This window comes from Phytobacter sp. (assembly GCF_059074235.1).
Map to the genome: position 1 here is coordinate 461,373 of NZ_JCACPZ010000006.1, position 57,671 is coordinate 519,043.

General features: G+C 52.1%; 48 protein-coding genes and 2 pseudogenes (1 of these 50 only partly in view). 33 read left to right on the top strand and 17 right to left on the bottom strand.

Features of this window, described 5'->3' with window-relative positions:
* Positions 1-31: 31 nt before the first annotated feature.
* Entirely contained in the window at positions 32-580 is a 549-nt protein-coding gene (locus AC5JPW_RS16930) for a flavodoxin family protein (RefSeq protein ID WP_494242172.1), read from the bottom strand.
* Between the two features lie 25 nt (positions 581-605).
* Positions 606-1,034 (bottom strand): DoxX family protein, encoded by a 429-nt coding sequence (locus AC5JPW_RS16935; protein WP_494242174.1) that lies wholly within the window; start codon positions 1,032-1,034, stop codon positions 606-608.
* Between the two features lie 214 nt (positions 1,035-1,248).
* On the opposite strand from AC5JPW_RS16935, the gene AC5JPW_RS16940 reads away from it, so the two are divergent.
* Entirely contained in the window at positions 1,249-1,629 is a 381-nt protein-coding gene (locus tag AC5JPW_RS16940) for a winged helix-turn-helix transcriptional regulator (RefSeq protein ID WP_494242175.1), read from the top strand.
* A gap of 5 nt (positions 1,630-1,634) precedes the next feature.
* Here AC5JPW_RS16940 and dhaM read toward each other — a convergent pair whose 3' ends face one another.
* From dhaM to dhaK, 3 genes are read right to left on the bottom strand one after another with little or no spacing between them, the layout of a single operon-like run.
* Positions 1,635-3,023, bottom strand: coding sequence for a dihydroxyacetone kinase phosphoryl donor subunit DhaM (gene dhaM / locus AC5JPW_RS16945; RefSeq protein ID WP_494242177.1), 1,389 nt, complete (start codon positions 3,021-3,023; stop codon positions 1,635-1,637).
* Between the two features lie 12 nt (positions 3,024-3,035).
* Positions 3,036-3,668 carry a dihydroxyacetone kinase subunit DhaL gene (gene dhaL, locus AC5JPW_RS16950; RefSeq protein WP_494242179.1) on the bottom strand — a complete coding sequence of 211 codons (633 nt, stop codon included), beginning with the start codon at positions 3,666-3,668 and terminating at the stop codon, positions 3,036-3,038.
* Between the two features lie 10 nt (positions 3,669-3,678).
* Positions 3,679-4,749 carry a dihydroxyacetone kinase subunit DhaK gene (gene dhaK, locus AC5JPW_RS16955; protein WP_494242181.1) on the bottom strand — a complete coding sequence of 357 codons (1,071 nt, stop codon included), beginning with the start codon at positions 4,747-4,749 and terminating at the stop codon, positions 3,679-3,681.
* 331 nt (positions 4,750-5,080) lie between these two features.
* On the opposite strand from dhaK, the gene dhaR reads away from it, so the two are divergent.
* The 7 genes from dhaR to AC5JPW_RS16990 all read left to right on the top strand — a co-directional run bounded on the left by dhaR (position 5,081) and on the right by AC5JPW_RS16990 (position 15,390).
* Positions 5,081-6,994, top strand: coding sequence for a dihydroxyacetone kinase operon transcriptional regulator DhaR (gene dhaR / locus AC5JPW_RS16960; protein WP_494242183.1), 1,914 nt, complete (start codon positions 5,081-5,083; stop codon positions 6,992-6,994).
* A 179-nt stretch (positions 6,995-7,173) separates the two neighbouring features.
* Positions 7,174-9,684 (top strand): phosphoenolpyruvate--protein phosphotransferase, encoded by a 2,511-nt coding sequence (gene ptsP, locus AC5JPW_RS16965; RefSeq protein ID WP_494242184.1) that lies wholly within the window; start codon positions 7,174-7,176, stop codon positions 9,682-9,684.
* Between the two features lie 24 nt (positions 9,685-9,708).
* Positions 9,709-10,761 (top strand): PTS fructose transporter subunit IIC, encoded by a 1,053-nt coding sequence (locus AC5JPW_RS16970; RefSeq protein ID WP_494242186.1) that lies wholly within the window; start codon positions 9,709-9,711, stop codon positions 10,759-10,761.
* 25 nt (positions 10,762-10,786) lie between these two features.
* Complete coding sequence (locus tag AC5JPW_RS16975) at positions 10,787-11,638, top strand: AraC family transcriptional regulator (protein ID WP_494242188.1); 852 nt, start codon at positions 10,787-10,789, stop codon at positions 11,636-11,638.
* Complete coding sequence (locus AC5JPW_RS16980; protein ID WP_494242190.1) at positions 11,635-12,021, top strand: PTS fructose transporter subunit IIB; 387 nt, start codon at positions 11,635-11,637, stop codon at positions 12,019-12,021. The genes AC5JPW_RS16975 and AC5JPW_RS16980 overlap by 4 nt, the downstream gene beginning before the upstream one ends.
* Positions 12,022-12,323: 302 nt before the next feature.
* Positions 12,324-13,382 (top strand): 7-bladed beta-propeller protein YncE, encoded by a 1,059-nt coding sequence (gene yncE, locus AC5JPW_RS16985; protein ID WP_494242191.1) that lies wholly within the window; start codon positions 12,324-12,326, stop codon positions 13,380-13,382.
* Positions 13,383-13,392: 10 nt separating this feature from the next.
* A complete protein-coding gene (locus AC5JPW_RS16990) occupies positions 13,393-15,390 on the top strand; it encodes a TonB-dependent receptor domain-containing protein (RefSeq protein WP_494242192.1) in 1,998 nt (665 codons plus the stop codon).
* A gap of 53 nt (positions 15,391-15,443) precedes the next feature.
* On the opposite strand, the pseudogene AC5JPW_RS16995 reads toward AC5JPW_RS16990, so the two are convergent.
* The 3 genes and pseudogenes from AC5JPW_RS16995 to AC5JPW_RS17005 form a co-directional block, all read right to left on the bottom strand.
* Positions 15,444-16,185 (bottom strand): annotated as a pseudogene (locus AC5JPW_RS16995) (phosphatase).
* A gap of 49 nt (positions 16,186-16,234) precedes the next feature.
* Positions 16,235-18,249: pseudogene (gene tkt / locus AC5JPW_RS17000) on the bottom strand (transketolase).
* A 10-nt stretch (positions 18,250-18,259) separates the two neighbouring features.
* Complete coding sequence (locus AC5JPW_RS17005; protein ID WP_494242194.1) at positions 18,260-18,913, bottom strand: HAD-IA family hydrolase; 654 nt, start codon at positions 18,911-18,913, stop codon at positions 18,260-18,262.
* 287 nt (positions 18,914-19,200) lie between these two features.
* Between AC5JPW_RS17005 and ptsP (AC5JPW_RS17010) the strand changes: the two genes are divergently transcribed.
* The 5 genes from ptsP (AC5JPW_RS17010) (at position 19,201) to tal (ending at position 25,678) form a co-directional block, all read left to right on the top strand.
* Positions 19,201-21,711: a phosphoenolpyruvate--protein phosphotransferase gene (ptsP, locus tag AC5JPW_RS17010; protein WP_494242196.1), complete on the top strand. Its 2,511-nt coding sequence runs from the start codon at positions 19,201-19,203 to the stop codon at positions 21,709-21,711.
* 97 nt (positions 21,712-21,808) lie between these two features.
* Complete coding sequence (locus AC5JPW_RS17015) at positions 21,809-22,129, top strand: PTS fructose transporter subunit IIB (protein WP_494242198.1); 321 nt, start codon at positions 21,809-21,811, stop codon at positions 22,127-22,129.
* Between the two features lie 155 nt (positions 22,130-22,284).
* The gene (locus AC5JPW_RS17020; RefSeq protein WP_494242200.1) at positions 22,285-23,388 is read left to right on the top strand and encodes a PTS fructose transporter subunit IIC; all 1,104 of its coding nucleotides are present in this window, start codon (positions 22,285-22,287) and stop codon (positions 23,386-23,388) included.
* 9 nt (positions 23,389-23,397) lie between these two features.
* Complete coding sequence (locus AC5JPW_RS17025; protein ID WP_494242202.1) at positions 23,398-24,651, top strand: class II D-tagatose-bisphosphate aldolase non-catalytic subunit; 1,254 nt, start codon at positions 23,398-23,400, stop codon at positions 24,649-24,651.
* A gap of 76 nt (positions 24,652-24,727) precedes the next feature.
* On the top strand, positions 24,728-25,678 hold the full coding sequence (gene tal / locus AC5JPW_RS17030) for a transaldolase (protein ID WP_494242204.1): 951 nt from the start codon (positions 24,728-24,730) through the stop codon (positions 25,676-25,678).
* A 38-nt stretch (positions 25,679-25,716) separates the two neighbouring features.
* On the opposite strand, the gene AC5JPW_RS17035 is transcribed toward tal, so the two are convergent.
* Positions 25,717-26,343, bottom strand: coding sequence for a GntR family transcriptional regulator (locus tag AC5JPW_RS17035; protein ID WP_494242388.1), 627 nt, complete (start codon positions 26,341-26,343; stop codon positions 25,717-25,719).
* A 286-nt stretch (positions 26,344-26,629) separates the two neighbouring features.
* On the opposite strand from AC5JPW_RS17035, the gene AC5JPW_RS17040 reads away from it, so the two are divergent.
* The 7 genes from AC5JPW_RS17040 (at position 26,630) to AC5JPW_RS17070 (ending at position 34,388) form a co-directional block, all read left to right on the top strand.
* Positions 26,630-27,994, top strand: a complete 1,365-nt coding sequence (locus AC5JPW_RS17040; RefSeq protein ID WP_494242205.1) for an MmgE/PrpD family protein — start codon at positions 26,630-26,632, stop codon at positions 27,992-27,994.
* Positions 27,995-28,018: 24 nt separating this feature from the next.
* A complete protein-coding gene (locus AC5JPW_RS17045; protein WP_494242207.1) occupies positions 28,019-29,341 on the top strand; it encodes an MmgE/PrpD family protein in 1,323 nt (440 codons plus the stop codon).
* 11 nt (positions 29,342-29,352) lie between these two features.
* Complete coding sequence (locus tag AC5JPW_RS17050) at positions 29,353-30,114, top strand: sulfite exporter TauE/SafE family protein (protein WP_494242209.1); 762 nt, start codon at positions 29,353-29,355, stop codon at positions 30,112-30,114.
* 128 nt (positions 30,115-30,242) lie between these two features.
* The gene (locus tag AC5JPW_RS17055) at positions 30,243-31,292 is read left to right on the top strand and encodes an amino acid ABC transporter substrate-binding protein (RefSeq protein WP_494242211.1); all 1,050 of its coding nucleotides are present in this window, start codon (positions 30,243-30,245) and stop codon (positions 31,290-31,292) included.
* A 36-nt stretch (positions 31,293-31,328) separates the two neighbouring features.
* Positions 31,329-32,570 (top strand): amino acid ABC transporter permease, encoded by a 1,242-nt coding sequence (locus AC5JPW_RS17060; RefSeq protein ID WP_494242213.1) that lies wholly within the window; start codon positions 31,329-31,331, stop codon positions 32,568-32,570.
* 10 nt (positions 32,571-32,580) lie between these two features.
* A complete protein-coding gene (locus AC5JPW_RS17065) occupies positions 32,581-33,645 on the top strand; it encodes an amino acid ABC transporter permease (RefSeq protein WP_494242215.1) in 1,065 nt (354 codons plus the stop codon).
* A complete protein-coding gene (locus tag AC5JPW_RS17070) occupies positions 33,645-34,388 on the top strand; it encodes an amino acid ABC transporter ATP-binding protein (RefSeq protein ID WP_494242217.1) in 744 nt (247 codons plus the stop codon). The genes AC5JPW_RS17065 and AC5JPW_RS17070 overlap by 1 nt, the downstream gene beginning before the upstream one ends.
* Positions 34,389-35,128: 740 nt before the next feature.
* Here AC5JPW_RS17070 and AC5JPW_RS17075 read toward each other — a convergent pair.
* Complete coding sequence (locus tag AC5JPW_RS17075) at positions 35,129-36,028, bottom strand: alpha/beta fold hydrolase (RefSeq protein WP_494242218.1); 900 nt, start codon at positions 36,026-36,028, stop codon at positions 35,129-35,131.
* Between the two features lie 102 nt (positions 36,029-36,130).
* Entirely contained in the window at positions 36,131-36,970 is an 840-nt protein-coding gene (locus AC5JPW_RS17080) for a class I SAM-dependent methyltransferase (protein WP_494242220.1), read from the bottom strand.
* A gap of 531 nt (positions 36,971-37,501) precedes the next feature.
* Between AC5JPW_RS17080 and AC5JPW_RS17085 the strand changes: the two genes are divergently transcribed.
* Positions 37,502-38,176, top strand: coding sequence for a hypothetical protein (locus tag AC5JPW_RS17085; protein ID WP_494242221.1), 675 nt, complete (start codon positions 37,502-37,504; stop codon positions 38,174-38,176).
* Between the two features lie 17 nt (positions 38,177-38,193).
* Here AC5JPW_RS17085 and AC5JPW_RS17090 read toward each other — a convergent pair whose 3' ends face one another.
* Positions 38,194-39,141 (bottom strand): phosphoethanolamine transferase domain-containing protein, encoded by a 948-nt coding sequence (locus AC5JPW_RS17090; RefSeq protein WP_494242223.1) that lies wholly within the window; start codon positions 39,139-39,141, stop codon positions 38,194-38,196.
* Between the two features lie 99 nt (positions 39,142-39,240).
* On the opposite strand from AC5JPW_RS17090, the gene AC5JPW_RS17095 reads away from it, so the two are divergent.
* Together AC5JPW_RS17095 and AC5JPW_RS17100 are read left to right on the top strand one after the other, a co-directional pair.
* On the top strand, positions 39,241-39,939 hold the full coding sequence (locus tag AC5JPW_RS17095) for a response regulator transcription factor (RefSeq protein WP_494242225.1): 699 nt from the start codon (positions 39,241-39,243) through the stop codon (positions 39,937-39,939).
* Positions 39,932-41,206 (top strand): sensor histidine kinase, encoded by a 1,275-nt coding sequence (locus AC5JPW_RS17100; protein WP_494242226.1) that lies wholly within the window; start codon positions 39,932-39,934, stop codon positions 41,204-41,206. Before AC5JPW_RS17095 ends, AC5JPW_RS17100 begins: the two co-directional genes overlap by 8 nt.
* A 186-nt stretch (positions 41,207-41,392) precedes the next feature.
* Here AC5JPW_RS17100 and AC5JPW_RS17105 read toward each other — a convergent pair whose 3' ends face one another.
* Complete coding sequence (locus AC5JPW_RS17105) at positions 41,393-42,913, bottom strand: sensor domain-containing diguanylate cyclase (protein ID WP_494242228.1); 1,521 nt, start codon at positions 42,911-42,913, stop codon at positions 41,393-41,395.
* Between the two features lie 704 nt (positions 42,914-43,617).
* Here AC5JPW_RS17105 and AC5JPW_RS17110 point away from each other — a divergent pair.
* The 4 genes from AC5JPW_RS17110 (at position 43,618) to AC5JPW_RS17125 (ending at position 45,998) form a co-directional block, all read left to right on the top strand.
* The gene (locus AC5JPW_RS17110) at positions 43,618-44,259 is read left to right on the top strand and encodes a Qnr family pentapeptide repeat protein (protein ID WP_494242230.1); all 642 of its coding nucleotides are present in this window, start codon (positions 43,618-43,620) and stop codon (positions 44,257-44,259) included.
* Positions 44,260-44,382: 123 nt separating this feature from the next.
* Positions 44,383-44,652 (top strand): hypothetical protein, encoded by a 270-nt coding sequence (locus tag AC5JPW_RS17115; protein ID WP_494242232.1) that lies wholly within the window; start codon positions 44,383-44,385, stop codon positions 44,650-44,652.
* 54 nt (positions 44,653-44,706) lie between these two features.
* Positions 44,707-45,291 carry a hypothetical protein gene (locus tag AC5JPW_RS17120; RefSeq protein WP_494242234.1) on the top strand — a complete coding sequence of 195 codons (585 nt, stop codon included), beginning with the start codon at positions 44,707-44,709 and terminating at the stop codon, positions 45,289-45,291.
* A 167-nt stretch (positions 45,292-45,458) separates the two neighbouring features.
* Complete coding sequence (locus AC5JPW_RS17125; protein ID WP_494242236.1) at positions 45,459-45,998, top strand: DUF2058 domain-containing protein; 540 nt, start codon at positions 45,459-45,461, stop codon at positions 45,996-45,998.
* Between the two features lie 48 nt (positions 45,999-46,046).
* Here the strand turns inward: AC5JPW_RS17125 and AC5JPW_RS17130 are convergent, their stop codons facing one another.
* Positions 46,047-46,745 (bottom strand): RluA family pseudouridine synthase, encoded by a 699-nt coding sequence (locus AC5JPW_RS17130; RefSeq protein ID WP_494242238.1) that lies wholly within the window; start codon positions 46,743-46,745, stop codon positions 46,047-46,049.
* 213 nt (positions 46,746-46,958) lie between these two features.
* Between AC5JPW_RS17130 and AC5JPW_RS17135 the strand changes: the two genes are divergently transcribed.
* Positions 46,959-47,393: a DoxX family protein gene (locus AC5JPW_RS17135; protein WP_494242240.1), complete on the top strand. Its 435-nt coding sequence runs from the start codon at positions 46,959-46,961 to the stop codon at positions 47,391-47,393.
* A gap of 241 nt (positions 47,394-47,634) precedes the next feature.
* A complete protein-coding gene (locus AC5JPW_RS17140; protein ID WP_494242242.1) occupies positions 47,635-49,728 on the top strand; it encodes a TonB-dependent receptor in 2,094 nt (697 codons plus the stop codon).
* A gap of 76 nt (positions 49,729-49,804) precedes the next feature.
* On the opposite strand, the gene AC5JPW_RS17145 is transcribed toward AC5JPW_RS17140, so the two are convergent.
* Positions 49,805-50,218: a hypothetical protein gene (locus tag AC5JPW_RS17145; protein ID WP_494242244.1), complete on the bottom strand. Its 414-nt coding sequence runs from the start codon at positions 50,216-50,218 to the stop codon at positions 49,805-49,807.
* A gap of 579 nt (positions 50,219-50,797) precedes the next feature.
* Between AC5JPW_RS17145 and fdnG the strand changes: the two genes are divergently transcribed.
* The 3 genes from fdnG to fdnI are packed head-to-tail and all read left to right on the top strand — an operon-like array spanning position 50,798 to position 55,386.
* Complete coding sequence (fdnG, locus tag AC5JPW_RS17150; RefSeq protein WP_494242246.1) at positions 50,798-53,848, top strand: formate dehydrogenase-N subunit alpha; 3,051 nt, start codon at positions 50,798-50,800, stop codon at positions 53,846-53,848.
* 16 nt (positions 53,849-53,864) lie between these two features.
* Complete coding sequence (gene fdxH, locus AC5JPW_RS17155; RefSeq protein WP_494242248.1) at positions 53,865-54,752, top strand: formate dehydrogenase subunit beta; 888 nt, start codon at positions 53,865-53,867, stop codon at positions 54,750-54,752.
* Entirely contained in the window at positions 54,745-55,386 is a 642-nt protein-coding gene (fdnI, locus tag AC5JPW_RS17160; RefSeq protein WP_494242250.1) for a formate dehydrogenase-N subunit gamma, read from the top strand. Before fdxH ends, fdnI begins: the two co-directional genes overlap by 8 nt.
* A 46-nt stretch (positions 55,387-55,432) precedes the next feature.
* Here the strand turns inward: fdnI and AC5JPW_RS17165 are convergent, their stop codons facing one another.
* Positions 55,433-56,305, bottom strand: a complete 873-nt coding sequence (locus AC5JPW_RS17165; RefSeq protein WP_494242251.1) for a helix-turn-helix transcriptional regulator — start codon at positions 56,303-56,305, stop codon at positions 55,433-55,435.
* 13 nt (positions 56,306-56,318) lie between these two features.
* Complete coding sequence (locus AC5JPW_RS17170) at positions 56,319-56,951, bottom strand: YbhB/YbcL family Raf kinase inhibitor-like protein (RefSeq protein WP_494242390.1); 633 nt, start codon at positions 56,949-56,951, stop codon at positions 56,319-56,321.
* A 515-nt stretch (positions 56,952-57,466) separates the two neighbouring features.
* Between AC5JPW_RS17170 and pagP the strand changes: the two genes are divergently transcribed.
* Positions 57,467-57,671 carry the start of a lipid IV(A) palmitoyltransferase PagP gene (gene pagP, locus AC5JPW_RS17175; RefSeq protein ID WP_494242392.1) on the top strand. It continues 329 nt past the right edge of the window, so 205 of the gene's 534 nt are visible here — the first part of the coding sequence; its start codon is at positions 57,467-57,469; the stop codon falls past the right edge of the window.

Genomic DNA, 57,671 nt, shown 5'->3' on the forward strand with positions numbered 1-57,671 from the left:
ATACAGAAAGGTTCCCTTTTGAACAACTAAATCAGTTAAAACGTGCTGCAATTGCCGCGACACGCTCACCGAATTTGGTTGCCGTCGCCAAATCACCCGCCGGGATCTTATCCGCACCGGCATCAGACGGAGACTGCACCAGCAGACCAACCGAACCGCCGAGATTGTTCAAATCTTCACGGGAGGACGCCAGTGTATTCGCGGGAGCCAGGCCCAGACTCACCCACAGACCACCGTGCTGAGAGGCCAGAGTTTGCAGATACTGCAAGGTCACCTGTTTGTCTCCATTCAGGCTGGCACTGTTGCTGAAACCGGCGAAAATTTTGTCCTGCCAGCTACGGGTAAACCAGGCTTTCGAGGTGGCATCGGCGAATTTTTTAAACTGCCAGGGTGCACCGCCCATGTAGGTAGGCGCGCCAAAGATGATCGCTTTGGCGTCATTCAGCGTCTGCCAGTCCTGTTCAGTAATCTCACCGTTTTCATTAATCGCAATCAGTTGCGCTTTTGCCCCTGCGGCGACGTTTTCTGCTACCAGAGAGGTGTGGCCGTAGCCGGAAAAATAAACGACAGCAATAGTCATGTGTAATCCCTCAAAAATGAATGGTTTAGTGTTTATTGCCTGACAAACTGTATTTACCTGCGCCCAGGAACATGATGCACAGGCCGCCCAGGAAATAGAGCGCTTCGCTTTCCAGTCCCCACGCGCCTACTTTGGTCAGCGTGAAGAACTTATCGGTACCGACCAGCAGCGTTGCGACCACAATGTTGAACGCGTAAATAAACGCCGCCGGGCGGGTCAACCAGCCAATGATGATAAGAATCGGTGTGACGATTTCCCCGATATACACACCCTGCGCGATGAAACCGGGCAGTCCTTTGGCTTCGAGCATCGCTGAAATCCAGTCCACACCGTGGCTGACTTTTGCCACACCGTGAAACAGCATCAAAATGCCGAAGGTCAAACGCAGCAGCAACCGGCCAAAGTCTGGGTGGTTGGTGTAACGAGTAAAAGTCTCATCAAATTTATTCAACACGGTGCGATCTCTTTTTATATCTCGCGGTGAACGCGATAGCGTGACCGAAAGAAAACAGGTGTTATGGGTATGAGCAAACGCTTTGCCATTCAGCGCGCCTTAGTATCAAATAGATACCTGATGCGAGTTATACACGCTATCTTACGGGCACGAAAGAAGGCACTCGATCGCCACTAAGTTCCCTCGAGGAAACCTATAAAGAGTCACTATCGTTATGAATAATCTGCAAATACCCTATGACATCTATGACGATCGCTGCCCAACACGCGACGTGCTGTCGCGTCTGGCGGACAAATGGGCGCTGTTGGTGCTGGGATGTCTGGAGCGGGGGCCGCATCGATTTAATAACTTAAGACGCAGCATTCGCGGGATTACCCAGAAAATGTTGACGCAAACGCTGCGTAAACTGGAGCGTGACGGACTGATATCCAGGGAGATATTCCCGACGGTGCCGGTCACGGTGGAATACCGTTTATCGCCCCTGGGACAGACGCTGACCCAGACCGTGTCTCTGCTCACGCTCTGGGTGGAAGACAATATGGATGCCATGTCCGCCGCGCAGTCGGCCTATGACAGGGCCAATGCGGCGGGGTAGTGTCGCTAATTCCCCACCGACAACAACTCTCCGCCTCTGACCGCATCAAGTGCGTGACCCTGCTGGCTACGCCAGACAATCCCCGCTTCACGGGCGATGATGGCACTGTGGGAGTGGGGGCTGCCGTGTTTCAGGCAAACGGCGGCAACCTTGGCTTTATCCAGTTGCAGCATCACGGACGGGAAAATATCGTCGGCAATAATCACCGTCGGGTGCAGCAGGGCGGGTAAGCTCTCCACATTGTTTGCCAGATGCATCAGCGTGCGGTGGCGCAAGTCGTCAATGTCGATATAACGCGCCTGCAAGTACGGGGAGTCGAGTTGTTGATACTGGCGGCTTAAATCGGTCAGCGTCTGGTGCCATGCCCATTCGGCGGTGCATTTCCCTTGCTGCACAATCTGGCTGGCACTGGCGAGCAGTTCCGGATCGTCCAGCAGGGTATGATGACCGGAAAAAATGGCCGCAATCTCCGCGGAATATTTTGCCTCCGCCAACCGGGTTAATTCAGTAAGGTCGCCAAGCGTCTGAGCAATGGCTTGTTCCAGTCGGGCGATTTCTTCTTCCACTGAGCGCACCGTGGCCTGAGCCAGCGGGATAACCGCAGGTGCATAGCGCAGTGCCAGACCCGACGCGCTGACTGGGGTTTCAGCAGGCTTTGTTGCTGCGTTAATCTCTTCACCGAAATGCGCTTCTGACAAACGCTTAAAGGCGCTCAGTGCCTGTTCGGCCTCTGGTCCAGACGCCAACAATCTTAGGTTGTCATTGCAGCGTACCTGGAGCAGGGCAATCTGGTTGATGCTGTCGGGTTTGATGCGTTTGCCTGCTTTTTCAAGCATCAGCGTCGCCTTAAAACCCGCCAGGGCAGCAACCAGACGGGACGCCGGGCGCACATGCAGGCCATTAGGGTTTTTTATCACCACACTGATGGATGAGGCATCGTCCGGCATGCCGGGCTCTGTGACCGGTGTGTTTTCCGAAGGCGCAAGCCCAAGCTGTACACGCTTAGCCTCCAGCGCATGCTCTGCATCGGCCATCACTTTTTCAATACCGGAGCCGGTGGCGGCGCTGACCGTGGCGGCAAGCGAACCTTCAACCAGCGGAGCGGCACATAAGCGCACTTTAGCGGCAATGTCCGGATCCAGCAGTTCGAGTGCGGTTTCCGCACTTAATAACGCGCTGCCAATGTCCATCATCACCAGAATGTGGTCGGCATCAGCAACAGATTCAATGGCTTCCATCACTTTGATGGGATCTGTCCCGATGGGGTTATCGGGATCGTCAATTCCAGCGGCGATGGCTAACTTACAGCCTTCTCCCATCAGCATCTGCCGCGCCAGTTGCCCGACGCCCTGGCCCAGTAGAGCACTATGAGAAACGATTACTAAATTAACCATCGCCATTTCCTTTTACTGACGGGCTGCTGCAGCCAACATCTGAACCATAAACATCACCGAGGTCGCACCTGGATCCTGGTGTCCAATGCTGCGCTCACCCAGATAGCTGGCGCGACCTTTACGCGCCTGCATGGTGATGGTTGCCTGTACGGCCTGCTCCGCGACCTGACTGGCCGCGTCGAGCGCTGCCGGAATCGTCAACCCGTGGGTGCTGGCACTTTCCAGCGCGTCCGCGACCGGTAGCCAGACGTCGCACATGGTTTTATCGCCAGGCTCTGCTTTGCCGCGCCCGACAACGCCTTCAGCCCCTTCACGGATCATCTGCTGCACTTCCGGCAGCGTCAGGCTCTGGTGTGCCTGAGTGGCCTGTGCCGCGCGCAGGAAGAAGGTGCCAAACAGCGGACCGCTGGCGCCGCCAACGTTAGAGAGCAGGACCATCCCGGTGTTTTTCAGAATGAAGCCAATGTCCTTGTCGGCAATCGCAGGCAGTTTCTCCACCACTTTGCTGAAACCCCGGTGCATATTGAGTCCGTGGTCTGCATCGCCAATTTCCCGGTCCAGGCCGGTGAGAAAATCGGCTTCTTTGGTAAAGACGTCGCCGCAGCGATAAAGCCAGTCAACAATCTGATCTCTGGTCAGTGACATAACGTATTCCTTAATTTCCCCAGTTGAGAGCGGGGGTGTGAACCGGGGCATCCCACAGGGCGAGGGTTTCATCGTCCACTTTCAGCAGGGTGATGGAGAAACCGCCCATGTCCAGCGAGGTGCAAAGGCTGCCCACCAGTTTGCGCTCAATAACGATACCGGCTTCCTGGCAGCGGGTGTCCAGTCGGTTATAAACGCCATACAGTTCAGAAAGTGGGGTTGTGCCGAGGTTGTTGACCATCGCAATCACCCGGTCGCCGCGTTGCAGCGCCTGTTTGCTCTGTTTCACTTCCTGCCAGCTACCGGCATGACTGTCCCATTCGCGTAGCGTCCGGCTGTAGTTACCGTTTTCCAGCAGCACGGCAAACATCTCATCAACAGTAGTATCGAGCGAGCTGAATGCGCGGCGATCGATACCGGGCTCGCCATGAATGCCCACGCCAAACTCCATCTCGTTATCTGCCAGCACAAAGGATGGCTGACCGGCAGCAGGCACGGTACAGGCGCTCAGCGCAATGCCGATGGAGTGCCCCTGGTTGTTAAGTTTGCGCCCAAGTTCCGCGCACGCTTTCAGCGAATCGCCACGTTCAGCGGCAGCACCGACCAGTTTTTCAATCAATACGGTGTTCGCCACGCCACGACGCCCGGCGGTGTAAAGACTGTCTTTCACTGCAACGTCGTCATCGACCACGACGGTGGTGACTTTCACGCCGCTTTCATGCAGCAGTTCGGTGGCGGTTTCGAAGTTAAGAATATCCCCGGTGTAGTTTTTGATGATCAACAGCACGCCTTCGCCACCGTCGATGGCCATGGCGCACTCAAACATTTTATCGGGCGTCGGCGAAGTGAAGATCTCACCCGGACACGCGCCGGAGAGCATCCCCTGCCCAATGTAGCCGCAGTGCATCGGTTCATGACCGCTGCCACCACCCGACAACAGCGCCACTTTCCCGGCTACGGGCGCATCAGCGCGGGTGACAAATACGGGGTCCTGATTGAGCTTCAGCTCGGGATGGGCTTTAACGAGGCCAAGCAGTTGTTCACTTAATACATCTTCCACACGGTTAATCAGTTTTTTCATTATTCAGCGTCCGTAGAAGGTTACGAGGGTAGCCAGTCGATAAGGGCCAACTGCAAGACATGTCCATGGCCGATGAAAGGATTCTCGCCTGGTGGAGAGAAAAGAAAATCACCCGCTAAATCTGTTCCAGAGTGAAACGTCAGCGCAGAAAAATGTTCCAGAATGGAACATAAAACAACGGGTTTTACGCGAAATGAGAGGCCAGACAATCTTTTCAGCGCGGGGATTCTTTACCTTCCTGCAAGGCAAGCACGCACTCGATCCCGTTCCCTCGGCCCTTTGGGGAGAGGGCCGGGGTGAGGAGCAAACATCTCGCAAACAGGAAACCGGTATGACTCTACCGATAATGAAAACAGAGCAGGAAGCTTCAACATTTATCGCCCAGTCGTGGCAGCGCTGCGAAAAAATCATGCAGCGCGAAAACTGGGGCCTCCCGCACCGGGCGCAGGGGCTGACTTTCGCCTCGATTACCCGGCGTAAAACTGGTTTGCTGACAGTGGGCCAGGCTGCGCTGGAGGATGCGTGGGAGTACATGGACGGGCGGCCCTGTGCACTGTTTATCATGGATGAGTCCGCCTGTATTTTGAGCCGCTGCGGACACCCGTCGACCCTTGCCGCACTGGGTTCGCTGGGTTTTCAGGACGGCAGTTATTGTGCGGAAAGTATCATTGGCAGTTGCGCATTGTCACTGGCGGCCATGCTGGGTCAGCCTGTCAGGACACTGGGGACACAACATTTTAAAGAGGCACTTTTTCCGTGGGCGTTCTGCTCGACACCGGTTTTTGATAACCACGGTCGCCTGTTCGGCTCTATTGCGCTGTGTTGTACCGTTGAACAGGCATCCCCGGCCGATCTTTCTCTGACGCTTGCCACTGCCCGCGAGATAGGTAATTCGCTGCTTACCGACAGTCTGCTTGCGGAATCGAACCGCCATTTGAATCAGATGTATGGCCTGCTGGAGAGCATGGACGACGGGGTCATGGCCTGGAATGAACAGGGAGTATTGCAGTTCCTCAACGTTCAGGCTGCGCGGATGCTACAACTGGATGTGCAGGCGTGCCAGGGGAAGAATATCAATGACCTGCTGACGCTACCTGCGTTGTTGCGACGTGCCACCCGACAGGCTCGTTCTGTCAGCCATGCGGAAGTGACCTTCGAGATCCGCCACCAGTTTGTGGATGCTGTTGTGACCCTCAAACCCATTGTTGAATCTCAGGGCAACAGCTTTATTCTGTTATTGCACCCGGTCGAACAGATGCGTCAACTGATGACCAGCCAGTTGGGCAAAGTCAGCCAGACGTTTGAACAACTCCCCGCTGACGATCCGCAAACCCGGCGTATGATCCAGTTTGGTCGCCAGGCGGCGCGCGGCAGCTTCCCCGTTTTGCTCTATGGTGAAGAAGGGGTAGGAAAGGAGCGCCTGGCGCAATCCATCCATAATGAGAGTGAGCGTGCGGATGGCCCATACATAGCCGTGAACTGTCAGCTTTATGCCGATGGTGCGCAGGGGCAGGACTTTATGGGCAGTGCGCCGACCGAAAACGAAAAAGGGCGGTTGAGTCGCCTGGAACTGGCCCACGGTGGCACCCTGTTTCTGGAAAAAATTGAATACCTCGCACCGGAACTGCAATCGGCCCTGTTACAGGTCGTGAAGCAGGGCGTGCTCACCCGCCTTGACGCCCGACGCATGATCCCGGTAGACATCAAAGTGATCGCCACCACCACGGTTGACCTGGCAACGCTGGTGGAGCAAAACCGCTTTAGCCGCCAGCTTTACTATGCGCTGCATGCCTTTGAAATCGCCATTCCTCCGCTACGTGAACGGCGAGAGAGCATCCCGGCGCTGGTACAACACCGTCTGCGTAGCGTTGAGCGTCGATTTTCATCGCCCCTGAGAGTGGATGATGATGCACTGGCACAGCTGGTCGCCTACTCCTGGCCCGGTAATGATTTCGAGCTAATAAACGTGATTGAAAATATCGCCATTGGCAGCGAGCAGGGGCATATCCGCCTCAGTAGTCTGCCGGACTGGTTGTTCAACGAACGCGTCAGCGAACAGAGTCATGCCACTATTCAGCCACCCAGCCTGGCATTTTCGGCCATCGAAAAAGAGGCCATTATTCATGCCGCACGGGTGACGCGTGGGCGAGTGCAGGAGATGTCAGTATTACTCAATATCGGGCGCACCACCCTCTGGCGGAAGATGAAACAGTTCGGTATCGATGCCGGGCAGTTTAAAGGTTAAAAAACACCCGTCAGTCGATATGACAAAAGTCACAAAACTGTAAACAGGTCACTATTTTTAAGTAAAGGTGACATTTTTACTATGTTAACTCCCGAGAGAACAGTGAAGGATAGTAGGCCGATCGTCCGGGCATCATCCGGTTTAGCAACGTCAATCTGAGGCTGTCGGGAGTCGTCGTTATGTCAGTGGCATTCACCTGGAAATGCGTGTTGAAAGAAGGCGTTCACGCCCGGCCAGCAGGGTACATTGAGCGTTTGTGCAATCTGTTTTCCGCCGATGTGCAGTGGCGAAACACCCGCACGCATCTCACCGCCAACGCCAAAAGCGCGCTGGCGATCATTGCCACCGATACGCTGCTGGGAGATATCTGTGAAATCGTCCTGCAAGGGGACGACGAGCACACGGCATCGGTGCAACTCACGGATCTGCTGAACCAGCTTGATGCCTGGAAAGAGGGGCAGGAAGAGTGCTCTGCGCTGGCGGAGGGGTATCTCCCCCGTTCACTGCTGGAAACCCAGGCTGAGTTTATTGCCGGAACCCGTGTCAGCGGCGGCGTGGCGATTGCCCGACCGGTTATCTTCCACAACCTGACGCTGGTGGAACTCCTCGCGCGCAATCCCGGCGGTGCTTTTAGCGTCGAAGGTGAAAAAGCGCGCATCAGCAAAGCATTGCTAAGACTCCGTCGCGAAAAAGAAACTCTGCTCAACACCACCCGCAGCCTTGAACATGACATTCTTCAGGCTCACATTTCGCTGATTGCCGATCCGCAGTTTCTTGCCACGCTGAATGGCTATATCAGTGACCATCAGAACGCCTGGTCTGCGGTCGTGCAGGCATCAATGGCGAGTTGCGAAACGTTAAGCGGCTCGGCAAGCCGCTATATCAATGAACGCACGCTGGATGTGTTTGATATCGCCCTGCAGTTGTTAACCCAACTGTACGGTGCCGATGCGGTGTCGCAGCGCCCGTTAATCCTCAACCGCCCGTCGGTGGTATTTGCCAACAGCCTGACCCCCAGCCAGTTTCTGGCGCTGAATAAAAACTGGCTGGCGGGCATTGTGCTCTCCCGCGCGGGTAAAACGTCCCACACGGCTATTCTTGCGCGCGCTCTTGGCATTCCTACGCTGGTCGATATTGATTTTTCTGGGCTGTCGCTGCGCCCGGAGCAGGAGATCGTGGTCGATGGTGATCTGGGGGGAATGATTGCCGCACCAAATGAAAAGGTACTGCACTATTACCGCAATGAAAGAGAGGTGCGCCACGACATGCAGCAGCGCCTGCTGGCGAGCGTACAGGCGCCGGCCATGACCGCAGAAGGGCATCGGGTGGAGATTGCCGCCAACATTGCCAGCCTTGAAGAGGCGACGGCGGCCTTTGAAAATGGCGCGGAAAGTATTGGTCTGTTTCGTACCGAAATGTCGTTTATGGAAAGGCCTGAGCCGCCTGATTATCACGAACTGGTGACGCTTTATTCCCGGGTAATGGCGGCGGCTGACGGTAAGACTGTTATCTTTCGTACCTTTGATATCGGCGGCGACAAGCCCGTTGACTACCTGCAACAGAAAAAAGAGGAAAACCCGTTTCTGGGGTTCAGGGCGGTGCGAACCTATCCACAGTTGCATGCACTCTTTATGCAGCAACTGAAAGCGATTCTGGCGGCATCGGTACTCGGTGATGCGAAAGTGATGATCCCAATGGTGGCGCATGTCGAAGAGATCATCTGGTGTCGTGAGCAGCTTGCACAGGCAAAAGCGGAACTGCGCGAACAGGGTGTGGCGTTTAACGATGACATTGCGCTCGGTGTAATGCTGGAAGTCCCATCGGTGCTGTTTTCGGTACCGGAAATGGCCGAGTTTGCCGATTTCTTCAGCGTAGGCAGCAACGACCTGACGCAATACCTGTTTGCTGCTGATCGGGGAAACACGCAGACCCGCGATATTTACGACAATCATGCCCCGGCCTTTTTACGTGCTCTGCAGTTCGCCGTCGACGAGGTGCACCGGGCGGGAAAATGGATCGGACTTTGCGGTGAAATTGCCGCCAGCAGTGCGTTTTTACCGGTGCTGACCGGGATGGGTTTTGATGAGCTGAGTATGAACAGCCCGTCAATTCCCGCCATCAAACAGGCGCTACGCGAGCTTAGCCTGCCGAAATGTCAGGCGTTAGTGCACGAGGTCTTGCAGGCAAAACGTTCGGAATCGGTGAAGCAGATGTTGCTCTCACCGGATGTGACTGCGCTGGACAAAAAGCCGTTACTTGCCCCCGAACTGATGCTGTGGACGCTGGAGGCGATGGATAAAAACGACGTACTCAAAAAGATGGTGGATAACCTCTGGTTACACCGTCGTACCGATAACCGCCACAAATTATGCGATGACGTCTGGCGTCGCGAAGAACCCTTTCCCACCGTTGCCGGCAATGGCTTTGCCATTCCGCATGCGAGATCGGGCCATGCCAGCGACTCCTCCATCAGCGTGGCAAAGCTCACGAAACCGGTTTTCTGGGGAGGGCAGGAGGTCGATACCATTTTCCTGCTCACCATCAGTGAAACGGCATCTGATACTGAACACATGAAGTACTTTTCGACCCTCGCACGGATGCTCATGAATGATGAATTTATAACAAAGACAAAAAATTCAACCGATTCGCAGGCGCTGTACCGCCTGTTGAACAGAACCCTGGCGTTCTGAGTACCCTACAAAGATGAGGCGGACATGCTGAAGCTGTTAAAAAATACTAAAAGGCACTTTATGACCGGCGTGTCATACATGATCCCCTTTGTGGTGGCCGGCGGCGTTCTGCTTGCCCTTGCCGTGATGTTCAACGGTAAAGCAGCGATGCCTGAAAGCGGCTTTCTTAAAGCGATGGCCGAAGTGGGTATGGCCGGGCTGACCCTGTTTATTCCCATTCTGGCCGGGTTTATCGCCTACTCGATGGTCGATAAGCCGGGCATCGGGCCTGGCGCGATTGGTGGGCTGATGGCAAGCCAGATGGGGGCCGGTTTTTTAGGCGGCATGCTGGCAGGGATTATTGCCGGGCTGGTGGTCTATGTGCTGTTAAGCATCATTGAGCGCCTGAAAATCCCCCATTTTTTGCGCATGATCCTGCCCATTTTTATCATCCCGTTGCTCGGGACCTTTATTACTGGCATGACGGTGTATTACGTCATCGGCGATCCGATTGCCTGGCTGATGAAAGCGCTCAGCCATTGGCTGTCGGACATGCAAAGCGCCTCGTCGCTGATCATCGGCTGTGTGCTCGGCGGCATGATTGCCGTCGATATGGGCGGCCCGATGAACAAAACCGCCTTTTTCTTTGCCGTCGCGCTGATCTCCACCAATCCCCAGTTGATGGCTGCTGTGGCAGCGGCCGTGTGCACGCCGCCGCTTGGGCTGGCGCTGGCGACCTTTGTGTTCAAAGGCATTTTTAACGATGTGGAGCGAGAGGCGGGGAAGCCTGCGGTGATAATGGGACTGATGGGGATTACCGAAGGGGCGATTCCGTTTGCGGCGACCGACCCGGTGCGGGTTATCCCGGCGATTGTGACTGGCAGCGCCGTGGCCTCCGTGCTTTCACTCTGGCTGGGCGCGACCGGTGCGGCCCCCTGGGGCGGGCTTATCGTGCTGCCGATTATCGGTAACCCGGTGGGATACGTTTTTGCCATTGTTTGCGGCACGGTGACGACGGCGGTGGCGGTTAAAGTGCTGAAATCGACCCTAAGCCCGCGGCAAAACGCGAAGAAAGGCAGTCTGAATGCGGCTAACTGAGTGTATGAAAGGAGAGGGATAATCAGTGTTTATACAATCGATCCTCAGTGAATTTAGCAGCCTGTGTGCCGGGGGAGAATCCATTCTGGTGGCAAACGGGAACGCACAACCGCCTGCGATGGCGTATCACCTGCATGTCCCACGCATTGAGCTGGCGGTGAAAGGGGTGATGAGCATGCTTATCCCCAAAGGCACCGATCGGGTGGTGAAGTATGAACGCCCGGTGGGCTCCATTACTTATATACCCGCTAATGGCTGGAACTCTCCCCAGTGGGACAGCCCGGTCATCTGCATGTCGATCGTTTTCTGGAAACAGGACGTGGGTTTTAGCATCAGTAACTGGGATGGGCAGCAGTTTAAAGAGGTGGAGAAGTTTAACCTGCAAAACTCCAGCAGCACGGTGCGCGATCGTCTGCTGGAACTGGCCGAATCGCTGGCCTGGAGCCAGAACGCGACCGGCGAAACCTTTGCCCATATTGTCTATGCCCTGTTGAACGACATTCTCTACCAGGTAACCGAAGGGCTGGATAACTACCGAGGTCCGGTGTCGCTGATTGATGAGATTAAAAAGCATATCGACACCCACTATCATGCCGATATCAGCCGTGAGAGTGTGGCTGATGCATTTAATATTTCGCCGGGATACCTGTCGCGGCTGTTCTCCAGAGAGGCCGATGCCCGGTTTAACGAATACCTCAAGCAGGTACGCATTTCCCGTTCGAAAACGCTACTGACCAATACAAATCTAAAAATAAATGAAGTCGCAGATAAATGCGGATTTACCGATGCAAACTATTTCTGCAAGGTTTTTAGAGACATCAATGACTGTACCCCGCTTGAGTACCGGCGTAAAAACAAGGGAGCGAGTATGTTATGACCCGTCCAGATAAAGATGATGCGTTGCTTACCGGGAGCGACCATAAACTCAATATCGTTGCGGTGACCGCCTGTGCGACCGGCGTGGCGCACACCTACATGGCAGCAGAACAACTGGAGAAGCTGGCGAAAGAGCACCGGTTTGCCATCAAAATAGAGACCCAGGGGGTATTCGGTATTAAAAATCATATTACCGAAAAGGACATTATTGCTTCAGATCTGGTGGTCATTGCTTCCGATATTAAAATTGATAACCAGGAACGCTTCGAGGGTAGCCGTATTCTGAACGTGAGGATTAATGCGTTGCTGCTCAGCCCGGATGAAGTTATTACCTCCATCCGCAAAATTCTTCATTTTCCACGCGGGAAGGTGATTGATTTATAAGAAGTCAGTGTTAATAGCCGGTCTGATTTTCTCCCTCTCCCAGTGGGAGAGGGATCCCCCCAAAAAAATGCGAGCACAAACGGTTCCCTCTCCTATTTGGGGGGAGGCTACATGGGCGCACTGCACGTAAGGTGAACGGAACAATTCCCCCGGCGTTACATATTCTCTTCAGAACAACGCCTTATCCGACCCATTCTATGAATGCTCTGCAACCCACCCACGCAAATATTACAACCTAATTGCAAATGATATTAATATTGATTACCATTTGCGACACGTAAACAACTGTAAAGAAAAATGACATGTCTTCACAAAAGATTAAAAAAGCAGCGCTCCATGCCCTCGCCATCTCATTTGCACTTCACTCTTGCTCACTGTTCGCGAAGGAGTTCACGGATAAAGATTTTCCACTACAGCCCTTAGGCCATGGGGTGTACGAACTGGCTTATGACAACGGCCAAAAGTCGCTGTATGCCGCGTCATCGCCATCCTTTGAGGGCGATAAGACTGATGGCCTGGTGTTCCGCCTGGCGGCAGATAGCCTGCAGATTAATGACAAAATAAAGACCGAACGCCGTACATTTGCAGTTGCTCTTGATGAAGAAAATCACATTCTCTGGCTGGGTAACGCTATGGAAGGGTCGGTGACGCTGCTGGATACCCGCACTAACAAGGTCATTAAGACGCTGCAATTAAGCAACGATATTGACCCGAAGAAAAAGGTCCACGTGCGCGAAGTTGTACTGGATAAAAAGCATCAGCGCCTCTACGTGTCCGGCATGGCGGGCAAGGGCAAAGGCCTGCTGTGGGTGATCGATACGCAGAAACAAGAACTGGCACACACTCTTGAGAAGCTTGAACCCGTCGGCTTTGCTGTGGATACCGAGGGGGACAAAGTTTATGCCGTCAGTGGCCTGGGTGAACTGATCACTCTTGATGGCAAAACATCGCAACTGCTCACCCGTGTGAAGGTGGATCCGAAAGAACCTAACCACTATTTCCTGAATATTGCTCTGAATACCGAAGCCGGACTGGGGTATATCGCAGATACCAACACCCGTGACGTGCTGGTGGTGAAACTGGATTCCGGCAAACTCATTCACCGCATCCCGACGCCGAACTCCATTGCCGTGGTCTACAACGCTAAGCGCAATGAAATCTATGTGACCCACCGCAACGATAGGCAGATCAGCGTGATTGATGCCACGAGCTATGCGGTTAAGCACACCATTAAAACCAGCGCAATGCCCAACAGCCTGGTGCTCTCACCGGATGCCACCACGCTTTATGCCAGCGTGAAGCAGGATGAGAAAACCAACCAGGATGACTACGTTCTCAAAATTGATTTAACCCAACTCTAAGGACGCTTTTGTGATTACCCAAACACGCATGGCCGTGGCGATTGCGCTCGCCCTCAGTAACCTTCCGGCCGCTGTTTTTGCCGCTGATGACGATACAAAAAAAGAAGATGAGATGGTGGTAACCGCCACCGGTTTTAGCCAGGAACGACGCGAAGCGCCGGCAACCATTTCGGTGGTCGACGAGAAGGGACTAAACACCCGTTCTAACCAGAACGTGACTGAGGCGCTGCATGAAATGCCGGGAGTATTGACGGGGAGTGGTAACGGCAGTCTGGCATCCGGTGACGTGCAGATGCGTGGTATGGGAACAAGTTATACCGCCTATATGGTGAACGGTATCAAGCAGGGCACACGCGAATCCCGCCCTTACGGACACCACATCGGTGCAGAAGCGAACTTTATGCCGCCAATTGCGGCCATTGAGCGCATTGAGGTGATTCGTGGCCCGATGTCCTCACTGTACGGTTCTGACTCTATTGGCGGTGTGGTCAACGTCATCACCAAAAAAGCTTTTAATCTCGATAAATGGACCGGCGTGCTGGAAGACAATTACTTCCTCCAGGAGAAAAGCGAGTACGGAAACACCAACCAGACTAATGCGTTTATTATGGGACCGATCATCCCCGGTAAACTCGGCGTCAGCGTCGGGGCGGATTACCTTGACCGCCGCGACGACGACAGTGTAAATGATGAGCGTTTTGTTAAGCATCAGGCCGGGAACTTCGACGCTACCGTGTCGATGTCGCCCATTGATACGCAGCTCTGGGAGCTGAATGCTTCACGCGGGCATCAGGAGAAAAGCCACAACGATAAGCAATGGTACTGGGGCTTTGATCGCGACGCGGCTTCGCTTTCCCAGCACGCCTGGTATGGCGATGATCTGGTGGAGGTGAAGAACTTCGTCAGCTATGAAAAAGCGCGTACCGAGTATCGTGTACCGGGCATGTCGTCGCAGTTTATTGAACAGCGTAACTTCGAAGCCAACAGTGCTAACACCTTTACGTTGGGCGATCACAAGTTGACGCTGGGGGCAAACTTTACCCGCAATGAGCTGAACGACACCTTCGGCATTGCCGATAAAGTCGCACCGGGCGTGACACCGGTCAGTAAAATCGACCGCGACGGCTGGGCGCTGTTTGCTGAAGATGCCTGGATGATCGTGCCGGACTTTACGCTCACCACCTCGGCGCGCCTGGATCACGACAGTTACTTTGGTTACCACGTCACCCCGAAACTCTACGGTAACTGGACGATTGACGAGAACTGGGCGCTGAAAGGCGGTGTCTCTGCGGGTTATAAAAAACCGGATCTGCGTGAGAATAACTCCGGCTTCACCAGCGTGTACGGGGCCTATCCTTATTCTGAGATTGGTATTGGTAACGATGACCTGAAACCGGAGGAGAGCGTCAACACCGAAGTCGGCGTTTACTGGCAGCAGGATGCGCTGGCCGTGGATGCGACTATCTTCTACACCAAGTTCAAAAACAAAATCAGCGATTACACCATTTGTACTACCACGGACACGCATCAGTGCCAGTACAACGGTTATCTCGCTGATAGCGTTTCACAGTATTTCAACGTCAGCGATGCCGAAATTTACGGCCTGGAACTGAACAGTGACTGGCAGGTGACCGATGCGCTGAAAGCCAATGCGAACTACACCTACACCCACAGCGAACAGAAAAGCGGAACTTATAAAGGCTATGCGCTTAACGAGTATCCAACCAGCATGGCGAACGTCTCGCTGACCTGGAATGCCGCAAGCGATCTGGAGTTGTGGACCAAAGCCAGCTGGCGCAGCAACACGCCGGATCTGGGCAAATCCACTTCCACCGAAGCTTATGCCCTGGTTGACTTAGGTGCGCGTTACCATCTGAACAAAAACATCACCCTGATGGGCGGCGTTTATAACCTGTTCGATGCCAACCCTCGTCACGTGACGTCCTATAACCAGGCCGCCATTCTCGAAGGCCGTCGTTACAACTTTGGTGCCCGCTACGAGTTTTAATCCTTCTACCGGAGCCTGCGGGCTCCGGTTTTTCAGGCTGATGCTGCCACCCCTCACACCAGTGCTGCATAAATCTCCTCGATTCTCTCTGCGCCGTGATACTCCAGAAACTCAAGCACCCGCTGCGGTGAAACATTGAGAATGTGGCTTTGCGGAAACCCGGTCGCGTCGATGATTTTCTGGCAGGCAGTAAAGTCGCCCAGCGAAAACGCGCTATGGGAATCCGTGCCCAGTGAAATTATCCCTCCGGCTTCTGCTACCGCCGAGACGATCTTCAGACAGTTAGGTTCGCTGCCTTTACGTGAATTCACAAAGGAGGCGTTGTTGATTTCCAGCGCCACGTGGCTGGCTTTTGCTGCCTCGACCACCGCCGGAATGTCGATTGGGTATTCCGGGTTGCCGGGGTGACTGATGATATGAACCATGCCGCTGGTGATGACCGCGATCAGCGCATCGGTGTTGGTCGCCACTATCGGCCGGGGCGAATACCTGCTTGTGAAATCCGGCGATGATGAGGTCCAGCGCGGCATGCATCTTCACCGTGCAGTCCGTTTCCCCGTTGGCTTTGATATTGGCCTCCACGCCGCGCAGGATCCCCACACCGTCCACCACCCGTGGCAGAATGCGCATATTGTTGAAATGGAACTCATGGGGGGCGTCCACCATCTCCGGGCCATGATCGGTAATGGCGATGAGTTGCAGATTTTTGCGTACCGCCTGAGCGATGTAATCGTGAATTGTACTGTAAGCATGGGTACTGGCGACGGTGTGCATATGCAGGTCGACGGGGTACATGGCGAACTCCTTTGTTAAAAACAGCCCCCGTGGTCTGGGGGCCATAAAATTATGAAATAACCGCTCTCGCCTTACGCAATACCGCCTCCAGGGTAATACCAAAATGTGTCGTAAAGCTGCTCCGCCGGGGCCGACTCCCCAAACGTCTGCATCCCCACAATCGCGCCATCCAGTCCCACATATTTGAACCAGTAGTCAGCAATACCGGCTTCCACTGCCACGCGGGCGGTGACCGCTTTCGGGCAGTACTGCTTCACGGTAGGCCGCATCCTGCTGGTCAAACGCATCCGTGGATGGCATCGAGACCACCCGCGCATTGATTCCCTCTGCGGTCAGATGCTGCCAGGCTTCGACTGCCAGCTCCACTTCAGAACCAGTGGCAATCAGAATCACTTGCGGCAGCCCTTTGCTCTCTTTAAGCACATAAGCGCCGCGCGAAATGTCCTGAATCTGCTGCCAGGTGCGAGCCTGCTGGGTGAGGTTCTGGCGAGAAAGAATCAGCGCAGTGGGGCCATCAGCACGCTCAACACCGTGCTTCCAGGCCACCGCCGTTTCCACTTGATCACAGGGACGCCAGGTACTGAGATTGGGGGTAAGACGTAGAGAAGCCACCTGTTCGACGGGCTGATGGGTAGGGCCATCTTCGCCCAGGCCAATCGAGTCATGGGTGTAAACCAGCACCTGACGTTGCTTCATCAGTGCCGCCATGCGCACCGCGTTACGGGCGTACTCAACAAACATCAGGAAAGTCGAGGTGTAGGGGACAAAGCCACCGTGCAGCGAAATACCGTTGGCGATAGCCGTCATGCCAAATTCACGCACACCGTAATGAATGTAGTTACCTGAGATATCCTCATTAATGGCTCTGTGAACCGGACCACAGCGTCAGGTTGGACGGGGCGAGATCCGCTGATCCACCGAGAAACTCCGGCAGCAGGGGGCCAAACGCCTCAATGGCATTTTGCGAGGCTTTACGGCTGGCAATTTTGGCGGGTTTAGCCTGTAGCTTTTCAATAAATGCCTGAGCCTGACAATCAAAATCTGCCGGGCAATTCACCCAGTATGCGGCGGGTAAATTCTGCGGCAAGCTGCAGGGAAAGCGTCGCGGTAGGCGGCAAAGCGGGCGTTCCATGCTGACTCTTTGGCTTCACCCATCTCTCTGGCATCCCACTGGGCGTAAATCTCAGAGGGGATTTCAAACGGGGCATAGGGCCAGTTAAGTGCTTTGCGCGTTGCGGTAATTTCAGCGTCACCGAGTGGTGCACCGTGGACGTCATGGGTGCCGGCTTTATTGGGTGAGCCAAATCCAATGACGGTTTTACAAAGCAGCAGGGAAGGTTTATCCGTCACTGCACGGGCGGCCTCAACAGCGCGTTGAATGGCTTCGGCGTCATGGCCATCAACACCGCGTATCACATGCCAGCCGTAGGCTTCAAAACGCGCGGCGGTATCGTCGGTAAACCACCCTTCGACATGACCATCAATGGAGATGCCATTGTCATCATAAAACGCAGTCAGTTTGCCGAGTTTGAGCGTGCCTGCCAATGAACAGACTTCGTGAGAAATCCCCTCCATCATGCAGCCATCACCCATAAACACATAAGTCTGGTGATCGACAATCTCATGTCCCGGGCGGTTGAACTGGGCGGCGAGCGTCTTTTCAGCGATAGCCATCCCGACCGCATTGGCAATACCCTGACCCAGAGGACCGGTCGTGGTCTCCACGCCCGCGGTGTAGCCCACTTCCGGGTGACCCGGCGTGCGGGAGTGCAACTGGCGGAAGTGTTTAAGCTCGTCAAGCGGCAGGTCATAACCGGTGAGATGCAGCAGGCTGTAAATCAGCATCGAGCCATGTCCATTGGACAGCACAAAACGATCGCGGTCGGCCCATGCGGGGTTATGGGGGTTGTGTTTAAGGTAATCACGCCACAGGACTTCAGCGATATCGGCCATGCCCATTGGCGCGCCCGGGTGACCGGAATTGGCTTGCTGCACGCCATCAATGCTTAAAAATCGTATCGCGTTAGCGAGGTTTTTTCTGGAAGAGGAATGCTGGGACGACATAGCGGCTCCGTTAGAATTGAATGAAAAATTCGGCCCCGCCTGTACGGCGGACGGCGAGATCCTGGTAATGGGTTAGGGTGTGGTAAGGCGTGATATCGTGGCGTTCGGACTGGGGGGTGAGCACTTCGACGACCACACATCCGGCTTCACGTGCAGCGGTCAGCCCTGCGTGGGAATCTTCAAATGCCAGGCAATGTTCCGCAGGTAACCCAAGGCGTTGCGCACCGAGCAAAAAGGGTTCGGGATGGGGTTTGCCGACAAGAATGTCTTCGCTGGTCACCAGTACCGAGGGCGTGGGGAATCCCGCTTCGCGGATGCGCGCCGAGGCCACTTTGAACGAACCTGAGGTCACAATGCCCCAGGGCACACCCTGAGCAGTCAACTGCTGGAGAAAGTGGTTAGCCCCTGTCACTGCGGTGATCCCGGCAACATTGTTGGCCTCATAATCCTCAAGCAACCGGAATTCGGCTTCCCGTTCTGCTTCGTTTGCCGCGTGTAAGAAATGGCGCAACGTGTTCATCGCCGTTTTGCCATGCAGATAATGGCGCACCTCATCAACATTGAGTCCTTTTTTCTGCGACCAGGCAGCCCAGGACTGTTCAACAAAATCCAGCGAATTAACGAGGGTGCCGTCTAAATCAAATAAAGCGCCACGAAAATGCATAGGTTCTACCCGCGTAATAAATAAAGATGACAGAGTTGTAGCGCAACACCGGGTAAGTGAATAAACAGGAAGAAAGACGCTTTAATAGCAATAACGTAACCCATAGCGTTTTTATGAACTATTTGTGATTTTATTCACAAAATACACTGGAGGGTTGTTTTTTCCAGAAAAGGTGACTTTTTTTCTATTTAAATAGATGCGCTCCCGGTCAAGGATATATGGCATGAACAGCAGGTTTCTAACCCGCTAATAATATTCGTGGTCATGCAAAGTTTTCAGGAGTCGTTATGTCTGAAGTCATAACTTATAAATGTGAGCTAAAGGATGGTATTCATGCCAGGCCAGCAGGGTATATTGAACGTCTCTGTAATACCTTTGCGGCTGAAATAAACTGGAAGAATAATCGAACCGGGCTTGAGGGTAATGCCAAAAGTGCATTGTCGCTGGTTGCAACGGATACATTATTCAATGACGCGTGTGAGATTGTCATTAATGGCAAAGATGCGCAGGATGCCGTAACACAATTGCGTGCATTGCTAAAACAACTTCCGTCTTATGAAGTCGTACAGGAAGAGGAATCCACTGCACAAGCGGGCTATCTGCCGCGTTCGTTACGGGAAACCCAGCTGAATTTCATCCAGGGAACCCGCATCAGTGGCGGTGTGGCGATTGCCCGTCCGCTGGTTGTTCAGAGCCTGACATTCGAAGAGATGCTGGCGCGCAATCCAGGTGCTAAAGGTAGCCCTGACGCGGAAATGGCACTGCTGTTGTCAGGTCTGGAAGCCCTGAAATGTGAAAAGCACGGCGCACTGGAAAGCAAAACGGGCGTTGAGCACGATATTATTCAGGCACATTTATCGATTATTACCGATGCTTCGTTTCAGTCCAGTATCACCGATTATATCCAGAAAAATAAAAACGCATGGGATGCGGTGATCATTGCCGCGATGGCGTTTTGCGATATTCTTAATCGCTCATCCAGTAAGTATATTAAAGAGCGGGTGTTGGATGTGCTGGATATTACCACGCAACTGTTGGTGGCTATTTATGGTGAGGGCGCCTTACCCAAAAACAGTCTGGAATTAAAGGCGCCATCCATTATCTTTGCCGGTAACCTGACGCCGAGTAAATTTCTGAGTATCGATAAACAATTACTGGCGGGCATGGTACTTACGGCCACCGGAAAAACATCTCATACCGCGATTCTGGCGCGTTCTTTAGGTATTCCGACCTTAACCGATATTGATTTTTCCGCACTCGCACTGAGTTCACAACAGGATATTATCATCGACGGCAACCCGGGTATTTTGATAACCGGGCCGGATGAAAAAGTGCTGCGCTATTACCGCAATGAGATGGCAGTGCAGCACAATATGCAGCAGCAGATGCTGGAGAATGTAAACCAGCCAGCCACCACCGTTGATGGCCACAACGTTGAGATTGTCGCCAACATAGCCAGCCTTGCGGAAGCGGAGTCAGCGTTTAAACAGGGCGCTGAAGGGGTGGGGCTATTTCGCACCGAAATGTCCTTTATGGATCGGGAAACGCCCCCGGATTATGCGGAACTGGCTGAACTCTATTCCCGCGTGGCGGCGCTTGCTGAAGGTAAACCGGTTATCTTCCGCACCTTTGATATTGGAGGCGACAAACCAGTCGATTACCTGAGCCTGGGCGAAGAAGAAAATCCGTTCCTCGGTTTTCGCGCCGTGCGCACTTACCCGCAATATCGGGATCTGTTCACGCTGCAACTTAAAGCGATTCTTACCGCGTCGGCAGTGGGTAACGCGAAAATCATGATCCCGATGATATCTCATGTCGATGAGGTCATCTGGTGCCGCGAAGTGCTGAGAGACGTGATGCAGGAGATGCGGGAGCAGGGGCTGCCCTTCATGGAGAATATTGAACTGGGTGTGATGCTGGAAGTCCCCTCCGTCATCTTTGCGATACCCGAAATTGCTGAGCATGCCGATTTCTTTAGCGTAGGCAGCAATGACCTGACGCAGTATTTCTTTGCTGCCGATCGCGGCAACAGCAATGTCAGCAACGTCTACGACAACTATGCGCCGGCCTTTTTACGCGCCATGCAGTTTGCCGCTGACGAAGTCCACCGCGCCGGAAAATGGATTGGCATTTGTGGCGAACTCGGCGCAAGCCCGGATTTTCTGCCGCTCTTTACCGGCATGGGCTTTGATGAACTGAGCATGAGCGCGACCTCAATTCCGGGCGTAAAGCATGCGCTGCGTGAATTGAATTACGCTAAATGCCAACAACTGGCGCAATCCATTGTGAAGGTCAAACGTTCAGACGAGGTTAAAGCCATCCTGCAGTCGCCGGATGTGAATGCCATCAGCCATAAATCGATTCTTGGCGAAGCGTTTGTCTTCTGCGGGCTGGAAGCGCAGGACAAAAACGAAGTTATCAAGTTAATGACCGACAACCTGTGGTTACACCACCGTACCCGCAATCGCGACAAGTTATGTGATGATGTCTGGGCGCGGGAGGATTCCTTCTCTACGGCGGTGGGGTATGGCTTTGCCATCCCGCACACCAAATCTGAGCATATTGATGACTCCACCATCAGCGTTGCGACGCTGGCGAAACCAATTCTCTGGGGTGATGAAGAGGTTTCGACGGTCTTTATGCTGACGGTCAGTAAATCGGCTGAATCAAATGCCCATATGAAATATTTTTCCACGCTGGCCAGAAAATTAATGAAAGAGGAATTCCGTAATGAAATAAAAAATGCAGTACACACCGAAGCACTCTACAACCTGATGGTCAGAACGCTCGATATCTGAATATCTGTACCATCAACTGGTAATAAACTCTGAGACATCAAAAGTACGGTGTCGAGGACAGTGAACGAAATAAACCAATAAAAGCCAGGAGTTACACATGAAAATTGTCGGCGTAGCAGCATGTATTACAGGCGTTGCACATACCTATATGGCGCAGGAAGCTATCGAGCAGGAATGTAAAAAACGTGGCTATTACGTGAAAGTCGAAACCCAGGGTGGAATGGGAATCGAAAACGAATTAAGCGAAAATGAAATTGCCGAAGCGGATGTGGTGATTATGGCCGTCGCTATCGGAATTGAAGGTGTTGAGCGTTTCGAAGAAAAAGAAGACGAAGGGCGAATTATTTCGCTTAACCCTTCTGAGGTGGTTCGTGACCCGGCAGCCATTATTGACAGAGCAGAAAAACTGGTGCGCTAGTGCCCTTTATTTTCTGTTGCTAATAATGGTGCGTTATTTAATTTAAATATGACCTGAGAACACTGCTATTTATTGTGCAAGACGCTGCAGCGGTTTTTTACACCTGAAAGGTGGGGCGTCGCACACATAAATATCAGGTTCAGGGAGAAGAAAAAATGTCGGATATGATGAAAACCGTGAAGGATGATTTAGTCAAAGCATTCAGCACTGGTGTCTCTTATATGATGCCAGTGGTGGTGGTTGGTGGTATTTGCCTGGCGTTATCGCTGGTGGGCGGAGAGCCAACGGCAGGCAAAGGCATTGTGGTGACCAACGGGTTTATGCTCAACCTCGGCGCGATTGGCAGTGCCGGGCTGGGGATGATGATCCCGGTACTGGCAGCCTATATTGCCTACTCGATTGCCGGTAAGCCGGGCCTGACGCCGGGCGTGATCACCGGCTTTATGGCGGCAACGCCACTGGGTGAATCCCATGTGGTAACCGGATTCCTCGGTGCTATGTTGCTCGGCATTATGAGCGGTTATGTGGCGAAATGGATCAAAGGCTGGAAGGTACCCAAAGCCCTGATGCCCGTGATGCCAATCATGATCATTCCTATTGTCTCCAGTTTTATTGTCGGAATGGTCTACCTGTATATATTAATTGGACCGATTGGACTGGCCATGAAATGGTTGGTGAGCATGCTGTCAAATATGCAGGGCAGCAGCGGTGTAATATTGGGTCTGATTGTGGGAGCGATGGCCGCATTTGATATGGGTGGCCCGGTCAATAAAACCGCTACCGCCTTTACCCTCGCATTAATGGCCGAAGGTATTTATGGTCCAAACGGAGCATACCGTATTGCCTGTGCTATTCCGCCATTAGGCCTTGCACTTTCTACTTTTATTTCTCCACGTAAATGGGCGGAAGATGAAAAAAGAATGGGTACCTCCGCCGCTTTTATGGGGTTAATTGGTATTACTGAAGGGGCTATTCCCTTTGCGGTTAAAAACCTCAAGACCGTACTGCCATCCATTATTATCGGTAGCGCCGTAGGTGCTGGTCTGGCAATGATTCACGGTGTGGAATCCATGGTCCCTCATGGCGGATTAATTGCTATTGCTGGCGTCAATAAAGCCCCTATGTGGTACGTCATTGATATGGCAATTGGCGTCATTGTTACCGCTATTTGTCTGCATGTATTACGTCCGAATATTAGCGAGCCGGTAAAGAAAGAGGCTGCTAAAAAAACTGTTACTTCTGATATGAATAAAGCGTAAGGAGTTGTCATGAAAAACACAATGAAACAGTATGTCGATTATATCGTGAATGGCGGTAAATCCACCATGCTGGGAATTGGCCCAATGTCCCCGGCGCTAATTCAGGCCTGTTTTGAATTAGGCAAAGAAAAAGATCTGCCCCTGATGTTTATTGCCAGCCGTAACCAGGTGGATGCCGATGAATTTGGGGCGGGCTATGTGAACAACTGGGACCAGTTCCGCTTTGCGGCCGACCTGAAAGCGATGGCGGAAAAAGTGGGCTTCGAGGGTGACTACTTCCTCTGCCGCGACCACGGCGGCCCATGGCAGCGCGATAAAGAACGTAAAGATCATATCCCGGAAGCGGAAGCCATGAAACTGGCGCGTCGCTCTTATGAAGTGGATATGGACGCCGGTTTTGACCTGTTGCACATCGACCCGACGAAAGATCCGTATGTTGTTGGGAAAGTGATTGATATCGAGCTGGTGCTGAGCCGCACCGTGGAACTGATTCGCTTCTGCGAAACGTACCGCAAAACCCACAACCTGAAAGAGTTCTTCTACGAAGTGGGAACCGAAGAGACCAACGGTGGACTGACCGATATCGCCGCGTACGAAGGGTTCATCGTTGAGCTGAACAAGCGCCTGGCCGCTGAATCTCTGCCACAACCGCTGTTCATTGTCGGCCAGACCGGGACCCTGACGCGCCTGACCAAAAACGTCGGTCATTTTAACGACGTGCAGTCCGCTGAACTATCTGAGATCAGTACCCGCCATGGCGTTGGCCTGAAAGAGCATAACGGCGACTACCTGCCGGATGAAATTCTGCTCAAGCACCCAGGCCTGGGTATCACTGCGATGAACGTGGCACCGGCGTACGGCACCATTGAAACCCGCGCCTACCTGAAGCTGGCGGAAGTGGAGAAAGATCTGCTGGCGAAAGGTTTTATCAAATCCGCATCAGATTTGAAAACGGTCCTGACCCGCGAATGTGTGCTCAGCCATAAATGGGAAAAATGGATGACCGACGAGCACAAAAATAAAACCGAAGAGCAGATCTTTAGCGAGCCTGCGCTGCTCAAAGAGATCCTCGAACTTAGCGGTCACTACAACTATGAGAAACCGGCAGTAGTGAAAGAGATGCAGATGATGTTTGCCAATCTGAAAGCCTTCGGTGTTGAACCTGAGCGTTATGTCGTTAACAAAATCAAAGACATGATTCAGAACGAAGCGGAGTGCTTCAACATGCCTGGCCTGACTTCACGTGTGGCCGCAGCACGTTAATTGCGCTTTTCATTGCTGGCTTTGCACCGACATCCGGCGTAAGCCAGCAATGCCTTTCTTTTGACAGGTAATAACTATGAATCAGCTAGATGCATTAAAGCAGCGCACGGTGATTGTCGCTGACAGCGGCGATATCGACAGCATCATCGCCTATCAGCCGGAAGATGCCACCACCAACCCTTCACTTATCTACAAAGCGGCACAATTGCCGCAGTACCAAAAGCTCATCACCGACGCGGTAGCAACGGTAAAATCCCGTCACCCGCAGGCAGAAGGCCTGGTGGCAGCCATTGCTGATTACCTCGCGGTGAGCATTGGGGTGTTGATCCTGAAAAGTGTGCCCGGTCGCATCTCCACCGAAGTGGATGCCCGGCTCTCTTACGACACGCAGGCCAGCATTGAGAAGGCGCGTGAGATTATTGGTCTGTACGCTGAAAAGGGGATCAGTAAATCCCGTGTGCTGATCAAACTGGCGTCAACATGGCAGGGGATCAGAGCCGCCGAGGTGCTGGAAAAAGAGGGTATTAGCTGCAACCTGACGCTGCTCTTTTCTTTTGCTCAGGCCCGCGCCTGTTCTGACGCTAACGTGTTTCTGATTTCGCCGTTTGTTGGGCGTATTTATGACTGGTACAAGAAGAATCAGCCGGATACCACCTTTACCCCTGCCAACGATCCTGGTGTGCAGTCGGTACAGAACATCTGGCAGTTCTACAAAATGCACGGTTATAAAACGGTGGTGATGGGAGCGAGTTTCCGTTCCACGGAGCAGGTACTGGCATTAAATGGCTGTGACCGCCTGACGGTGTCACCGCAGCTTTTAGCTCAGTTGCAGCAGAGTGAGGCCCCCGTACCACAAGGGCTGCATTACGCAGGTGAGATCCTGCCAAAACCTGCAGCGATGAGCGAAGCGGAGTTTTACTGGGCGCACAGTCAGGATGCGATGGCGGTTGAAAAACTGGCTGAAGGCATCCGTCAGTTTGCGGTCGACCAGAACAGCCTCGAAGCGCTGCTTGGTGAGTATCTTTAACCCTTCGACAGGCGGGTTAGCATGACACCCGCCGCTATTTAGCTTTCCAGTTGGCTGATGATCGCCAGCCTTGCCCGGTAGCCATTACGAATATGCTCGCAGGCGGCATCCTGGGCAGCCACGCTATCACGGCGGGAGAGGGCGTCGACAATCGCCTGATGTTCGCGCTTCGCCTCTTCGGTACGATCCGGTAATGCGTAGGTCGTGCCGCGCAACAATGAGAGGTGAATACGCAGGTTATCCAACATCTCATTGAGATAAGGGTTATGCGTTGAACGATAGATCTGTCGATGGAAGAGGCGGTTATGATCGTGAAGCGCTTTGCTGTCTGTCAGCGCACGTTCGGTGTTCACCATATCCTGCAACAACCCGATCTCTTCATCAGATGCAGAGGCTACGGCTAATTGCATCGCCAGACGCTCAAGCCCTTCACGTACTGCAAAGAGCTGACGCAGACGCTCGTAACTCAGTTTCGCCACCACCAGACCGCGTCCCGGTCCTGGCTCTGCCAGTCCTAGCGTTTCCAGTCGATGTAATGCTTCACGAATCGGTGTACGGCTGATACCAAACTTCTCCGCCAGGCGAATTTCCTGTAAGCGCTCACCCGGCAGCAGTTCACCTTGTTCAATTGCGGTAATCAATACGTCAAAAGGTGACAATGTCACTCCTGAATCAATAGTTTTTAAGTTCATGATTTATTATAGAAGTCCCCGGTGTCGGCGCGTACAAATTACACTCCGAAACGCCCGCATCAGTAACACTGAAGACGCGGTCATATTGCCACATTGACTACGGATTTATTGCTAATTTTGTTCTTAGCTTATCCATTTTTTGTCTTTTGACCTGGTTATCAGGCCTGTTATGTTTGGCTTGTATTTTATTGTATACAATTGAATGCAAGTTTGCACAAACATGTCTGATAAGTTTTTTTGCCAGCACCAGGGAAAACCGATGACCACAACAGGCACAACCTCTACCGCCCACCTTCGAGGCGAGCAGTTAAGCCATTTCATTCATCACGCACATGAGTGGGTGATGCCTGCCGACGTATTGCACGAGGCAAAACGCGCGCTAATTGACCACCTCGGTGTCGCGATTGGCGCGGTGAATGACGAGGCGGTCAACGCCGTTCGTCAGGTTGCCCGCACGTGGAACGCTTCCGGCGAAGCACGCATTATTCTTGGCGAAACCACCACCCCCGGCCTGGCGGCGATGATCAACGCAACGATGGCACACGCGGCAGATTACGACGACACACACCCGGCTGGATCCGGCCATCCCGGAGGGCCATGCTGGGCGACGGCGCTGGCGATGGCGCAGGCTAATCCGGTGAGCGAAGTGCGCGTATTGCATGCGTTTATCGCCGGATTCGAAGTGATGGCGAAACTCGGCGGCGGCTGGGTGCCTGGCGTCGGACGCAACTTACAGCGCCGCGGCTTCCACCCGACCTCCATCGTAGGCCGTGCAGGAGCTGCCGCGGTTGCCGCCTCCATACTGGGGTTGTCGCAAGAGCAAATCAGCAATGCCCTCGGTGGCGCTGCAACCATGATGGGCGGACTGCAAAAATCCTCCGGCACGCACGGCAAGCCCTTCCATGCGGGTAAAGCTGCCATGGACGGTATTCTGGCGGCACAACTGGCGGCAGAAGGCTTTGTTGGCGCGCACCACTTCTACGAAGCCGATGGTTGGGTGAAAAACTTCATTCAGGACGGCAGCGCAGAAATCCCGCCTTTAGATTTTGGCGAAACATGGGAACTGCTGACCAACGGCTACAAGCTTTACGCCAGCTGCCGTGGCACCCATGCCTCCATTGAAACGGCCCGCAAGATTTACCCGCAACTGAAAGGGCGCGCCATTACGCGTATTGCGGCAAAAGTACACCCGATGGGGATGGTCAACGCCGGTATCCTCAACCCGACCACGCCGCTGGAGAGCAAATTCAGCATCCCGCACTGCATTGCGCTGGCGCTTTCCGGCTATGGCCTGACCGATACCGACTTTACGCAGCAAACCGTGGACGACGCGGCTGCGCGGGAATTGCTTGCTCTTCTTGAGATAGAGGCAGTCGACGGACAATCTGCCAGTTCGGCATTTATTGACGTCTGGCTGGATGACGGGGAGGTGCTGCACGCACACACCGACGTTTACCGTGGGCACCCGCAAAACCCGCTTACTGATGCCGAACTTCGCGCCAAATTTGACTCGCTCACACTGCCGGTACTCGGTGTGATGCGTAGCGAGGCGCTCTACCAGGCGGCTACGAACTTTGAACGCCCTGGCGCACTGGCACAAATTACCGCCTTACTGGCAGGGTAACACTGAATTTAAGGATTGTTGTTCATGACCGTAGCCCGACAATTTGCGGCAAACTTGCTGACCTTTTCGCGCCAGCACTTTTCAGATGCAGCGTACGAACAGGCCCGTACGGCGATTATTGATACCCTGGGTGTGACCCTCGCGGGAGGCGTACAGGATGGCTCAGAGAAGCTGCGTCGCGTGGTGGTACCTTCGGCGGCAACCGGTAAAAGCCGGGTGTTCGGCACCGACCTGAAACTGAACGCGCTGGATGCCGCGCTGTTAAACGGTACCGCTTCACATCTGCTTGATTTTGATGATTCAAACTCCTGGCTGCACGGGCATATTTCCGTAGCTGTCTTACCTGCGCTGCTGGCGCTGGCGGATGAGCAGGACCTGAACGGTGAGGCCATTTTGCGTGCCTATCTGACCGGATATGAAACTGCCGTGCGCATGGGTAAAGCGGTGAGTCCGTTCCAGTACCGCCACGGCTGGCACCCGACTACCACCGTTGGCATCTTTGCCGGTGTGGCGGCCTGTGCGGTGGTGCTGGAGCTGGATGAAACGCAGACCGCGACGGCACTCTCCATTTGCGCCTCGCTCTCATCCGGCATCAAATCCAATTTTGGCAGCGAAACGAAAGCCCTGGTTGTGGGCCAGGCAGCACGCAGCGTGGTGATGGCGGTGCGGCTGGCGCAAGAGGGCTTCACGGCGGGCAAAACGGCATTTGAACATCATCATGGCTACTTCAATGTGTTCAACGGCAGTGAGCACGCCGACGCTACGCCATTGACCGAAGCCTGGACCGGGACGCCGTTTATCCTGGATACCGAAAAGAGCAACAACTTCAAATACTTCTCCTGCTGCTACGCCATCCTGTCGCCACTGGACGGTGTGCTGGCACTGCGTGACGAGACCGGCTTAAGTGCTACTGATGTTGAACGCATTGAGGTGCAGGTCCATCCGATTCGCTTCCCGCACATCAATATTCCGCAGCCGGAAAACCCGCTGGCGGGCAAGTTCAGCCTGCACTACTGCGTTGCGCGAGCCTTTGTCACCGGCACCCTGGTGCTGGATGACTTCATTGAGCCACAACGTTTTGCCGACCCGCAAACTCAGTCGCTGATGAACCGTGTGACGCTGACCACCCACACTGAGGCGGTCACGCACACGGCGTTTGTCACCATCACGACGACCGACGGGCGTCAGTTCCACAAAACGGTTGAAGGGGCGCGCGGCTCCAGTCCGAAGTTCCCGCTGCCGGAAGGGTTGCTGAAAGAGAAGTTCCTCGATTGCGCGCGACGCGTACTGTCAGCGCAAGAGGCGCAGGCGCTGTATCAGCGTTTGCTCACTGATGACTACCGTTAAGCGGGGCGATGATGAGCTGGCAATTAATCCCCGCTGAAATCAGCCCGGTTTTCGCCGCCGTGATGGTGGGCTGCAGTTTTCTCACCTCTGCGCTGACCGCGGCGATGGGGCTGGGAGGCGGGACCGTGCTGCTGGCGGTGATGGGACTGGGTATGCCGATCAGCAGCCTGATGCCGGTACACGGCATGGTGCAACTGGGCTCTAACTTCAGCCGCACGCTGATTCAGCGGATGCATGTGGTCTGGCCGCTGGTGCTGTGGTTTTTACTCGGCAGCGCGGTGGGTATCGCCCTCGGTGCACCTGTGGCCGCCATCATCCCGGACAGCGTGGCGCGCATTGCGCTGGGGCTTTTTATCCTCTGGTCGGTCTTGCGCAAACGCGGTGAAGCCAAACCGCTTAACCGTGGGCTGTTTGTGCTTGGGGGCGGCATCAGCAGTATCGGCACGATGATTGTCGGTGCGACCGGACCGATGGTGGCGGGGCTTATCAGCTCTCAGGGACTGAAAAAGCAGCCGCTGATTGCCACCCATGCCACCTGCATGGTGTTGCAGCACGGGTTGAAAATTCTGGCCTTTGGTCTGATGGGGTTTGCCTGGGCAAGCTGGCTGCCGGTGCTGATGATGATGATCGCCAGCGGCGCGCTCGGCACCTGGCTGGGCACGCGTATGCTCGACAATCTGCCGGAAAAGCTGTTTCGCATCGCGTTTCGTTTGACGATGGTGCTGCTGAGTTTGCAACTGCTCTGGCAGGGCGTGCAGGGCTGGCTGCGTTAGACCATTTTTGCATGGTGCTGGCGAATTCGTTCTTTGCCAGAACCGTGGATTTACAAAGACCATAAGCGACCAGTACCGGGTGCCGGTCGCGGTTAAACACAACAACAGGCAGTAATAAGGGAACAGACATGCTGAAAAGAAACACATTTATTGCCTCAGCACTGCTGCTGGCATTGACCACTCTGGCAGGCCAGGCACTGGCCGAAGAGGCACCGGCTGCAAGCGGTGACACGCTGACCAAAATTAAAGCCCGTGGTGAACTGGTGTGCGGTGTGCACCCGGCGCGTCATGGTTTTTCTTCAATCGACAGTAAAGGCAACTGGGAAGGGCTGGATGTCGACTTCTGCCGCGCCGTGGCTGCCGCGGTGCTGGGTGATGCAAAAAAAGTGCGCTTCACGCCACTCTCAACTGCCCAGCGCTTCCCGGCTATCCAGTCCGGTGAGGTTGACCTGCTGTCGCGTAATATCACCGCATCCTTGACCCGTGATGTGTCGCTGGGGCTGAACTTCGCGCCGCCGAACTTCTACACTGGCACCGGCTTTATGGTGCGCGCAAACAGCGGCGTGAAGAAAGTGGAAGATCTGGATGGTGCAACGGTGTGTATCACGCCGGGCAGCAGCACCGAACAGAACGTGGCGCAAATCTTTGCTTCCCGCCATATGCACTACACCCCGGTGGTGATTGAGAACAACAAAGAGTACGTCGCGGCCTACCTGGCCGGGCGTTGTGATGTGATTGCCCGTGACAAAGTGGCCCTGCCGGGCGTGAAGAACTTCGACGCAGAAAAACCGGAAGATCACGTCATCCTGCCGGGTATCTACTCGAAAGAGCCGCTGGCGATGGCCGTACGTAAAGGCGACGACCAGTGGTTTAACATCGTCAAATGGGTGGTTTACGCCACGTTTAATGCCGAAGAGATGAACGTCAGCCAGGCGAATGTGGATGAGCAACTGAAATCCGCCGACCCGGATGTGCAAGGACTGTTAGGCACGACGGGCGACTTCGGTCAGAAACTGGGGCTGGATAAGAAGTGGGCCTACAACATCGTCAAACAGGTGGGCAACTACGGCGATATCTATAACCGCCACTTCGGGCCGCAGAGCAGCGAACCGCTGGAGCGTGACCTGAATAACCTGTGGACCGACGGTGGTCTGCTGTACGGCTTACCGATTCGTTAACGGATGCGTCCCCCTGCGGGGGGGACGATGCTGATTATGTCTTCAGATCGTGAAATGATGAAACAGACTGACAACGCCAACGCGTACATTTTAACGTCCGACGCGCCTGAAAAGGCGGCCGGGTCTCGGCTCGCCACCGTACTGGGGAGTAAGACCACGCGTGCCTGGTGTTACCAGTTCCTGCTGGCCGCGTTGCTGGCGGGCTTCTCCTGGTGGCTCTACACCAACGTGGTGGAAAACATGCGCACCCAGCGCATTGCCACTGGTTTTGGCTTCCTCGAACAGAGCGCGCAGTTTGCGATTGGCGAAACGCTGATTGAGTACACCCCGCGTGACAGCTACGCCCGTGCGGTGCTGGTCGGGTTGCTGAACACTCTGTACGTGACGGTGTGTGGGATTGTGCTGGCGACCGTGTTGGGCTTTTTCGTTGGTCTTGGTCGCGTGTCGAAAAACTGGCTGCTGGTCAAGCTGGCGGAAGGCTATGTGGAATTGCTGCGTAACGTGCCAGTGATCCTGCAGGTTATCTTCTGGTCGGTGGTGATCCGCAATTTGCCGTCACCGCGTGAGGCAATTGACCTGGGTGCTTTCGGGTTTCTGACCAACCGTGGCCTGACGCTCACCGTATTGCAGGGACATTCTGGCTGGCTCGCCGCGCTGTATGCGCTAATCATTGCCGTGGTGTTGAGTGCCGGACTGTCTACGCTGGCGCGACGCTTACGTGAACAAAAAGGGCGCATTATCCCCGTGGCACGCCTGCGTGTGGCGTTGATTATTGGCTTACCCTTGCTCACCTGGTGGCTTGCGGGCGCACCGTTTGCGCTGAATCAGCCGGAGTTGCGTGGCTTTAACTTCAAAGGTGGGTTTACCGTCAGCCCGGAGTTCACGGCACTGCTGCTGGGCATTGCACTCTATTCCTCTGCGTTTATTGCTGAAATTGTCCGCGCCGGTATCCAGTCGGTGCCAAAAGGGCAGCTTGAAGCTGCGCGCTCTTTGTCATTGTCACCCTGGCATGTGATTCGCCACGTGGTGATGCCACAGGCCATGCGCGTGATGGTGCCACCGCTCGCCAGTCAGTACGTCAGCCTCGCAAAAAACAGCTCAATTGCCGTGGTGGTGGGCTACCCCGAACTGGCCAACATCACCAACACGCTGATGAACCAGACCGGGCAGGCGCTGGAAGCTATTGCCATCATGATGGTGGTCTATCTGATTATCAGCGGCTCGACGTCGCTTCTGATGAACCTGTTTAACCGTTACGTCGCCATTAAAGAGCGTTGAGGAACAGAGCATGCAACATTCTGCGATTTATTGGTTACGCCGTCACTTATTCAGCAGCCTGGCACAGACGGTGCTTACGCTGCTGCTCCTGATGCTTATCCTTTTTGTCGGCAGTAAGCTGGTGCGCTGGGGGATTACCGACGCGGTGTTTGCCGGTGGGGTGGCGGAGTGCCGCTCTGCCGCCGGAGCCTGCTGGGCAGTAATTGGCGAAAAGTATCGGCCGATTCTGTTTGGTCTTTACCCTTATGACGAGCAGTGGCGTCCGGCGTTGTGCATGGTCATCTGGTTTGTGAGCGTGGTGCTGTCGCTCTCACCCGTGTGCTGGCATTCGCGCTTTCTCTGGCCGCTGTGGGGCGTGTCGCTGGTAGTGATGTCGGTGTTGATGAGCGGCGGTGTTCTTGGGCTGTCTTCCGTGCCGTCTGCGGACTGGGGCGGTCTGCCGCTGACGCTTTTGCTGTTCTCCGGTACGGTCATTATCGGTATGCCTGTCTCCGTGGCCCTCGCGCTGGGACGTCGTTCGCCGCTGCCGTTTTTACGTGGCCTGTCGGTTATCTTTATCGAAGGGCTGCGCGGTGTGCCGCTGATTACCATTCTGTTTGTCGCGGTGAACATCTTCCCGCTGTTTTTGCCGACCAACATGGAAATCAACAAGCTGCTGCGCATTATCGTGGGCATCGCGCTGTTCTTTGCCTGCTACCAGGCTGAGGTGATCCGCGGCGGTCTGCAGTCCGTGCCGCGCGGGCAGTACGAAGCCGCTGCGGTGCTGAACCTTAATTACTGGCACACCACCACCAAAATCATCCTGCCGCAGGCGCTACGCATCTGTCTGCCTGCGGTGACTAACCACATTATTGCCGCGATGAAGAACACGTCGTTTGTGATAATCATCGGTCTGTTTGATGTTCTTACCGCCACCAGTGCGGTGATGCAGGACCCGCAATGGCGGCGCTATTACATCGAAACGTACGTCTTTATCTCGACCATTTATATTGTTTTTGGTTTTATGCTCTCTCGCTACGCTATCTGGGTAGAGAAGCGCATAGATGCCAGCCGCACTGCAGAAGGAAACGCCTGATGTCTCAACGTCCCGTTATTGAAATTAATGCTGTCAGCAAGTGGTTCGGCAAATTCAAAGTACTCGATAATGTCTCGTTAACGGTGGAGAAGGGCGAGCGCGTGGTGATTTGCGGGCCATCCGGTTCGGGTAAATCAACACTGATTCGCTGCATTAACCGCCTGGAAGAGCATCAGCAGGGGCAGATTCTGGTCAATGGTATCGAGATGAACGACAACGTGCGCAATATAAACCGCATCCGTCAGAGCATCAGTATGCTGTTCCAGCAGTTTAATTTGTTCCCGCACCTCAGCGTGCTCGACAACCTGACCCTCGGCCCTCAGCTTGTGCGTAAACTCACCCAGAAACAGGCCACTGAACTGGCGATGCATTATCTGGAAAAGGTGCATATTGCTAACCAGGCGCATAAGTTCCCGCTACAGCTTTCAGGTGGGCAGCAGCAGCGCGTGGCGATTGCCAGAGCGTTGTGTATGGAGCCGGAAATTTTGCTGTTTGACGAGCCGACGTCTGCGCTGGACCCTGAAATGATCAAAGAGGTGCTGGATGTAATGCTCGATCTCGCTGACGGCGGGATGACGATGATCGTGGTGACCCATGAGATGGGCTTTGCCCGCACGGTTGCGGATAAAGTGATTCTGATGGCGGACGGGAAAATTGTCGAGACGGCTCCTCCGGAGCGGTTCTTCAGCCAGCCGGAACATCCTCGTACTCAGCAGTTCCTGGAGCAGATTTTAAGTCATTAAGATCGGTCCGCTCGTTACACCGGGAAGAGGGTGAGGGAAACAGGCGACACTGAAGTTTGTTCCGTTCACCTCCATACCTGCTGAACATGCCGAATCCGCCACCCGTGAACGTGCAAAGGGGGCTTGCCGCCGCCCCCTTTACCATCCCCGCGGCCCCGCCCGGAAACCGGTGCTGCGCACTGCGCTCACCTCCCGACCCTCAGCCTGCGGTCGGTTTGACTCGCCGTCCAGGCTCGACAAACCTCTGTCCGCCATCCCTGGCGGCCAGCCCTTGTCTTCCGGTCTCCGGCTCGCCGATTTCAGCGGGGACACAACCCCCACGCTGTAAGCCAGAGACAACATAAAAAAAGAATGGCTTTGGGACTTTTACCAGCAAACAGCTAATCGGTTTTTCATTAATGTAATTTCTCGCAGCGAGGGTTTTCTGGTCCGGCTGAAAATCGATGAGGCGTTGACGGCTGACCGGGTCCGCCCGCAGGGAAGCGGGCGGAGGGGATAGCCTACAAGGATGTAGGCTTATCCCCGACCCGAAAGTCAGACAGAATAAGCATCATGGACCGCGCCAGCGGCGAGCCTCCCTTGCACGTTCACGTGTGGAGGCGCTTCATGGGAGCATGGCACGTAAGGTGAACGGAACAATACCGCTGAGCCACATATTCCCCCTCACCCTAACCCTCTCCCTCTCCCTCTCCCTCAGGGAGAGGGGACCGATCGTGCTCGCATTTTTTTATGGGGATCACTTACCCATCATTCCGGTAGGAATGCAAAAACGCCTTCACTTGCTGCGCAAACTCTCCTGGCTGGTCGGACATCACAAAATGGAAGCTGTTATCGATGCGCGTCAGTTTCACGCCTTTAAGCGCCGCATACGCCTGGGTATACAGCGTGTCGACCTGTACCGCAGGAATGCCGTACAGCGGATCCCATGCATACAGGACGGTAACCGGAACCCGGATGTGGGGCAGTTGTGGGCGTAAATCCAGCGTCATAATGTCGAAGGTGGCATCAGCCAGAGTTTGCCGGTCAGAGTGCAAACTGGCATTGACCAGTTTCTCGCGTACCGATTCGGTTTTTACCAACCTCGCCATACCTTGTTGCTGCTGGTGGGCAAAGTCGTCCTGACTTGCGTTCAGCAGCATCTGACGAAACTGAGTAGCCTGCGGGGTAACGGATTGTGTCGTCGCCTGTGGGTTAAACATCAGACTAAAGAACGGCAATGCATCGACCACCATCACACGACCCGCCAGGTCTGGGTGCTGTGCGGCGATCATCAGAGCCACTTCCCCTCCAAGAGAGTGACCAATAAGGGCCGGGTGGCTGAGTGTGTGCTGGCTAATATAATCGGCAATGGCCTGCGCAACGGGGGTCACAAACTGCCCGTCATCCCGCTTAACGGGCGATTGCCCGGCAAACCCGGCGAGCTGCACTTTATGCAGTCGATAATGGGCTTTTAATTCGGCAGACACACCGTCCCAGACGCTGCGCGACGAGGCGAGGCCGGGGATGAGAATGACATCCGGCCCGGAACCTTCGGTTTCAACGCTAATAAGCGACGAGGATGATTTCACTTCATCAGCCAGTATTGAGGCTGAAAACAGCAGCATCAGCCCGGCAGAAAGCGAAGGTAATAATGCGCGCATGTTGCATCCCTTTCGTCTGAAAATGTATCAATCATGCGCCTTCAGAAAAATAACCTCTGGACACAACGTGACGCGTTAAAGACCATTTGAATAAGAAGGTCTTCAAAATCCTTTCCAGTAATCGACAAAGCCATCTTTGTAGAAGAAGTAGTTCGTTTGCAATTCACTGTTAATTTGCATGACACGTTCTTCTAAGCTGTCCAGATGAGGATAATTGTTTTTAAACAAATACCAACTCTTGGCCTGTGGTGAATAGATTGAGGCCTTATAACCCCATTGTTCCATCAATAAAGACATGCTTTTGTTGGTATGAAATGCAGTGTGTACCATGGTGTTGATATAGAACCAGTCTGGATCTTTAGGGACGCGTTCAGCAATAACGGTATGCAACATCAAAACCCCCTCATCCGCCACGAGCCCATTCACTTCGTCAAGAGCTTCACGTGTAAGTACATGCTCAAACATGGCACTGTTAATCACGAGGTTGTACTGTGAGAGTTCCTCTTCTGCGACGTATTTAACGCTCGTATCGCGGCTATGCACGTAATGGTCAAATATAGGAATTTCAATGCCAAAATATTTATTCATGCAACGGGAGAAGGTTCCATAGCCTGCCGCATAGTCCAGTGAATTGCCTAAATCAATGACGTTATTTTCAGCCAAAATTTTTAATGCCAGGGCTTGATCAATATACGGTGGCTGATTTGTTGTTCTGGTAGAAACGTTATTCTCATGGATGTGATGCCAGCTCGAGTTCAGCTGTGACCATTGGGCCTCAGTCATTTCCTGATGCGTTTTAGAGACGGTAAACCCGCAATCTCCACATTTCCAGAAATCGACCCTAAGCGTCTCAGCGAAGGGGCTACCAGGATAAGTAGGGTAGTCTTTGGAGAAGAAATAGTCTGTTCCGTGATTACATATCAAACATTTGTGGGTATTCATAACCTTCCTTCGGCGAACAATGATCATGATAGCTTTGTGCATACTAGCAGGGTCGTTGACGTTAAGTAAGTAACCGATATTTCGTGTTAACACGAAACGGTAATGTCTTCCGCTGAACAATTCTAAAATGTCAACATACGATTTTTCGGGGAATTTTTCATGAACAAATAGGCCGCCAGGTGCATGGATTCAGAGAAAAGGTCCCGCAGGAAGAGCCTCCTGATGTCGTGGCGTGCGTTCCAAATACCGATATCTTTCGCGTCGTGAAGGCGGCGCTTGAAGGCGCTGTCAAAGTTTAAGCACCGGCAATTTGCGTGGTTGAAGGCTTCCCAATGATAGGGGACTTTTTTGTTGATAATGATCCATCTGAGTGATTGATCTGAATGCTCAAAAGTTGATTTAAATTAAAAATGACGATTTTTCACTGCGTAACAGAAGAAAAATGCTAAAGATTCTGCTTAATTGTCCGTTTTAGATTCAGGAAAGATGCCACAGGTGTTGGCACTTTAAATAAAGGGAATAAATCTAATTATGAACAAAGCAGTTATTACAGGTGCGTTATCTTTAGTGTTTTTGACAGGTTGCGCAGGGAAGGTCCATTCAAACAAAGTTCAGGCCGCGAATGGCAGTTCAGTAGGCGTTGCCACCATTTTCGCTCCTGCTGAAATGAACGATAACAGATATGCCGATCTTAAATTGCGTGAGGTTTCACCCGCGTACGCCAGTACAGGGATGGGGCTTGCAGTATTAGGTGCAGTACTCGGTGGGGGTGTCAGCACCAGTTCATTCGATAAAAATGCCTATAAAGGTTCAGCCGTTGAGACCATGCCAGAACCTACTCTGGAATATTTCGGTCCGAAAGCAGAAGTAAAAATCCGCGAATGGCTTGAGAAAAAGGGTAACGGAGATATTTATAGTCAACCGTTATTTATTGCTGCCTCGCGCTGGTCACTGGTCTATACCGATATGTCGGCCAGTAACAGCAACTACGATTTAACCTACCGTGTGAAGTTCTATAAACGTCCTGAAGGTGGAAGCATGTTCAGCGCCTTTATCGTCTCAGAATGCGAGCCAACACATGTCACTGCACCACTTAGTGACTGGAAGGCTAATAATTACGAAAAAGTGACGCAGGAAACACAAAAGATGATGGATAGCTGTCTGCTGGTGCTGGAAAACCAGTTGCCACGTCTGCTGAAGAAGTAAGCGTATTGAGATGCCTGTCATCTGTGTTCGACAGGCAGTCTGTTTTCAACGTCGAGAGCGTGATTCCATTCGAAGAGAGTTAACAAACGCGAGGACATGTAGGGTAGTGATATAGCCGTTGCAGTGCCACAGAATGCGACATTTTTGAAACTTATCTCGTCCTGAAAATGTGATAATACTGAATGCGTGGGGCGTGGATAATCATTGAGCTGAAAATGTTGCCTGCGAGCCGTTTCACCTGCATCAATAATCATCCGTTTGAGTTTTTCGTCAGCTGTGGTCCTATGGCGACTGACATTTTTCGCCAGGGTTCGCATAAGTTTGGATTTTGCATTCAGTTTACCTTTCAGATAGCGATTGGTATTACATACGAAATTAAAGGGTAATGCTTGATCCTTTATTTGCATATTATTTTGTAGTAATGAAGCGTAATCTTTGTAAAATACCATGGTCACGGTAGCAAGAAGCGTTAATGTCACCGCAATATGCCCCAACCACCAGCTAAAACTCTTAATCCGACTTTCAAACTTCTTCACAGGAAGATACAAAATCGCAAAGGCGGGAACTACGCCGAGGAAAAAAACTGTAAAAAGTAACTGGAATGAAAAATAAGATTTGAGCTCTGCCTGATTGGTTTCAAAAAAATTTTTAACCATACTACGGTCAATGACAATATGGTAGCGAAGCATGAAGTAGCTGCAACTGGCACTGATGGTTATTAGCAGTGCCAACAGTGGGGTGCGGATATAGGGTAAGACCATAAATGGCGTAAGCAACAAATTAATAAAGCAGAAAAGAAAAACAGGTAAACTGGTGAAAAACAAAAAACTGTGCAGGTTAAAGATCCCTATTTCACCCCATAGTGTTTGCCACAGCATAATGTTGCCTGCGGTGGTGAAGAACATGGCGGCAACCCAAGTCAATTGTACCGGATTGAGCCGAACAGATAACAAGTGTTTAAACATGCGCAATTCTCATTAGCTTTATAATATGCGCAGTATTAAAAATTTTGTGTCAGGAAGATGTTAACATGCTGAAATGTTTATTTGAGATGCGGCTTGCCCATGACTCGACTGCTTATTATTGAAGATAACCCTGAGCTTGTGGCCAATCTTTACGAATTTTTCGAGCCACTCGGCTATGTACTCGACGATGCTCGTGATGGTCCTACAGGTCTGCATTTGGCCATGAGGAATGATTACGATGCCATCGTGTTAGATCTGATGTTGCCGCGAATGGATGGAATGACGCTGTGCAGTAAACTGCGGCTTGAATTTCAAAATCCTGTGCCAATACTGATGCTGACTGCGCGCGATCTCGTCGAAGATCGCGTGCAAGGGCTCGCGCTGGGATCCGACGATTATCTGGTTAAACCCTTTTCTCTAAAAGAGCTGGATGCCCGTATCCAGGCGCTGGTACGCCGTGCTCAGGGGAGGCAAGTGCAAGGCACATTAGTCTGGGACGACCTGAAAGTTGATACCCGTGCACCGCAGGCATGGCGGCAGAGTCAATTAATTAACCTCACGCCCACCACTCATAAATTGCTGTTGAGCCTGATAAGAGCGGCTCCTGATGTGGTCAAAAAACATGAACTCGAATATGTGATCTGGGGGGACGAGCCGCCTGATAGTGGTGCTTTACGCACGCACATTCATGACCTGCGCCAACGGGTTGACAAAAATTTCACATCTACACTGATAGAAACCGTACATGGCATAGGTTTACGCCTTCGTAAATCCGGACAGGGTCCAGCGGGTGCGTAGCAAAGACAAAAGTACGTTCATTATGAAATCAATTTACCAGCAGCTAACGCTCAAGACTCGCATTACCGTTTCTTTTGTACTGCTGATGGTCGGTGTCATGACGTTTGTGATAGCAGCGGAGTTACTCGATTACGATGAATTGAGAGCCCATGCGATGTCAGAAAGTCTGCGTGACGAGGCTCCCCATCTGGATGAGGATATTGCTAAAAGGCGACTCCCGACATTGCCGGAGGGGAGCGAGCTCTACGATGCGCAGAACGTACCAGACATTCTTCGTCCGTATGCGCCTGGCTATCACCGCACAGAAAAACCCGACGACCGGAACCTGCTCGTTTTTGAGCGTAACAATGCACGCTATTATTTGCTCCAGGAGCGCGATCGTTATCTCTATCTTGAGTTTATGATTGACAGCTTCGCCCCACTGATCATTTTTCTTTGTCTGGTCTTCGCATTCTGGATTGGAAGACTCACTTCGGCTCGCGTTACTGCCCCGATAGTTCAGTTGTCAGACGCCGTTCAGCGCAACCAGAAGCCTTTACCCTTTCTGAACGCGAACGATGAAATCGGCGTGTTGGCACGTGCTTTTGCCCGACATAGCGAAGAACTGGAGAAGTTTCTGGAACGTGAGAGATGCTTTGTTGGAGATGCAAGCCATGAACTACGGACACCTCTGGCGATAATCAGTGGCGCTGCGGAAAATCTGGTATATCAATTGCCAATGGAAAGCCATTTAAAGACTGCTGCGGAGCGTATTTTGCGTACAACACAGGAAATGCAACGTCAGTTGACCTGCCTGTTACTGTTGTCGCGGGATCCGCAAACCTTAACAAAAACGGATGTGCCTCTGCGCCCGCTTATTGAAGAGTGCATCTCACGCTGCCAGCCCTGGCTCGCAAAAAAACCCGTAGTGCTTACTCTCGATATCCCATTACGCGCACATACCTTTGCTCACGGCGATCTTGTTCGCAGCGTGATATGGAATTTGTTGCGAAACGCCTGTCAGTACACAACGGAAGGTGAAATCCTGCTGAGCTTGCGTGACAAAACGCTCATCATTTCTGATACCGGGCCAGGCCTACCATCCGGAATCAATCCCCAATATTTTCACCGCTTTCAACAGGGCGGGGAGAGAGGAGGAGAGGGACTGGGCTTATCTATTGTACAGCGTATTGTTGACTATTTAGGCTGGCACATGAACGTGCAAACGTCAGAAAAGGGATGCTGCTTCACCCTGGTCATGCATTGTCAAGTTGACACGGGTTCCTGATAAATTTATGACAGTCTCTGTTATAGACTCGATGCTGCATTTAGATAGTTCATTATTTCACATGAGTTTTTAATGAGTGAGTCATTACTATCAATATTGGTCCAATTAAAAACTCTAATTAATGATAGTGAGTTTGATCAGTCTTTTGGCTGAACTATAATGACAAAATGAGTAAAATAAGACGGCTCAATTTAATAATTGGTCAGTCCAGGTACAGATGGTATTTCTTCCTGAAGCCTTTGCTTGATATAAAGCCTGGTCAGCCATTGAAGTTATCATGTTAGGATCTGTATTAGTACCACTGATAATATTTGAGTAAATGCCAATGCTTACAGTCACCTGTCCAAAAGGGCTACTGGTATGGGATATGGCTTTTATATCGAGTAGCTGAAAGATGGATTGAGATATATCTTTGGCCTTTTCCTTGCCGACACCAGGCATAATCATTGCAAATTCTTCCCCGCCATACCTGCAGATCGTTGCGTTAATGGTATGTGTACTCTCGAGGAAAATTTCTGCCAACGCTTTCAGACACCCATCACCCGCGACATGACCATAAGTATCGTTGTAGCGCTTAAAGTAGTCGACATCTAAAAAAATCAATGAAAATTCGACTCTGCTTACCAGACTTTCCTTAATGGCCTCATCCAATGTCATATTAAATGCAGCACGGTTTGCGAGACCCGTCAGCTCATCGACATAGACTTTTTCTTCGAGAAATGCATTTTCAGTCATGAGCGAGTTTTTTTCACGTAAAAGTTTATTACTTGTAATAATTCTTTTTCGGGTATCCCTAATAATCAAAATGCCTAAATAAACACCACCGCACGTGATTGAAAAAATGATTAAAATAAGATAATTGGTTTGTTTTCGCCATGAATCCAATTGCTCATTCATGCTAAAAGCGACGATGGTAACCAGGCTGTAATGACTGTTTTTTTGATAGGCATATAGTCTTTCAACCCCGTCGAACCTGGACGTGGCTTTTGATACGCCAGAATTCGAGGTTTTAAGGTAACGGCTAAACAGAGGCGAATCAGAGAGCACCTTTCCTACAAATTTCTCATTGAATGGCATCCTCACAAGCAATACGCCATCGCCACTAATCAAGGATATCGAACCTTTATCACCGATGTTGATATTGCCAAATAACTCGAGGAAATTCTCGATGTTTAAAGTAAGAACCACGACACCATTGAACTCACTTCTTTTATTTTCGAGCCTTCGACTGATCGTGATGACCCATTTACCATCGGTTCTACTTCTGACGGGAGGGCCAATAAAAATTTCGCGTGCTTTGTAGTTCTTATGATAGATAAAAAACGCCCGATCGGAACTGTTGATACCACCGATAAATTTATCACGTAACGCTAATACGCGATCACCGTTGTTATCATAGATGACGATGTTATTTAATTGATCTAGTGATTTGTCTTGTTCAATTAAGATACGCTTCAGACGTTTAACGTTGCCCGGGATTTCTTCATCATTTTCAAAAACATCAGAAATGATATTGATAAGCATATCGCTTTGTCGAATGATACCTTCTGTATATTTGTCGAGGGTTTGACTTAAGTTCTTTGCTTTAGTGTTAATGTCATCGATCGTTTGATTTTTGGTCACTATGATTTGTGATATCAGGATCATGGCAATGACGAAGATAACGATAACTGAGAAAACTGAAACAATCATGGGTTCTTTCTTCATCGCTATTTATGACCTTATCACAACCATTTCTGCGCTTGAGTTTTCTTGTATACAATACAAATCATCAGATTTCATAAAGTATAATATCAAAGATACTTGGGATTATACAAAATTAATACTTGTCACAAAGTTAAATGGGATTGCTGTAACTAATCAGTTAGTTACACGTATCATTTTGCTGGTTGGCACCTATATTCTTTGCGGTTTTATGTCATTTACCTCTGCTAATGTTTATAACTTTTTTACCTCTATAGCGGTATCCTGAATACTTTATGATATGAGTCATGGGGCGGCTATTTGCCTTTTGACATTTCGGCTGGGAAGGACCATCACGTACTGGATGCATAGATATAAATTTTACAAACAGGATAAATTCCAGTCATCAATGTCAAGCAATCTTAATTATTTGACTTAAATCGATATAACAGGTCTCCGTCATGTGGGGGGTATATAACTTGCGGGAAATGTGGTTAACCTACTACAAAATTTAAATGCCAAATTGTTTTCTGAGGGCATAACCGCTGCTGTATTCGATTTCATAAAATAGAAAATAACGCGAAATGGGTAAGCGCTCTGCTAACTGTCCTTCTCAGTTTGGACTTTTGTGCGAACCTCCCCACAATACCAAATGAGGTAGTTTGCAGCTTGTCATTGTCCGAATAGAATGTGCTAAATAACTGTATGAATAAACAGGCAAAACCGTAATGCCCATGATAAACAATGAAAAAATAACCCGCGAGCGGTTCACTGGGGAAAAGATCGAGAACACAGCCTTTCTTAACTGTGATTTTTCTGGCACTGATCTAACCGGCACCACCTTCTACGACTGCCAGTTCTATGACAAGTCGACTCAGCGAGGGGCCGATTTCAGAAGAGCGATTTTACGGGATGCCTGCTTTATAAATTGCGATCTGACCATGGCCGATTTCAGACATGCCAGTGCACTCGGGATTGAAATCCGGGATTGCCGGGTGCAGGGCGCTGATTTTCGCGATGCCAGCTTTATGAATATGATAACTACCCGTAGTTGGTTTTGCAGTGCGTCCATTAGCGGAAGCAACCTGAGCTATGCGAACTTTTCGAGAGTGATACTCGAAAAATGTGAACTGCAAAATAATCGTTGGGTGGGCGTTGTGGCGTCCGGTGCAACGTTTAGCGGTTCAGATCTCTCAGGTGGTGAGTTTGCATCTTTCGACTGGAGCACGGTTAACGTTACCCAATGCGATCTGACCGGTGCTGAATTAGGAGAGCTTGATCTGCGCAGCATGAATCTCGAAGGCGTTAAGCTCAATCGCTTTCAGGCATCACAGTTGATGGCGCGGCTGGGGATCTCCGTCATTAATTAGGTGACAAAACCAGGGCTATCCGCGAAATCTGGTGTTCGAGAAAAAGCATTGATGAGATGTATACCTGATGTCGTCTGCGCAATATAGTGTATGAATCATACCCCATCCCAAAGGAGCCGCCGAATGAATGAGTACATTTTTTTTGTGAAAGGAAAACAAATTGTTGTGCTGGAAAAATCAGATACGGAGACAGCGGTTAGCTTAGTGGCAGAGGGTTTTGAGAAGCAGTTTGAAGAAGTGAATGCTATTGATCAACAGCATGCATTGACACGCTTTTTGGACATTCGCAAAGAAAAGGACATCGATCACCATAACTTTTTAGCGGGTGCAGGAAGTATGCCGTTGATCGGCGTTTTAACGGCTGCAGCTGATGCTCTCTTACGCAAAAAGTAGTCAGAGCCACAGCTATTGCTAGCAGGATGATATTTTTAAGGGAGTGAATATCCGGTGATACTTGGTTTTGTCAGCAACAAAGATCTACTGGACTGGCATAATGTGCCTCATTCTCTGCCACACTTTCAGTTTTATGAAAATCATCGCATCGTTGTCAAAACAGCTTTCCCGGAAAAAGTATTACCGGAAGTAGCCAATTTTGATATTCAGAAGGACGCCGTTGTTAAAATACTCATGTCGGTTCGTCAACTGCCGCAAAAATTACGCTGCCGCCCACCGGATACCCAAATTAGGCCGTTTGGCCTGCACAGTTTCACTCTGTTAGAAAACTCAACTACCACGCTGTGTTACGGCCTGAGAGGGCGATTCTGGTCTTCAGATTTTGGTCTTGAAGATGTGCCTGACCGCCACGCATATGGTGCCGCATTGCCATCGGGCAACGCAAAATTACTGCTTCGCTATCAGGTGCGACCACTTGGTAGCGATGAGTATGATCTGTGTACTGAAACATTTATCTACTGCCCGGATAATGCCACGCGATTAAAAATGGCTGCCTACTGGTTGGCAATCAGGGCCGGTAGTGGCTGGATCCGGCGAAGGATGCTTAAAGCGGTAAAGCGTGCGCTTTGTTCAGAATAAATTGAATAAGAGGTGTTGGCCCTTTTTGCTGAAAAATTAATCGCCACCCAGGCGTTTCCACGTGCCTGTAGCCAGTTAATCAATATCAGGTTAACCCCGCCACCTCGCACAGCCGCTAAAATTACAGGTATAATCGCTGAAATTTTTCACCTGGTTCAGAAACAACAATGACAAAACTCACCTTACAAGAGCAGATGCTCAAAGCTGGTCTCGTCACCAGCAAAAAAATGGCCAAAGTCCAGCGCACGGCAAAAAAATCGCGCGTTCAGGCTCGTGAGGCCCGTGAAGCGGTGGAAGAGAATAAAAAAGCGCAGATTGAGCGCGATAAGCAGCTGAGTGAACAGCAAAAACAAGCGGTGTTATCGAAAGAGTACAAAGCGCAGGTGAAGCAGCTCATTGAAATGAACAGAATCACCATTGCCAGAGGTAATATCGATTTTAACTTCACCGACAATAACCTCATCAAAAAGGTCGTTGTCGATAAGCAAACACAAGCTCAACTGATCAACGGTCGCCTGGCGATTGCTCGTCTGGCGGTTGAGAATAGCAGTGAGAGCCAGTACGCGATTATCCCTGCGGTTGTTGCCGATAAAATCGCTCAGCGCGATGCGTCCAGTATCGTACTGAACAGTGCGTTGAGCCAGAACGTTCAGGATGAAGACGATCCTTATGCAGACTTCAAAGTGCCTGATGATTTGATGTGGTAAAACCTGAGCCTGTCGCGCCGGATATCCGTCCGGCGCACGCTTTCTCTTCTAGAACGGACTGGTGTGAAGGGCATTAATCGGCTCACCACTGACCGGATGCACAAAATGCAGCCCACTGGCATGCAACATTAGCCGTGGCGTCTGTTCCGTGCCGGGTAGCAAACGGCCACCGTACAAATCACAACCCAGGATAGGGTGTCCCAGATGCTGGCAGTGAATGCGCAGCTGGTGAGTTCGTCCTGTTTCAGGTCTTAGCGTGACGCGGGTTAACGTGAGCGCCGTGCCATCTTCTTTCTTCTGAACAAAACGCTCAACCACCTGATAGCGCGAACGGGCTGGTTTACCATTGTCATTGCAAATTGACATGCGTGGGAAGCTCGCCGGATCTTTGGCAATTGCCGCGTCTATTACCCCTTCGTTTTCCACCAGATGCCCGCAGAGCAGGGCACTGTAAATTTTCGTTACTGCTCGTTGGCTGAACTGCTGGCAAAGCGCGGCATTAATTGCTTTATTGCGCGCAATCACCATCAGGCCAGATGTACCAAAATCGAGTCGGTGGACCAGCGTGCAGCCAGGGAAAATGTTAACCAACCGGTGGTGAACGGAATCAAGGTTCTGTGGATTTTTTCCCGACAGGCTGAGCAGTCCGCTGGGTTTGTTGATAAGCACCAGATGGTCGTCCTGATAGAGGATCTCTATCGCGTCATGACAGGGTGGAGCAATAAAGGAATCGACAATAGTGGACATCAGGGAACCTGACAAAAGAGCGGGAGCGGATGATAACCCATTCCTCGCTAACTGGCGAATCAGCAGAACCCTCAGTGTATTTTAAAATAACGCCCTCACAATATTGTACAAATGTACAAAATCAATATACTGATTCAACCCGCGTGTGGCTCTGACACGCCGGGCGGGTTTTCTACCTGAAACACCAGAATATAAACATCAGGAACAGAAGAAATGATTAAGAATTTGCATACAGGGTTTAACCGCGCTTTTTATAATGTCGATCTCGCTGCGTTATTATTACGCATTACGTTGGGAGGATTATTACTCTTTCATGGCTGGCATAAAATTCATTCGGGAATTGGCTTTATTCTCGGCATGCTTAGTGAACACGGCGTACCATCATTTATCGGCTACGGTATTTATCTGGGAGAAGTGGTTGCCCCGATTCTGATTATTCTGGGTATCTGTTGCCGCCTGTCGGCTATTACGGTAATCGGCACCATGATAGTAGCCTGGTTATTAGTTGATCTCGGTAACACTTTCCATCTGAACGACGTAGGGGCATGGGCGATTGAAGACCTGGTGTTCTATGTGATGATGGCCGTAGTACTGCTGTTCCTGGGCAGCGGCAAGTACTCCATCATGAAGGATGAAAACTGGCGATAGTTTAATAGCGTTAATATCACCGGGAGGAATTTTAACCTGCCGGTGATAATGATATTCCCCCTTTCATCTCAGGGTATATGTCCCTGGGATTTCCTTTTATTACTCCGCCATGCCTCATTGAAGGTCGGTGATTTCATTCGTTAGTGATAACACGAACCATTATTATTATCGTTAACGATTCGTTTAGGTTTCATTGACTAAGGTACTGGCGCGTCTTTCTTATTCACTCAATGGATTCAGAATGAAAAAAAATAATATAACTCTCGCGATCCTTGTCGCGGTGACGATGCCTGCGCTAGCCCAGGAAGACACCATGGTGGTGACAGCCAGTGGCTATGAGCAGAAGCTCACCAATGCTCCGGCGTCCATTTCTGTGGTGAGCCAGCAAGAGCTGGCAACGAAAAACTACAGTGATCTCGGTGAAGCCTTAAGCGGTATGGAAGGGGTGGATGTCCGAGGTGGAACGGGAAAAACCGGCGGGCTGGATATCTCTATTCGTGGTATGCCCAGCAGCTATACGCTGATCCTGATTGACGGTGTTCGCCAGAATGCCAGTTCAGACACCACACCCAATGGTTTCGGTACTCTCAATACGGCAATGATGCCACCGCTGTCGGCTATCGATCATATCGAAGTCATCCGTGGGCCGATGTCGACGTTGTACGGCTCTGATGCGATGGGCGGCGTGATTAACATCATCACGAAGAAGAATACCGACGCCTGGCATGGTGGCATCAATCTTTCGCATTCGGTGCAGGAACACAGTAAATGGGGCGACAGTTCCACCGTAGGGGTCTACACCAGTGGTTCGCTGATTCCGAACACCCTGGATTTGGCACTGCGTAGTAACTTTGAGCATCGGCAGGGATCGAGCGTCACCAGTCTGAGTGACAGTGGTTCAGACACCCGCGTGCCGTATCCGACGAAAAGTGACAACTACACCGTGGGCGGTCGTCTTGACTACCACACCAGTGATAAAAATACGCTCTGGATTGACGGTGAAACCTCTCAGCAACAGTACGACAACCGCAATAGCCAGTTGGGCCCGGTGGGCACCAGCGGCGGCGGTTACCGCGAACAGCTTCGCTACCAGCGTAATAAAGTCGTCGTCGGTCATGACAGCGATCTTGCTTTTGGGCGCTGGAGCTCAAACCTCTCTTATGCCGTGACGGAAAACAAAGGCCGTGTCCTGACGCCACGAACGCTGTCGAGTGCGAACAGTAACCTCATTGGTAGCGATCGTGAACTCAAGAATACTAACACTATCTTCAATACCAGCCTGGTGGCACCGATTGGCGACGATCATCTGTTAACTGTCGGGGGAGAATACTGGGATGCCCGCCTGAAAGACGGCATTGTACTGGCCAACAGCGGGGAAACGTTCAGCCAACAGACCTGGGCGCTCTTTACCGAAGATGACTGGCAAATTATTGACCCGTTATCGCTGACCTGGGGGGCGCGCTATGAGAAACACGATAGCTTTGGCGGGCATGTAAGCCCTCGCGCCTATCTTGTGTGGAATATGCTCAATGACTGGACGGTAAAAGGCGGCGTCAGCACCGGGTACAAAGCCCCGTCATTGAGCCAGTTGCACAACGGTGTGAGTGGGGTTGCCGGTAATGGGCTGGTGACCACCGTGGGTAACCCGGATCTGAAACCGGAAACCAGCGTTAACTACGAAACCGGCATCTATTACGAGAACGCGAATAATGTAAAAGCCAATATCACGGGTTTTATCAGCAACTTCCGTAATGCCATTGAAAGTGAAACGATTGACGATTCGACTTACTCGTATCGCAACGTCGGTAAAGCCATTAACCAGGGCATCGAGTTTGCGACCTCCTTCCCGGTCGTCATTCCGGAACTGACGATGAACCTGAATTACACCTACACCGACAGCAAACAACGTGGTGGAGACAACCCTGGTGCACCGCTGACCAATACCGCACGTCATATGGCTAACGCCAAAATGTCGTGGCAGATGAACCCGGACTTAACGTCATGGGTGGGTGTGGAGTACCACGGTAAGACGCCGCGCTATACCAGTAACGTCAATAACCTGAGCGCGATTGAGAAAGAGGTTTATGACGATCGTGGCGCGTATCTGAAGGCCTGGACGGTGGTGAACATGGGTGCGGCTTACCGCATTACACCGCAACTGACGGTCAACGGTACGGTCAATAACCTGCTGGATAAAGACTTCTCGAAAGTGAGCCTCTACCAGTCGGGTCGCAGCACGACCTACGCCGGGGATTACTTCCAGACGCTGGCGTCAACCACGGGATACGTCACGCCGGGCCGTAACTACTGGCTATCACTGAATTACACGTTCTGATGTCAGAAAGCAGTTTTACTGACTCATAAAGCAACCGGTGCGGATGAACAGGATCGCCCGCACCGGTTAAACGTGGTCAGTAGAGGATATTTGCCATCGCTTTATAGCGCTCAGGCAGAGTGCTGTTGAGCGCGAGGATTTTTTCCAGAATCAAAAAAGCCGGGGTGCCTTTTGCGCGTTCTGATTCTGCAATTGCTGCACGCAACGTTCCAGCGGCAGCAGAGATGTTCTGGAAATAGGCCTCAGATTCCGGCGTCTGTAATTCACCCGAAACCGCATAACGCACGCCAGGCCAGTTCGCAAAATCCAGCAACGGAAAGTCGCCATTTTCAGGCGACAGGTTTGCAGATAATAACTCCTCAGCTTTTCCCGGATCGTTTTGGGCAACACAAAGGAGATGCAAGCGATAGCGCAATTTCGACAGAATATCAGCGTTGTCATTATTTGACTTAAGTGAAGTAATAAACAGGGCTAAATCATCCTCAGACATAATTTCATTTACCTGAGTGTCATGCTGAGGCATGCCTGACTGAGAAGCGTTAATTGAGGCTAACTCGATTAAGTAATTCAAAGTGTCGAACGTCATCTTTTACGCCCTGGAACAATGGAAATATAAAGCAGCACGCGCGTTGCTGGTGGAAATAACGCGATAACCCGTCATCGGTATGCCATCGCCGCTATTTAGATTAAAAACTCAGTTACTGGAATGTATTGATTTGGTGATTATTGTTGAGGGATTGTTAATTGGAAAACGATAAAAACTGAGGATCACTGTGAGTTAAACTCAACATAGCGGCAGGCAACGATTTCGCCCTCCTTATCGGAGGCAATTAATAAAGATTTCAGATGAATGCTGCACAATGCTATCGGCATTGTCGAGTATGTTCTTTCTGCTTTTATGAGCGAAAAAGCGAAATGCGTCAGGCTTTTAGGGGGGCGGTTTATAGACTTCATGTCCTTCACTCGCTCCCGGACTGACATTAACCCTACCGGGTTAATGGTCAATATTGTTGAATAACCTTATAATCATTCTCCCTTTTCGAGTCTTAAGTTTTAAGCTGGAGGATAAATGGAATTCAGCCGGAGGCAGTTCTTTAGGATCTGCGCGGGCGGTATGGCAGGTACCACTGTTGCATCTCTCGGATTTTTAACATCTTTTTCCGCACTTGCGGAAACCCGTCAATACAAACTCTTAAAAGCAAAAGAGACACGTAACAACTGCACCTACTGCTCGGTAGGGTGTGGCATGTTGATGTACAGCCTCGGCGACAACGCCAAAAACGTCAGAGAAAGTATCTACCACGTGGAAGGTGACCCGGATCATCCGGTCAGCCGCGGTTCCCTGTGCCCGAAAGGCGCGGGCGTTCTGGACTATATCCACGCGGAAACCCGCTTGCAGTACCCGGAATACCGTGCACCGGGTTCAGATAAATGGCAGCGCATCAGTTGGGACGAGGCCATAAACCGCATTGCCCGTTTGATGAAAGATGACCGTGACGCCAACTTCATTGAAAAAACTCAGCAGGGGCTGACGGTTAACCGCTGGACGACCACTGGTATGTTGTGTTCGTCGGCGGCCAGTAATGAAACTGGCGTGCTGGACGGTAAGTTCACCCGTGCGCTGGGCATGGTGGCTATCGACTGTCAGGCTCGACTCTGCCACGGGCCAACGGTATCAGCGCTGGCACCGACCTTCGGGCGCGGTGCGATGACCAATAACTGGGTGGACATTAAAAACGCCAATGTGGTGCTGATCATGGGCGGTAATGCTGCTGAAGCACACCCGGTGGGTTTTAAATGGGTCATTGAAGCGCAGACTAAAAACGATGCCACGGTGGTGGTGGTCGATCCGCGTTTTAACCGCAGCGCGGCGGTCGCCGATCTCTATGCGCCTATTCGTGCCGGTTCCGACACCGCTTTTCTGTTAGGGGCCATTCGTTACCTGCTTGAGCACAACCAGGTGCAGCAGGAGTATGTCCGCCATTACACTAACGCAGGTTTCCTGATCCGCGATGACTACGCCTTTAATGACGGGCTGTTCAGCGGTTACGACGGCGATAAACGGCAGTACGATAAATCCAGTTGGTTTTATCAGCTTGATGAGAAGGGCAATGCGCTGCGTGACGACACACTCAGTCACCCACGCTGTGTCTGGAACCTGTTAAAAACCCATGTTGACCGCTACACACCTGAGATGGTCAGCCGCCTGTGCGGTACGTCGGTAAAAGACTTTATCCGCATTTGCGAGATCCTCGGCAGTACCAGTGCGCCGGATAAAACCGCGACTATTCTGTACGCGCTGGGCTGGACGCATCACTCTGCCGGGGCACAAATCATCCGCGCCGCCGGGATGCTACAACTGCTGCTGGGTAACATCGGCATGGCCGGTGGTGGGGTCAATGCCCTGCGTGGTCACTCCAACATACAGGGCTACACCGATCTGGGTTTGCTCTCAACCAACCTGCCAGGCTACATGCCGTTACCCTCGGAAAAACAGCCGGATTACGCCACCTACATTGCGCAAATTACCCCGCCAGCGCTGGGTGTGAATGAGGTCAACTACTGGCAAAACACGCCGAAATTTTTTATCAGCATGATGAAGAGCTTCTGGGGTGAACATGCCACCGCACAGAATAACTGGGGCTATGACTGGCTACCGAAATGGGATCGTCTTTACGACGTCATGACCCAGGCCGAACTGATGCTGGAAGGCAAAATCAATGGTTACATTGTGCAGGGCTTTAACCCGCTGGCGGCTTTCCCGGATAAAAACAAATCCTCTCGCGCGCTTTCGAAGCTGAAATACATGGTAGTGATTGACCCGCTGGTCACGGAGTCCTCGAATTTCTGGCAACACTACGGGGAGATGAATGACGTCGACCCGGCGGATATCAAAACCGAAATCTTCCGCCTGCCATCCTCCTGCTTTGCCGAAGAGGACGGTTCGATTGCTAACTCCGGGCGCTGGTTGCAGTGGCACTGGGCAGCAGCGGAGCCGCCGGGTGAAGCGCTGCACGATGGCAAAATTCTCGGTCGTCTATTTATGCGTCTGCGTGAACTCTACCAGCAGGAAGGTGGTGCGAACCCTGAGCCGCTTCTCAACATGTCATGGAACTATAAAGACCCGTACGATCCGCATCCGGAAGAAATTGCCCGTGAGGCCAACGGCCAGGCACTACAGGATCTTTTTGATGATAAGGGCCAGTTGATTGTCAAAAAAGGGCAGCAACTGAGTAGCTTTGCCCAGTTGCGGGATGACGGTTCGACCAGCAGCTTCTGCTGGGTCTACTGCGGAAGCTGGACGGAGCAGGGTAACCAGATGGCCAACCGCGACAACAGCGACCCGTATGGTCTGGGATGCACGCCGGGTTGGGCCTGGTCATGGCCGGCTAACCGCCGCATCCTCTACAACCGTGCATCGGCCGATCCGTCAGGTAAACCCTGGGATGCGAAACGAGCATTACTGCACTGGGACGGTAAAAAATGGGCAGGAATGGACGTGGCAGATTACAACGCTTCAGCGCCTGACAGCCATGTTGGACCGTTTATCATGAACCCGGAAGGGGTGGGTCGACTGTTCTCTATCGACAAAATGAACGATGGGCCTTTCCCGGAGCATTATGAACCGATCGAATCGCCGATTGGCACGAATCCGCTGCACCCGAAAGTGGTCTCCAGCCCGGTGGCGCGTATCTTCAAAGATGATATTGCCAACATGGGTAATGCGTCAGAATTCCCCTATGTGGCAACGACTTACTCCATAACTGAACTGTTCCGTCATTGGACGAAACACGCCCGGCTCAACGCCATCGCACAACCGGATCAATTTATTGAGATTGGCGAAAGTCTGGCGCAGGACAAAGGGATTGTGGCGGGAGATACAGTGAAAGTGATGTCGAAACGTGGCTTTATCAAAGCTAAAGCGGTCGTGACCAAACGCCTGCAAACGCTGACCATTGATGGCAAGTCGATTAATACCGTCGGGATCCCCTGCCACTGGGGTTTTGAAGGGGCGACGCGCAAAGGTTTTCTTGCCAATACCCTGACGCCATCAGTTGGGGACGCCAACTCACAGACGCCGGAATATAAGGCGTTTTTAGTCAACATTGAGAAGGTGTAAGGGAGGGAACCCATAAATGTCTATGCAATCACAGGATATTATTAAACGCTCAGCCACCAACGGTATCACGCCGCCGCCTCAGGCTCGGGATTTCCGTGCCGAAGTGGCGAAGCTGATTGACGTCTCTACCTGTATTGGCTGCAAGGGTTGCCAGGTCGCCTGTTCGGAGTGGAACGATATTCGCGACGAGGTGGGTTACTGCAATGGTGTGTATGACAACCCGACGGATTTAAGCGCTAAATCCTGGACGGTGATGCGCTTTAGCGAAACCACCCAGAATGACAAGCTGGAGTGGCTAATCCGTAAAGATGGCTGTATGCATTGTGCCGATCCTGGTTGCCTGAAAGCCTGTCCGTCTACGGGGGCTATCGTCCAGTACGCCAACGGTATTGTCGATTTTCAGTCGGAACACTGTATTGGCTGCGGTTATTGCATCGCCGGCTGCCCGTTTAACATCCCTCGCCTCAACCCTGACGATAACCGCGTTTATAAGTGCACGCTGTGCGTGGACAGGGTGAGCGTCGGTCAGGAGCCTGCCTGCGTGAAAACCTGTCCAACCGGGGCGATTCAGTTTGGCACCAAAAAAGAGATGCTCGGTGTGGCACAAACCCGCGTGGAGCAGCTCAAAAAACGCGGCTATGACCACGCGGGAGTCTATAACCCGCAGGGCGTGGGAGGGACGCACGTGATGTACGTACTGCATCATGCAGACAGCCCGGAGCTTTATCACGGACTGCCTGCTGATCCGCATATCGCAGCGCCAGTGAATTTGTGGAAAGGGGTACTCAAACCGCTCTCCGCAGCTGGATTTATCGCGACCTTCGCCGGGTTGATTTATCACTATGTGGGTATCGGGCCGAATAAAGAGACGGATGATGACGAAGAGGAGCACGACCATGAGTAAGAGCAAAATGATCCTGCGCACCTCGTTTATCGACCGGGCTTGCCACTGGACCGTGGTGATCAGTTTCTTCCTGGTTTCACTCTCCGGCATAGCGCTGTTTTTCCCGACGCTGCAATGGCTCACTGAAACCTTCGGCACGCCGCAAATGGGGCGTATTCTGCACCCATTTTTTGGCCTGCTGATTTTTGTGCTGCTGATGTTTATGTTCGTCCGGTTCGTTCACCACAATATCCCTGACAAACAGGATATCCCCTGGGTTAAGGGTATTGTGGAGGTGCTGAAAGGCAATGAGCACAAGGTTGCAGAGGTCGGGAAATACAATGCCGGACAGAAAATGATGTTCTGGAGCATCATGAGTCTGATTTTTGTGCTGCTGGTGACTGGTGTGATTATCTGGCGTCCTTACTTCACGCACTATTTTCCCATTACCGTCGTGCGCTGGAGTTTGCTGGTGCATGCGACGGCGGCCATCGTTTTAATCCATGCCATTCTGATTCACATGTATATGGCATTCTGGGTGAAAGGCTCGATTAAGGGCATGGTCGAGGGCAAAGTCAGCCGCCGCTGGGCGAAGAAACACCATCCTCGCTGGTACCGCGACGTTGAGGCTGAAGAAGAGAAGAAAGGGTTGTAAGTGTCATGAAGGGCGGCGTGAGTCGCCCTTTTTTATGGACGTAATATCAACGAAAACGCCCAGGGGTGATGCCGAATCGCCCTTTGAAGCGTTCGCTAAAGCGCGCCACCGATTTATAACCACAGGCATCGGCAATTTGTGCCATATTCCAGTGTGTGCTTTGCACCAGCATCAGGGCATGATGCATCCGCGTCTCCAGTAAAATCTGCTCAAAACTGACCCCTTCCAGTTTAAGTTTGCGCCGAAGCGTCGATTCGCTCATGGCCAGTCGCTGGCTTGCCGTTTCCGCGGTCCAGCCTTTCTCAGGCGACGCATTAAGCATTGTCATCAAGCGGCGGGAGATAAGTGATGTCTGACCCGACGAATACTGAAAACCCTGCTCTTTGAGCAGCATCAATAGATCAAACGCGCGCAACACCACACGTTCGTCACTCAGGCTGGCATCATCGAAGCTGGTGAGCAGCGTTTGCAGAGCGTCGATCAACGCCGGGTTAGCTGGCAGCAGTGCCGTTTTGCCACCATGTAGCGTTGTGCTGGTGGTATCCATCTTGTTAAAACGTTCGATAAGGGCAGGGGGAAACGTAAGAAAGAGTGAGCGGAACGGTGCCGTTTCACTCTGTGGATATTTGGTGAAATCGGCCTGTACATGCTGGTCGATAAGCCCCAGATGCGACCAGGGCGTGAGTATCGTCGTCGTGTCGTGACCGGAAAATTCCAGTCTGCCATCCAGTACCATCAGCAACGTTGGCTCAAAAAAATGAAAGTGCTGCGTCTGCGCGGCAATTTTGAGACGCGGCCAGGCTACCGAACAGATTTGCGGGCGGCCTGGCGTCTTGTCGGACAGTGCCGCTGACACAATCGCATCGCCGTAGGGACTGAAAGAAAGATCAGGTGAAACATCGGCGACGCTATCGGCCATATAGATTCCTTAATTACGCGGCAATATCGGGGTTCAGGCTATAGAGCCCGGTAAGTGACGCCGTGCCCAGCACATCAACCTGGCTCAACGCACGCTTGATGTTATCACTGGTCAGTTCACCCTCAACGTTAAGCGAAGGCGTGCCCAGTGCGTAAAGGGTGAAAATATAATGATGCACGATCTCATCATTCCACGGTGGGCAAGGGCCATCATAGCCGAACCAGGTGCCCGCCATTGTAGCATCGCCGCTAAACCAGCCGGTGTAATCGTTAATGCCGTGGCGTAATCCTTCCGGCGCCTGTGGTCCTGCTTTGCCGCCCGTGGTGACGCCCGCTGAGTGGCTGCCTGCCAGAATTTCATGGCGGCTTGCCGGAATGTCGAGCAACAACCAGTGGTAGAAATCTGCACGAGGAAGAGTGGCCGGAACGGTTCTGCCTTCCTGATTAACATCATCCGGGCGCGTCGGCACATCCGGGTCGTGGCAAATCAGCACCAGAGACTGTGTGCCTTCCGGCAGATTTTCCCAGCCAAGATGCGGGTTTTTGTTTGCCGATAGCGTGACATGCGAGACAGCATCCTGCGCAGCAAAGCAGAATTCTGTGGGCATAAAATCGTTGTCGTTAAAGTTCTGGCTAAAAAGCTTCATCTGTAGGTCTCCCATCTGGCGTTTATCGCCTTCGTCAGTGAACAAGTCGATGGGAGAATTATAGGGCAAGGGAACACAGCGGTACGCCCTTATCCAGTCAATGTTCTTCCTTTAACGGTCAAATTGACGGCATGGAGGTAGTGTGAGGACATCATCAGGATCAATCTGGTGACACCAGACTGCATGACCGGCTAGGATGCCGGGCGGCAGCGGGTGCGTAGGCAGATTGCATCCGTTGCGCACCGTAGCGGATGGGTGAAAATCGGCGGTTGGCTGAGACTAAAGGGGATAAGCAATACCTAAAAGGCATTAAAAAGTGTGATCATTCTGACCGCTAAGTGGTGAATTGCATCTGAGTTTCGCCTGAGAAAACACAGTCAAAATGATAGGAAAAGTACCAATTTGCGGGCCTTCAGGCGGCTTCGTTTGCAATTCCGTGCAAATTTTTCCAGAATCTATGTGTTCAGTATTAAGTATTCAGGAAGTGAATTATGCGCAGGTTATTGCCGACAATGATGTTGGCGTTGAACGGTCTTGCATTCCCGGTGTTAGCAGAGAATGGGTTAACCGAAGGATGGGAATGGCTAAAACAGGACGTGACTGAAACCTGGGAGCAGCCGCAACGCTACGATCTTTATGTTCCCTTCATGACCTGGCATGCCCGGTTTGCCTATGACAAAGAAAAGACGGACAAGTACAACGAGAACCCGTGGGGCGCCG

What these genes read in the sequence shown, in the direction of transcription:
- ptsP (WP_494242184.1), top strand. Translation starts at nt 7,174, where the DNA reads ATGTCAGTGGCATTCACCTGGAAATGCGTGTTGAAAGAAGGCGTTCAC.
- tal (WP_494242204.1), top strand. Translation starts at nt 24,728, where the DNA reads ATGAATCAGCTAGATGCATTAAAGCAGCGCACGGTGATTGTCGCTGAC.
- AC5JPW_RS17065 (WP_494242215.1), top strand. Translation starts at nt 32,581, where the DNA reads ATGCAACATTCTGCGATTTATTGGTTACGCCGTCACTTATTCAGCAGC.
- dhaR (WP_494242183.1), top strand. Translation starts at nt 5,081, where the DNA reads ATGACTCTACCGATAATGAAAACAGAGCAGGAAGCTTCAACATTTATC.
- AC5JPW_RS16940 (WP_494242175.1), top strand. Translation starts at nt 1,249, where the DNA reads ATGAATAATCTGCAAATACCCTATGACATCTATGACGATCGCTGCCCA.
- AC5JPW_RS17165 (WP_494242251.1), bottom strand. Translation starts at nt 56,305, where the DNA reads ATGGCCGATAGCGTCGCCGATGTTTCACCTGATCTTTCTTTCAGTCCC.
- AC5JPW_RS17145 (WP_494242244.1), bottom strand. Translation starts at nt 50,218, where the DNA reads ATGTCTGAGGATGATTTAGCCCTGTTTATTACTTCACTTAAGTCAAAT.
- ptsP (WP_494242196.1), top strand. Translation starts at nt 19,201, where the DNA reads ATGTCTGAAGTCATAACTTATAAATGTGAGCTAAAGGATGGTATTCAT.
- AC5JPW_RS17005 (WP_494242194.1), bottom strand. Translation starts at nt 18,913, where the DNA reads ATGCATTTTCGTGGCGCTTTATTTGATTTAGACGGCACCCTCGTTAAT.
- AC5JPW_RS17080 (WP_494242220.1), bottom strand. Translation starts at nt 36,970, where the DNA reads ATGAATACCCACAAATGTTTGATATGTAATCACGGAACAGACTATTTC.
- AC5JPW_RS17015 (WP_494242198.1), top strand. Translation starts at nt 21,809, where the DNA reads ATGAAAATTGTCGGCGTAGCAGCATGTATTACAGGCGTTGCACATACC.
- AC5JPW_RS17060 (WP_494242213.1), top strand. Translation starts at nt 31,329, where the DNA reads ATGTCTTCAGATCGTGAAATGATGAAACAGACTGACAACGCCAACGCG.
- AC5JPW_RS17025 (WP_494242202.1), top strand. Translation starts at nt 23,398, where the DNA reads ATGAAAAACACAATGAAACAGTATGTCGATTATATCGTGAATGGCGGT.
- AC5JPW_RS17045 (WP_494242207.1), top strand. Translation starts at nt 28,019, where the DNA reads ATGACCGTAGCCCGACAATTTGCGGCAAACTTGCTGACCTTTTCGCGC.
- AC5JPW_RS17170 (WP_494242390.1), bottom strand. Translation starts at nt 56,951, where the DNA reads ATGAAGCTTTTTAGCCAGAACTTTAACGACAACGATTTTATGCCCACA.
- fdxH (WP_494242248.1), top strand. Translation starts at nt 53,865, where the DNA reads ATGTCTATGCAATCACAGGATATTATTAAACGCTCAGCCACCAACGGT.
- yncE (WP_494242191.1), top strand. Translation starts at nt 12,324, where the DNA reads ATGTCTTCACAAAAGATTAAAAAAGCAGCGCTCCATGCCCTCGCCATC.
- AC5JPW_RS17070 (WP_494242217.1), top strand. Translation starts at nt 33,645, where the DNA reads ATGTCTCAACGTCCCGTTATTGAAATTAATGCTGTCAGCAAGTGGTTC.
- AC5JPW_RS16970 (WP_494242186.1), top strand. Translation starts at nt 9,709, where the DNA reads ATGCTGAAGCTGTTAAAAAATACTAAAAGGCACTTTATGACCGGCGTG.
- AC5JPW_RS17055 (WP_494242211.1), top strand. Translation starts at nt 30,243, where the DNA reads ATGCTGAAAAGAAACACATTTATTGCCTCAGCACTGCTGCTGGCATTG.
- AC5JPW_RS17140 (WP_494242242.1), top strand. Translation starts at nt 47,635, where the DNA reads ATGAAAAAAAATAATATAACTCTCGCGATCCTTGTCGCGGTGACGATG.
- AC5JPW_RS17115 (WP_494242232.1), top strand. Translation starts at nt 44,383, where the DNA reads ATGAATGAGTACATTTTTTTTGTGAAAGGAAAACAAATTGTTGTGCTG.
- AC5JPW_RS17130 (WP_494242238.1), bottom strand. Translation starts at nt 46,745, where the DNA reads ATGTCCACTATTGTCGATTCCTTTATTGCTCCACCCTGTCATGACGCG.
- AC5JPW_RS17125 (WP_494242236.1), top strand. Translation starts at nt 45,459, where the DNA reads ATGACAAAACTCACCTTACAAGAGCAGATGCTCAAAGCTGGTCTCGTC.
- AC5JPW_RS17090 (WP_494242223.1), bottom strand. Translation starts at nt 39,141, where the DNA reads ATGTTTAAACACTTGTTATCTGTTCGGCTCAATCCGGTACAATTGACT.
- AC5JPW_RS17050 (WP_494242209.1), top strand. Translation starts at nt 29,353, where the DNA reads ATGAGCTGGCAATTAATCCCCGCTGAAATCAGCCCGGTTTTCGCCGCC.
- AC5JPW_RS17110 (WP_494242230.1), top strand. Translation starts at nt 43,618, where the DNA reads ATGCCCATGATAAACAATGAAAAAATAACCCGCGAGCGGTTCACTGGG.
- AC5JPW_RS16930 (WP_494242172.1), bottom strand. Translation starts at nt 580, where the DNA reads ATGACTATTGCTGTCGTTTATTTTTCCGGCTACGGCCACACCTCTCTG.
- AC5JPW_RS17085 (WP_494242221.1), top strand. Translation starts at nt 37,502, where the DNA reads ATGAACAAAGCAGTTATTACAGGTGCGTTATCTTTAGTGTTTTTGACA.
- AC5JPW_RS16980 (WP_494242190.1), top strand. Translation starts at nt 11,635, where the DNA reads ATGACCCGTCCAGATAAAGATGATGCGTTGCTTACCGGGAGCGACCAT.
- AC5JPW_RS17135 (WP_494242240.1), top strand. Translation starts at nt 46,959, where the DNA reads ATGATTAAGAATTTGCATACAGGGTTTAACCGCGCTTTTTATAATGTC.
- dhaM (WP_494242177.1), bottom strand. Translation starts at nt 3,023, where the DNA reads ATGGTTAATTTAGTAATCGTTTCTCATAGTGCTCTACTGGGCCAGGGC.
- dhaL (WP_494242179.1), bottom strand. Translation starts at nt 3,668, where the DNA reads ATGTCACTGACCAGAGATCAGATTGTTGACTGGCTTTATCGCTGCGGC.
- AC5JPW_RS17040 (WP_494242205.1), top strand. Translation starts at nt 26,630, where the DNA reads ATGACCACAACAGGCACAACCTCTACCGCCCACCTTCGAGGCGAGCAG.
- fdnI (WP_494242250.1), top strand. Translation starts at nt 54,745, where the DNA reads ATGAGTAAGAGCAAAATGATCCTGCGCACCTCGTTTATCGACCGGGCT.
- AC5JPW_RS17075 (WP_494242218.1), bottom strand. Translation starts at nt 36,028, where the DNA reads ATGCGCGCATTATTACCTTCGCTTTCTGCCGGGCTGATGCTGCTGTTT.
- fdnG (WP_494242246.1), top strand. Translation starts at nt 50,798, where the DNA reads ATGGAATTCAGCCGGAGGCAGTTCTTTAGGATCTGCGCGGGCGGTATG.
- dhaK (WP_494242181.1), bottom strand. Translation starts at nt 4,749, where the DNA reads ATGAAAAAACTGATTAACCGTGTGGAAGATGTATTAAGTGAACAACTG.
- AC5JPW_RS17095 (WP_494242225.1), top strand. Translation starts at nt 39,241, where the DNA reads ATGACTCGACTGCTTATTATTGAAGATAACCCTGAGCTTGTGGCCAAT.
- AC5JPW_RS17020 (WP_494242200.1), top strand. Translation starts at nt 22,285, where the DNA reads ATGTCGGATATGATGAAAACCGTGAAGGATGATTTAGTCAAAGCATTC.
- AC5JPW_RS17105 (WP_494242228.1), bottom strand. Translation starts at nt 42,913, where the DNA reads ATGAAGAAAGAACCCATGATTGTTTCAGTTTTCTCAGTTATCGTTATC.